This window comes from Colwellia polaris (assembly GCF_002104515.1).
Classification (GTDB): domain Bacteria; phylum Pseudomonadota; class Gammaproteobacteria; order Enterobacterales; family Alteromonadaceae; genus Cognaticolwellia; species Cognaticolwellia polaris.
This window is the reverse complement of the sequence record NZ_NBOE01000016.1, coordinates 1-57,671: the sequence shown is the minus strand read 5'-3', so window position 1 is coordinate 57,671 and position 57,671 is coordinate 1. Positions and strand designations below refer to the sequence as shown.

Here is a 57,671-nt window from a genome sequence, read left to right as displayed (position 1 = left end):
CAATAACATCTGGCATTTTATCTTGGCTTGGATCACCTTTATCTGACTCAGGGTTTTCTATTGCAACTTGAAAGTTTCCATGAGTATAACGAACTTGGCCTTGTCGAATAAACGCCGCAGCATTTAGTGGGCCGGCAAAATCAGCCGCTTCAGCTAAAGCACTGGTATTAACAAACGTTGACCAAGTTTGTCCCACTAATATGTTTTTATATTTAATAAATGCATGACGTAATCTTGGGCTTGCTGAATTCGATACAATTTCGTTACCGCCACCACCATGAAAATCAAGTTCAATAAAGCCCGTTATATCACCATGAACATATTTAGTGTTAAAGCGAGACTCGGTTGCACGAAAGCTAGTGCGAGAAATATCGCCTACTGTACCCGCGCCAACCCAATAGTCATTAGTAATACTGTTAATATCACCGTCAACATAACGTGCATCTAATTTGATATAGCCACCAAAGGTAACAGTGTCGTTATCAGATAATTTAATTTCATAACCAGCGCTTGCGCTGCCAGCCATAGCCAATAAACCTGTTGCTAATAAAAGCTTTTTCTTATTTAACATTTTTACTTTCCCCGTGTGTTATTAACCATAGAGCAACAACAGATAAGCTCTGGCAGTGTTTTTATTAATTAAGTTTTAATAACGTATTAATTATGTGAATATTTAACAAATCGTTATCTTATTTTTATATTTTTTATGCTGCACACTTTAAATTAATAGTTTGTAATTTAAGTTCTTTTCTGAGATTTTTTTTGTTTTTATCAAGAGGAAGTGCTTCAACAAAATTGATAGCATCAACATAGGCAAACTCACCTATACCGCCCGCAAGTTTGGCATTGATAGCATTTGATAACGTAGCTTTTTCAATGTTTAAATGGCTTAATTCAATAAAAACATGAAGCGCATTACCTTTAGTTTCATGAGGAACGCCAATTACAACGGCTTGTTCAACCCCAGCTAACTGCTCAATAAAATTTTCCATCGTCTGGTTAGCAATTCGATAGCCACATACTTTATGACTAACCGTATTTTGAGAAACTATCCAAATATAATCTGGTTCACTAACCGATACGGTGCTTGCTTTTAATAAACTTTCATCAACAAAATACTGCCATTCACCATTATTAGATTGTAGCCACGACAATGGCGTTGATTCGGCATGTAGTTCTTGCTTGTTAAGCATATGACTCTCTAATTAATCTCTTCGATAAAATTTAATCGAAGCTATATATGGTGTTATTAACACTAGAGAATCAGCGATGACTTATAAATTAGACCTAAGTCTAAAATGGGTGAAAAATACGGTAGACTTTAGTCTAAAGCGAATGAAATATAACAATTGATAACGGCTTGATGGCTAATTATCGTAAAGATTATTCTGTTGAACGATTATTTACAAAGCAAATATATTAGAAGTGATAGAATATAAAAAAATCCTATTTTATAGCTATTAAATAAAAGGTTATTCATGGTTTCAAAAATAAAAACGATAAATGCAGCAGCTGCTATAGCGTGCTTAGGTTTTAATGTTAACGCCGAAGTTCTCGACATAGAAAAATATCAACAAGCAGAACGCCAATTAGCTCAACATACTGAAGCATTAGTTTACGGCACAGTTGAAAAACCCAATTGGACTAAAGACGATAAACTTGTTTATCAAAGCCATACCAAAAATGGCAAACAATTCTTTATTGTTGATACTAAAACAAAAGCCAAGAAATTAGCTTTTAATCATCAAAAGCTTGCCAAAGCATTAGCAAGAGTTACCGAACAAGAAGTTAGCCAAACAGACTTACCTTTCAGTCGAATCGATTTTATATCTGATGGGCTTATTTCGTTAAAAGTAGATAGCAACTTTTACCAATGTAATATTCAGAACTATACCTGCCAAGTAAATGAAAGTGCCTTTAAAAGTAACGAACTCGTTGCACCTAATGGTGAACAAGCGGTGTTTATTCGTGAACATAATTTGTGGCTTAGAAACCTTAACGATAATAGCGAAAAGCAATTAACCACAGACGGTATAGAAAACTTTGCTTATGCAACTAATAATGCGGGTTGGATTCGCGGTAAAAAACCGGTAGTAAAATGGTCCCCTGATTCAAAAAAACTCACTACCTTTAAACATGATGGCCGCAATGTTGGTGAAATGGGTATAGTGTCTACTGCGGTAGGGCACCCTAAAATTGATGTTTGGAAGTACCCATTACCTGGTGATGAAAACATTTTTAAAATCCACCGTGTAGTGATTGATATCGAGAAAGCAAGTGTTGTTGTTCTCGACATGCCTGCAGACGACCATAGGTCAACCATAACGGATCATGTTGCTGGTAGCGATGGTAGTTTGTTAGATATTGATTGGTCGAGCGATAGCCGTCATTTTGCCTTTGTTTCATCATCTCGTGATCACAAAAAAGCAACACTAAAAATAGCCGATGCCACCTCAGGTAAAGTTCGAACCGTTTTCACTGAAACAGCTGAGAGCTTTTTCGAATCGGGTGTGAGTGATATTAGCTGGAAATATCTTGATAAAAGCCATGAGTTTATTTGGTTTTCGCAACGTTCAAACTGGGGACATTTATATTTAGTTGATGCTAAAACAGGCAAGATTAAAAATCAAATAACTAAAGGCGACTGGACCGTTTTAGCTTTACTGAATGTTAATCAAGAAACGGGGAAATTAATTTTTACTGGAGCAGGTAAAGAGGGTGGAGATCCTTATTTTCATTATCTTTACAGTATCAATAAAGATGGTTCAGATTTAACCTTACTAACGCCTGAGAAAAAGCATCACCGCATTACGTTAAGTAAAAGTGCAGATTACTTTTTAGATCGTGTATCTACGCCAACCCAACCAGAAATCAGTTTTATTCGCAGTACTATTAATAAGTCAGGTTTTATTGTTGAGCAAATGAATATTGATGATCTAACCGCTACAGGTTGGGAGGCTCCAAGTCCATTTATAGTAAAAGATCGCAATAACGAACATAACATTTACGGTTTAATGTATAAGCCTAGTGATTTTGACGCCAATAAGTCATACCCCGTGGTAAATTATTTATATCCTGGCCCTCAAGTAGGCAGTATTCGTGGTCGCCACTTCAGATCAGCCAGAGGCGATAATCAAGCCATCGCTGAACTTGGTTTTATCGTTATAGAAATTGACGCTTTAGGTACGCCGGGTCGTTCAAAAAACTTTCATGAATTTTACTATGAAAATATGGGTGACAGTGGGATTCCAGATCAAGTTGCCGCGATTAAACAACTAGCAGCAAAAAATAGCTGGATTGATATTAATCGTGTAGGAATATGGGGGCATTCAGGTGGTGGTTTTGCTTCGACTCGCGCTTTATTAACTTACCCTGATTTTTATTCTGTTGCTGTTTCTCAAGCGGGAAATCATGACAATAGAAACTATGCCGATGAATGGGGCGAAAAATATCATGGTTTATTAGTTAAAAATGAAGATGATACAACTAACTATGACAGCCAAGCTAACCAATTGATCGTAGAAAACCTAAAAGGTAAGTTACTGCTAGCGCATGGCACAACAGACACAAATGTACCACCATATAACACTTTAGTGGTCGCAGAAGCGTTAATAGCAGCAAATAAAGACTTTGATATGCTTATGCTACCTAATCGCGGCCATGGCTTTGCTAGAGAGCATTACATGATGCGAAAACGTTGGGACTATTTTGTACAACACTTAATGGCTTTAACACCACCAAAAGAGTTTACTTTTAGTAAGTAACTAGCGTGTTATAAGTCTATTTTACAAAAAACCGATATCTTATTGATATCGGCTTTTTTATTGTTTTAATAATATATTTAATAGCTATATTTACCAATAATAGCCAAGGCTCAACACAGTTTCGTCGTTACTTAATATCAGCCTAAAATCTATATATTCATGGTTAAAGTTAACTCTATAACGCGTTTCAGCTTTAACCTTGTATTTAGTTACTTGTTCGTTTTCTAAATACTTTCTTGCTTCAAGATCTACCAAAAAATTCCAATCGTTATTAATTGATTGGTTTAGCGTTAAATTACTAGATATATACACTCGACCTCTATCTAAATAATTTTCGACAAAAGCACCGCCTATATAACCACCGACTGTGGTATTTTCAAGAATAGGGATGGATAAGCCTTTGTTAGCTTTGAAAGTAAAATCGGCACAGTTTGTACACTTGTTGTCTTGTTTTTGAAGACCTAAATACAGCCTCCAAGCGTCGTAACCATCATGAGGTAAACCTGTTGCTTGATTTGATACACTAATAACTTCAAATATAGATAAACCTCTAATGGCAAGTTTATTATTTATATATTCAAGATCTAACTCACCCATTTTAAGAGCACCATTTCTAATATGACCACTTTCAGCATCTAACTGATCATAATATGCAGGTCTAAATTTTATAGCGACACCATTACCTAGCTTTTCATTATGCATAAACCCTAACTGTAAGTAACTTGATGGCCTTGCTAAATGGGGTGATATCGCTAGTTTATCCTTAAACTTCACCTTTCCTGGTGCTAGGTTATATCTATAAGTTAACACCCGCGTATACGATTGCTTATTCAGCTTTACATTGTCTTTATCTACAGAAATTAAATATTGATAATAATCTAGCAAAGTACTCAAAATTTTAAGCTTTGCTTGAAATACTATTGCTTCTGCGTTTAGTAAATTTATTTGCTCAGGGTTCTCAACTATTTTGGCAATTAATAATTTTTCATTGGTATTTAATTGCCAATATTTATTATAAAAACTCGATTGCCTTGATGGAATATATTTAACTTTAGAAACTAACGGCACACCTTTGTATGTTGCTGAGTTAATAGCGCTAACAACTTCTTGTGGAATCACCCATGGTGCTTTGATTGGTGGCAAATCTATATCGTCAAATAAACTAAATAGTTCATACATTCTGTAGACACAGTTTTCATCAAAAAAGTAATATATATAATCTTGTTCTATCAACTCCCATATATGAGCAACTAGAAAGTAATAATCATCTTGAGATAAGTTTAATTGATACTCCCAAAGATCACGTAATTCATTTTCAAGATAGTTTTGCGTGTGATAATAGTAACTTGAATGCGAAAAGCTTCCATCGTATCCACCAACAACGCCTTTAAGCATATAGCTTATCGGATCTTCATTTTTAGGAACTTTAGCGCCAAAATTTACACTTGTTTCTAATAAGTTAAGTTTTTTATTCTGGTCGCTGTTTAGCTTTAATAATGTATGACCATAGTATGAAGCTGGGTTTCCTAAGTAACCTGTCGCGAAAATTAAACTTAATGACTGTGTTGACGATAATTTTGACCATGCCAAAAAGTCATGGCATTCAACCTCTTTTACATTAGATAGATCGAATTGCTTTTTTAGCCAATAATACCTAGCAGGGAATCTACATTGCGGGTTTTCTTCAGTAGTATTTTGATGATCGGTGTTTTGAAATGCGTATAAGGTTTTAATTAGCTCCTTTTTCGCTGTTAGCTCTGACATTTCACTAAAATAAAAGCGCTGTGAATGTATATTAATATTACTATTTTCACTATCGAAATTTGGTGAAAGCTTAATCAGCTTTTGCCATTTTTCTGAAGCTGATATTGAGTCAATTAATTCAGTTGGATAAGATAAAACTCTAATTTTTTGAGCAGAAACTTCGAAAGTACAGCAGTAGATAATTAGGCAGAGCAGAATAGTTTTTAATTGCATAAGAAAGGTTTAGCTATAAATAAAAATAGCTGCTTTTTAAGCAGCTATTTATTAAAACAAAAATTACATTAAATTACTGCACAATTTCCAACAACAGTAGAGTTGTTAACTATGTTATAAAGATCTGATGATTTTTGTACCAAGTTTTTATCTTGATAATCAGCTTGGTTAATTGTTTGTACCATATCAGTACGGATACTTGCAGTAACTTCAGTTTGTACGCTGTTGTCACAACCTAGAACGCCATACATAGATGCTAAGTGATCGCCTGAACCTTCGGCAATTTCTTCTACAATATTATCATAATTATCAATAATGAATTTTGCCGCGATAATATTTGCACCACTACATGTTTCTGGGCTTGCTGTAGCAGAAGTAACAGCTGTAGTACCTATATCCCAAATTACATTTGATGTAACAGCTGCCCATTTTGTATCTTTAAATAAAGCAGCGCCGATACCACAATCTGAAAATGGGTTAGGGCCCGAACCAGGTGTTTTATCAAAGGCAAATGAATTTACAGAAGATGCACAAAAAGCTATAGCTATAGAACTGATTAATATTTTAGTTTTATTCACAATATATCCCTATTTTATTTTTATTAAGTTTTATTAAAAGCTGTTTAAATTAAACCTTTAGATAATATAAATAAAGACCATATAAATCAACATATTAATATTAACTGTTCTATTAGCTAGATAAATTTTTTTTTATTCAATTAACATAGGCTGTTAAATATCTATAACTCATTGTTAACCCGATATTAATTATTTACTAACGTTTATCTACAATATGCAATTTATAAGCAATAAAAAAGCGACTGTTTACCGAAGTAAAAGTCGCTTTATTGATCACTAAAACTTAGTGTTAGCTATTTTTGCTGGTAGCTTGTATTACACGTAATTGTGCAACAGCACGAGCTAATTCAGAAGCAGCTTCTGCATAATCAACGTCATCGCCGTGATCATTCATATGCTTTTCAGCTCGTTCTTTAGCTTCTAATGCTTGTTGCTCATCTAAGTCTGCAACACGTATAGCAACATCAGCTAAAACAGTTACACTATTAGGTTGAACTTCAAGCATACCGCCAGAAAGATAGATAACTTCTTCGTCACCGCCTTTCTTAACGATTCTAGCCATACCTGGTTTTAGTGAGGTCAGCAAAGGTGCGTGACCAGGCATAATGCCTAATTCACCTTCGCTACCTGTGATCTGTAATGATTCAATGCTACCAGAAAATAACTCTTCTTCAGCACTTACTACATTAAGATTTACAGAAAGTATTGCCATGTGACCTCCTAATCGGTGATTAACTTATGTTAATCACCAGCCTTCATTACATGTTTTTAGCTTTTTCAGCTGCTTCTTCAATAGAACCAACCATGTAGAAAGCTTGCTCAGGTAAATCATCAAACTCACCTGCAAGTAAGCCTTTAAAACCACTAATAGTGTCTTTAAGAGATACGTACTTACCAGGAGAACCTGTGAATACTTCAGCAACGAAGAACGGTTGAGATAAGAAACGTTGAATCTTACGTGCGCGATTCACTGCTAATTTATCTTCTTCAGATAACTCATCCATACCTAAGATGGCGATGATATCTTTTAGTTCTTTGTAACGTTGTAATGTTGATTGAACACCACGGGCAGTTTCATAATGCTCAGTACCAACTACTAATGGATCTAGTTGACGAGATGTAGAATCTAGTGGGTCAATAGCAGGGTAAATACCTTGCGATGCAATATCACGACTCAATACAACTGTTGCATCTAAGTGAGCAAAGGTTGTAGCTGGAGATGGATCGGTCAAATCATCTGCTGGTACGTATACCGCTTGGATTGAAGTGATTGAACCTTTCTTCGTAGAGGTAATACGCTCTTGAAGAACACCCATTTCTTCAGCAAGTGTTGGTTGGTAACCAACAGCTGATGGCATACGACCTAACAATGCAGATACTTCAGTACCAGCAAGTGTGTAACGGTAGATGTTATCTACGAAAAATAATACGTCACGACCTTCGTCACGGAATTTTTCAGCCATAGTCAAACCAGTGAACGCTACGCGTAAACGGTTTCCTGGAGGCTCGTTCATTTGGCCGTAAACTAACGATACTTTATCAAGTACGTTAGAGTCGTTCATTTCATGGTAGAAATCGTTACCTTCACGAGTACGCTCACCTACACCAGCAAATACTGAGTAGCCGCTATGCTCGATCGCGATGTTACGAATAAGTTCCATCATGTTAACGGTTTTACCAACACCAGCACCACCGAATAAACCAACTTTACCACCCTTAGCGAATGGACATACTAAATCGATTACTTTGATACCAGTTTCAAGTAGCTCATTAGACATCGCTTGGTCAGCATAAGCTGGCGCTGCGCGGTGAATTGACCACTTTTCTTCTTCGCCGATTGGGCCAGCTTCATCGATAGGCTCACCCAATACGTTCATGATGCGACCCAATGTACATGTACCTACTGGTACTTGGATGTTATCACCTGTGTTTACTACTGTCAGACCACGACGCAAACCGTCTGATGAACCCATAGCGATAGCACGAACTACACCACCACCTAATTGCTGTTGTACTTCTAGTACTAAGCCTGAAAGGTCACCTTCAGTTATGTTTAACGCGTCATATACCTGAGGTACAGCATCTTGTGGGAATTCTACATCCACAACTGCGCCAATGATTTGGACGACTTTACCTGTACTCATGTTTAATCCTCTAATCTTGTGCTCTTATTTACTAAAAAATAAACAAAGAACCTTTGCTTATACCGCTGCTGCACCTGCACAAATTTCACCCAACTCTTGAGTAATACTTGCTTGACGAGCTTTGTTGTATACCAATTGTAAATCATCAATTAAGTCACCCGCGTTATCAGTTGCAGATTTCATCGCAACCATACGAGCGGCTTGTTCACATGCGAGGTTTTCAACCACACCTTGATATACTTGAGATTCTGTATAACGAACTAATAAATGTTCAAGTATTGCTTGAGCATCAGGTTCGTATATGTAATCCCAGCGATGCTTAATAGCGTCATCATCTGACTTAGGCAAAGGTAAAAGTTGATCGATTGTTGGTTTTTGCGTCATTGTGTTAACAAATTTGTTATACACAATGAACAATCTATCGATCTCACCATTGTCATAGGCATTTAACATCACCTTAACACTACCAACTAAGTCAGTCAGTGAAGGGTTGTCACCTAAACCCGAAATTTGTGATACTACTTTAGCGCCCATATTGTTGAAAAATGAAGTAGCTTTAGAACCCACTACAGCAAATTCAACTTCAGCGCCTGCTGATTGCTGTTTACCAGCATCAGCAAGTACTTGTTTAAACAAGTTAATGTTTAAACCACCACACAAACCACGGTCTGTTGAGACTACGATATAACCTACACGCTTAGCTTCACGTTCAACCATATATGGATGACGATATTCTAGATTACCAAGCGCGATGTGACCGATCACATTTCGCATATTTTCAGCGTATGGACGTGATGAAGCCATGCTATCTTGCGCTTTACGCATTTTGCTAGCTGCAACCATTTCCATCGCGCTGGTGATCTTCTGTGTATTTTTAACACTTCCGATCTTCGATTTTATCTCTTTACCACCGGCCATGACTATTCTCCGAAAAGGTTAACTAAATTACCAAGTTTGAGTAGCTTTGAAAGCTTCAATCGCTTTCGCTAAACCAGACTCGATATCTTTGTTATAGTCGCCTTTTTCATTGATTGTAGCCATCAACTCAGCGTGCTCATTGTTTACGTATGAACGTAATGCTTCTTCAAAATCAACAACTTTATTGATTTCGATATCATTTAAAAAGCCTTTTTCTGCGGCAAATAATGATACGGCTGTTTCTGCAATTGACAATGGGCTGTATTGCTTTTGCTTCATTAATTCAGTAACACGTTGACCATGCTCTAATTGAGCACGAGTAGCGTCATCTAAATCTGATGCAAACTGAGCAAATGCGGCTAATTCAGCATATTGTGCTAAAGCTAAACGTATACCACCACCTAATTTCTTGATGATTTTCGTTTGAGCAGCACCACCAACACGTGATACAGAAATACCAGCGTTAACAGCAGGACGAATACCTGAGTTAAATAGGTTAGATTCTAAGAAAATCTGACCATCGGTAATTGAGATTACGTTAGTTGGTACGAATGCAGATACATCACCCGCTTGCGTTTCAATGATAGGTAAGGCAGTTAATGAACCTGTTTTACCTTTTACTTCACCGTTAGTAAAACGTTCAACGTATGCTTCGTTTACACGAGCAGCACGTTCAAGTAAACGACTGTGAAGATAGAAAACGTCACCTGGGTATGCTTCACGGCCTGGCGGACGACGTAAAAGTAATGAGATTTGACGGTAAGCAACTGCTTGCTTAGACAAATCATCATATACGATTAGTGCATCTTCACCGCGGTCACGGAAGTATTCGCCCATAGTACAGCCAGAATATGCTGACAAGTACTGTAGTGCAGCAGCTTCAGCAGCACCAGCAACAACAACGATAGTATTATCTAACGCGCCGTGCTCTTCTAGTGAGCGAACTAAGTTAGCAACAGTAGAGGCTTTTTGGCCAATAGCTACGTATACACACTTAATACCGGTATTTTTCTGATTGATGATTGCATCTAATGCGATAGCAGATTTACCAATTTGACGGTCACCGATGATAAGTTCACGTTGACCACGACCAATTGGAATCATTGCATCGATTGATTTAATACCTGTTTGAACAGGCTCATCAACAGATTTACGATCGATTACGCCTGGTGCCATCATTTCAACTGGAGCAAAACCATCGTTATCGATAGGTCCTTTACCGTCAATTGGCTCACCAAGAGTGTTTACAACACGGCCTAATAGACCACGTCCTACTGGTACTTCTAAAATACGACCAGTACATTTTACTTTAACGCCTTCAGCTAGATCCGCGTAAGGACCCATAACTACCGCACCGACCGAATCACGGTCAAGGTTTAACGCGATAGCAAAGCGATTGCCAGGAAGTTCAATCATCTCACCTTGCATTACATCTGCAAGGCCGTGAATACGAATGATACCGTCAGTTACAGAAACGATAGTACCTTCATTACGAGCTTCACTAACTACGTCAAACTGTTCAATACGACTTTTGATCAGTTCAGCGATTTCAGTGGAATTCAGTTGCATACTCTGTTCCCCGTTAGGATTGCATTGTTGTTGCTAAGCGGTTCAATTTACCTCGTACTGAACCATCTATTACCATATCACCAGCTTTTATTACTAAGCCAGAGACTACGTTTGCATCAATATTACAATTAAGTTTTACTTTTCGAGCCAAACGCTTTTCAAGCGCAGCGCATAATGTAGTTTCTTGTTCAGCTGTTAATTTAACAGCTGAAGTTACATACACAGACAATGTTTTCTCATGTTCAGCTTTTAATTCGCGAAACTGAGTAACAACCTGTGGTAGCACCAATAAACGTTGATTTTCAGCCATCACTTTAATTAAGTTTTGGCCATTGCTATCAAGTTGAACATCACAGACTTTTAAAAATATGTCTTGTGCTTGTTCTACTGACGCGCCACCAGAAAGGTATTCATTAATGGTGGCATCGCTAGCAACTTCTGCAGCAAAAACTAGCATTTCTAACCAGTTTTCAATTGCATTTGCTTCTAGAGCAAAATCAAACGCCGCTTTAGCGTAGGGACGAGCGATGGTTGTCAATTCAGACATAAGCTCATTTCCCTCTAAAGTTCAGCTACAAGTTTATCTAAAATGTCGCTATGTGCAGCGGCATCAATTGAACGCTCAAGAATTTTCTCGGCACCAGCAACAGAAAGAACAGCTACTTGTTGACGTAGTTCTTCTCTAGCTTGGTTACGTTCTGTATCAATTTCTGCATGACCTGACGCTAAGATTTTTTCTTTCTCAGCTTGTGCCTTAACTGCAGCTTCTTCAATTATTTGAGCTTCACGCTTTTTAGCAGCTTCAACAATACCAGCTGCTTGCGCTTTAGCGTCTTTTAATTGTGCTGTAGCTTTTTCTTGAGCAAGCTCAAGATCTTTAGCGGCACGGTCAGAAGCAGCAAGTCCATCAGCAATAACTGCTTGACGTGCTTCGATGGCACCAATAATTGGTGGCCATACGTACTTCATACAAAAAATTACGAATACGATAAATGCGATTAATTCACCAATTAAGGTCATATTAAGATTCATTTATGTATCTCCTATTTAAATTCGCGGTTAAAAAACAACTTAAAAAATTAAGCACCAACTGCGAATAATAGGTATAAGCCGATAGCAACACCGATCATCGCGATAGCATCGATAAGACCCGCTACGATGAACATTTTAACTTGAAGTTGAGGTGCCAATTCAGGTTGACGTGCAGCAGACTCTAGGAATTTGCCACCAAGTAAACCAAAACCAATCGCAGTACCAAGAGCACCTAGACCGATTAATAAAGCAACAGCGATATATAACATATTTATCTCCGATTATTTAAAGTTATAAAGTTAAAAAACTAAGGTTAAAAAAAAACTATTTTGGGCATCCTGCCCTTAACTCCTAAGAGCTAAAAAAATTAATGATCTTCGTGCGCTAAACTCAAATATAGAATTGTTAGCATCATGAAGATAAACGCTTGTAATGGGATAACCAACAAGTGGAAAGCAGCCCATAAAAAGTGTACTGGCAATTGGAATAAACCAATTGTCGCAATTAATAAGAAAATTAATTCACCTGCATACAAGTTACCAAACAGACGTAGTGCTAATGATAACGGACGAGCAAGTAAAGTAACCATCTCTAAAATAAAGTTAACCGGATAAAGTGACCAGTGGCCAAATGGTTGCGTTGTTAATTCTTTAATGAACCCTCCAACACCCTTTACTTTAATTGAATAGTAAATAATTAGCACAAATACACCTAATGCTAATGCAAAGGTCATATTAGGATCGGTAGTTGGTACGGCTTTCATATAGTGCACACCAAACAACTCAAAAATACGTGGTATTAAATCAACCGGTACCCAATCCATCGCGTTCATTAACAATACCCATACAAAAATGGTTAATGCCAAAGGTGCGATTACAGGGTTTTTACCATGAAACGTACTTTTAACGCTATCGTCAACAAATTCAACAATCATTTCAACAGCACATTGCCACTTACCAGGAACACCTGTAGTTGCTTTTTTTGCTACTGCACGAAATGATAAAATGAAAACCAAGCCCAAAAATATTGACCAACCTAAAGTATCTATATGAAGGGCCCAAAAGCCTTCTCCAACAGTTAGATTCTGAAGGTGATGTTTAATATATTCTTGGCTAGTAATTTCAGCACCTGAAGCCATATTAATTATCCCAATGATTAAAGTTTAAAGTATAAATTCTGGTTGCCGCTAAGGTTTAATAACAAATGGTGTTATCAAAGGTAAAGCCACAACTAAACAAAAACTACTGAAAAAAGCTATTGGCTCTATCGCTAAAAATCTGAAGGCTAGCGCAAATAAAACGGCCGTTAATACAATTTTCAATTTTTCGCCACTATAAAAGGAATCGAGTACCTTTTCTGACGATCTTGCTCCAGCATATTTAAATGCTTTATAAGCAAAGACAAAATTAGGGATTATACTTATAGCGCCACCGGCTAATACCGATATTGCGTAAGATAATCCCCAAATAAAATATGTTGCTATACTGCAAGCTAAAACGACGAGCACGGATATCAAAATTTGCGTAAAAGCAAATATTCTGCCTGGCTTAGCTAACGTATTGTTAATATATAAACTCACCAGTAGCTCCGTACGAATAATTTCGTATTACTTACAGTTTTTTAAAGAAAAATAATCCTCTTCAAAAAGCCGACGCAAGTATACTGAATTACAGACTGAATGCAACATAATAGGGCAAGCATTGCTGACATATTCTGCTATTTAGCTACACTAGATGAATAAACTACTACTTAGGTATTATACATTATTGAAACTTTGATTTTGTACCGTTAGGTTGATAAAAAACTCTAACCATAATCCGTTTTAACTTATCAATATTATTTTACTGCAATAATGTATTTAAATTTGTTAACGGTTATCTTCAAAAGGAGTTAAATCGGGAAACAATCCCATCAAGTTCAGATAAATCACTATATGAAATAACCAACTTACCTTTGCCTTTTTTATTGTGACTTATTACTACAGCTGAACCTAATTTTTCAGATAAGTTCTGCTCTAACGCTTTCGTGTTAGGATCTTCAGGCTTTTCTACTATTTCTTTTGGCGGTTGTTGTACTTTCTTAATTAAAGCTTCAGTTTCACGAACGTTCAATTCTTTAGCAACAACAATACGTGCTGTATTAGTTTGAATATCATTATCTAATGCTAATAAAGCTCGTGCGTGTCCCATTTCAATATCGCCATGTTCAAGTAACGTTTTAACTTCACTATTTAGGTTATTCAAACGTAATAAGTTAGTTACGGCCGTTCTTGACTTTCCAACAGCCTCTGCCACTTCTTGGTGCGTTAGTTCAAATTCAATTAACAACCGTTCTAAAGCAATAGCTTCTTCCATTGCGTTTAAATCTTCACGTTGAATATTCTCAATCAACGCTATAGCCACTGCCGCCTCATCAGGAACGTGTTTAATTAAACAAGGAACAGCATCTAATTCTGCCAATTGTGCCGCTCGCCAACGTCGTTCACCGGCAATAATTTCATAACTATGTTCGCTTACAGGGCGTACAACTATCGGTTGAATAATACCTTGAGATTTTATTGAATTAGCCAAATCGTCTAATGCCTCTGCAGACATATCCTTTCTTGGCTGGTATTTACCTGGATGAAGTTGTTCTATAGGTAAATTTTGTAATTCTGCATTTTTATTTGTTGGTTCATTATTTTCACTGGCATTCACAGGTGAGCTTTCAGATGGCTTTGTTAGCAATGCATCAAGACCGCGTCCTAGACCTCTACGTTTTGTTTGACTCATGATATTCCTTATTACTCAGTAGTTTCTTGCGGTGTAGGTTGCTTCTTTTGTTCTGCGCGTCTTAAAATTTCACCAGCTAAAGCCAAATATGCTTTTGCACCCGTTGATGACTTGTCGTAATACATTACTGGCGCACCAAAACTTGGCGCTTCGGCTAAACGCACATTACGAGGTATTACGGTGCGATATAGTTTATCGCCAAAATGACGCTTTAATTGTTCAGAAACATCATTGGCTAATCGGTTACGTGGATCGTACATGGTACGTAAAATACCTTCAATATGTAGCTTGCCATTAACAACGGTTGTTAGTTGTGAAATAGTATCCATTAAGGCCGTAAGACCTTCCAAGGCATAGTATTCACATTGCATTGGAACAAGCACTGAGTCAGCGGCGGTCATTGCATTTACTGTCAACATATTTAAAGAAGGGGGACAATCAATAATAATATAATCGTAATCTTTTTTTACTTTTGACAAAGCGTTCTTTAAGCGGTGCTCTCTAGAATAAACTTCCATTAACTTAATTTCAGCAGCCGTTACATCACTATTAGCAGCAATAAGATCATAAACCCCTGCAGTATTTCTACAAACAACTTCATCAAATGGTCGCTCTTCAATAAGCAGTTCATAACAAGTTGCTGGCACTTCGTATTTATCAATACCACTGCCCATGGTAGCGTTACCTTGTGGATCAAGATCGATCAGTAAAACTTTCCTTTTAGTTGCCGCTAAAGATGCAGCAAGATTGACCGAGGTTGTCGTTTTACCGACACCACCTTTTTGATTTGCAACCGCGATTATTTTTCCCACAGGAACCTCAATTACTCTCTGATCAAAAGCTTATTATTATTTATGATTTCACTAATTCAATCAAATGGCGTTCGCCTTCTAATTGAGGCACAACAATAGTATAACTATTTTCAACGGTTATATTATTAGGTAATACCGATATTTCTTCAGTCGGATAGATACCTTTTAATGCTAAGAACCTGCCTTGATCTTTACTCACCAGGTGTTCACACCAAGTTACCATATCGATTAATGAAGAAAATGCTCTACTTAATACACCATCAAAAGGTTGTTCAGGATGATATTCTTCAACTCTAGACTTAACCGGTGTTACATTTTCAAGTTTCAACTGAAATACAACTTGTCGTAAAAAAGTTACTCTTTTGCCTAAACTATCTAATAATACGAATTTTCGCTCTGGATACAAGATAGCCAATGGAATACCTGGTAATCCTGGCCCGGTGCCAACATCGATAAATGATTGACCTTTCAGTAAAGGACCGACCATTAAACTATCCATAATATGTTTTATGATCATATCTTTTGGATCGCGAACTGATGTTAAGTTGTATGCCTTATTCCATTTATTTAATAATTCAACATATTGGATAAGTAAAGAAACTTGTTCATTAGAAACCTCAAGTGAGGTTTCTTTAATCAAGGAAATGAGTTGTTCAGACAATGTCATAAGGCGAAAACTTTTAAATATGCTGACTATTTACGCACTTTTGCGTAATAAGCCATGTTTTTTAAGATATACCAATAATAACGAAATTGCTGCTGGAGTAATACCAGAAATACGCGATGCTTTACCGATAGTTTCAGGACGAGTATCTGTAAGCTTTGCAACAACCTCATTTGACAAGCCAGAGATTTGCGAAAAATCAAAGTCAAAAGGAATTAATGTATTCTCATGACGTTTCTTTTTTTCTATTTCATCAAGCTGACGATCAATATAACCAGCATATTTTATTTGTATCTCAATTTGTTCTGCTGCTTGCTTATCAGCCAACACAGGTCCTAAACCTTCAATAGAAACGATATCTTCATATCTAACCTCTGGACGTCGAACGAGATCTTCTAAGCTATTTTCACGACTTAAAGGCGTTTTCAACAATTCATTTACTTGTGCAATAGCGGGGTGATCCTTTTGTATCCAACTAGATCGTAAACGTTGACGTTCTAATTCAACATTTTCCATTTTTTCATTAAAACGCTGCCAGCGTTTTTCGTCAACTAAACCAAGATCACGACCTTTTTCTGTTAAACGAATATCGGCATTGTCTTCACGCAACAATAAACGATATTCAGCGCGAGAAGTAAACATACGGTAAGGTTCTTTAGTGCCTAATGTCGCTAGGTCATCAATAAGAACGCCCATGTAAGCTTGATCTCGAGTAAGTATTAATTCTTCTTTTCCTTGTACTCTTGCCGCAGCATTAGTTGCAGCTACAAGACCTTGAGCCCCCGCTTCTTCATAGCCGGTTGTGCCATTAATCTGGCCTGCAAAATACAAGTTTTCAACAAACTTGCTTTCTAGTGTTTGTTTTAAATCACGTGGATCAAAAAAGTCATATTCAATTGCATAACCTGGTCGAGTTATATGAGCATTCTCAAAACCTTTTATTGATCTAACAAGATCCATTTGCACATCGAATGGTAAGCTAGTTGAAATACCATTTGGGTAAATTTCATGGGTATTTAACCCTTCTGGCTCTACAAATATTTGATGGCTATCTTTTTCAGCAAAGCGATGTATTTTATCTTCGATTGAAGGGCAGTAGCGTGGACCAACACCTTCAATTACACCTGTGTACATAGGCGATCTATCTAAACCAGATTGAATAATTTCATGAGTTTTAGCATTGGTGTGTGTTATAAAACATGAAACTTGTTCTGGGTGATCTTCTGTAGATCCCATGTAAGAAAATACCGGACGTGGATCATCACCAGCTTGTTCTGTCATCACTGAAAAATCAAGCGTTCGTGCATCTAATCGTGGTGGTGTTCCTGTTTTTAAACGATCTATCCTAAATGGCATATCTCGTAGGCGTGATGCAAGATTTACACTGGCAGGATCACCGGCTCTACCACCTTGGTAATTGTTTAGCCCTATGTGTATTTGGCCAGCAAGGAAAGTACCTACCGTTAGTACTACGCTCTTAGCTTTAAATTTCAATCCCATTTGGGTTGATACACCAACGATCTTATTATTCTCTAAAATTAGATCATCACAAGGTTGTTGGAATATTGTTAAATTTTCCTGATTTTCTAAATAGTTACGAACAAAGTTTCGATACAAATTACGATCCGCTTGTATTCGAGTTGCACGAACCGCAGGGCCCTTACTCGCATTTAAAGTTCTAAATTGGATCGCGGCATGGTCTGCAGCAGTCGCCATTAAGCCACCTAAGGCGTCAATTTCTTTAACTAAATGACCTTTACCAATACCGCCAATAGCTGGATTGCAAGACATTTGGCCTAGCGTATCAATGTTATGCGTTAACAATAAAGTTTTACATCCCATGCGCGCAGCTGCAAGTGACGCTTCGGTTCCAGCATGACCACCACCAACTACAATTACGTCATAAGACTCTTGATACCACATAAATTAATGACCTTTGATTATTTCTATTTAAAAATTAAGAGCGATATTTTAACGCTTTTTTTAGCTGAGGGGAATGATCTAATTTAGGAAAAGATCTAAGTTTGATCCTTAAATAATATATAAAGATCTATTTAAAGATCTTATTGTTATTACTTATTAAGATCCTTATTTTCTGTTGATAAGTACTTTTAATATAATAAAAACAATACTTTGGTTAACTATTATTACTGTGATCAAACCTTGATCAACTCAGTTATAAGCTATGATCAAAAGGGCTACTTATCCACAAGGATATTTATTTATTTTTATACTCACTGAATAATAATAGAAAATTAATAGCTTTTACCCAGACTTATTCACAATTGGTGTTTATGTAGCTTAATATTGTTAATAAGTTATGCGTAAGTTGCTTATAAATGATCTTGGTTTTGTGATAACCAAGCTTGAGCAAGTTCTTCTGGATCTATATCTTGGCTCATATCCAAGGTGAGTAATGGTGATAGCTCAACGCAACCTTTTGATAATAAAAGTTTATTTATATTTATTCCTGCGTAGCAAAAGGTATCATAGTTTGAATCACCAATAGCGATCGTTAAAAGTTTCACTGAGGATAGATCTTGATCCGTATTTTTAAGATCTGAAACAAATTCTTGGATATTGTCAGGGTAGTCACCAGCGCCATGAGTAGAGGTGCAAATTAACCATGTTTGATTTTCGTTTGGTATTTGAGCGAAATCAGGCTGGAAATGTAGTTCAACGTGATGGCCAAGGCTCGTTAATGTTTCTTCACAGGCTTCTGCAACATATTCAGAACCACCTAACATACTACCAATAATTATTTGAAATGAGCTCATTTATTATCTCTTTTTGTTATATAACTAAGTTTATTGATGAGGTTTATTTAAACCATTAATCTTTCTTTAAAGTGCAAAATTCACACATTTTTACAATTTGAAAAACACAGAAACATCAAGTTAGCTATTATATATCTAATAGTTAATTTAATGTTGAATACTCTATGAATACAATAATTTTAAAATTAATCATGGCGATACTGGTTTTGTCGTCAATAGTTATTAGTAATGTTACCTATGCCAGTAATTCACTTGAGATAGTTGCTTATAATAAAGCCCTCAAAAAGGCTATTAGATTGTATAAAAACAATGAATTTGAGCAAGCACTACCTCAGCTTGAGTTGTTTGCTAGAAGAGGCGATAAAATGTCTCAATATATTGTTGGAACTATGTACCTCAATGCACAAGGTACTGAACAAGACTTACTGAAAAGTTACGCTTGGCTTAGTGTTGCAAATGAGCAAAAAAGTGAAGTGTGGGAAAAACCATTAATAATGTTACAAGAAAAACTACCGAAAGATTATTTGGTTAATTTAATATCCGAAGGTGATAAGTATTTAGAACTCTATGGTGCTAAAAGTCAGCGTTTAAAATGTAAAAATGTTAGAGAACTAGGCTCTAAAAAACCAACTTATCGTTGTAAAAAAATGGAAGTAAAGAATGGTCATTATTATGTTGATGATGAACAAAGTTTAGCACTAATTGATTGATTATTATGTTATAACATGCAACTCAAGCACAGTGAGTTGCATGTTATTTGTAGGCTATTTATTGAATTCTGTTAACTCTAATTCTTCGTTTGGTGCCTACTTTTTTGAGTTGAAAGCTATTCATTATTCCTCTTACAATAATAATTGAGTCGCCTTCAGAGAATTTTGCTCTTTTATCACCACCTTTTTGTAGCCAAATTTGGCCATTTTCTAATTCTATTTTCCATTCTTTACGCAAAGTTTTACTGACTGTTTTAATGGTTGCTGTAAGTTCGTCAAATTCACGTTCTTTTTCTGAATATCTATGTGCTTGGCCAAAAGATGAAACTAATTCACTTTCTGTTTGGGTGTCTGCAACAGGAGTTTTAATTGGGTTTGAGTGCTTAGTATTATTCTGCTCTTTAGCTGTTAAACTTTTAGCAACGTAATTATCAAAACATTGTAGTCTTTTTTTATTATCTTTAATTTCAGCACATTGAATTATCTCAATGTTTACATTATTTGCTTTTGTTATATTGCTAACAAAAACAACAGATGACGCTAAAAGTAATAAGGTTAATTTTTTCATCTTCTTCCTAATTTTAAACTATTTAAATACTGTTAACTTAAATATGAAATTTATTTAAGTATGATAATTAATTTTCTATGAATTTAGCACATTATTATTTTTATTACTTACCAATACAAAACGATGAAAAAATTTGGCTTAATAAATCATCATTAGTAAATTCACCGGTAATTTTGTTTAGTTCTTCTTGGCAAAAACGTAGCTCCTCAGCCAGAATTTCACCTGCAACATATGATTCAAGCTGTTCTAAACCTATTTCTAAATGCTGATGTGCTTGTTCAAGTGCTACTAAATGGCGTCTTCTTGCCATAAAACCGCCTTCGGTACTACCTTGGTATCCCATGATATGTTTAAGGTGCTCAGTTAACGCTGTAACCCCTTCACCTGTTTTTGCTGACAAAGTAATAGTAGGTGTAGAGTTTACCTCGCTGAAACCTGTTTTTACTTGGCTTATATCGGCTTTATTTCTAATAATAGTTAAACCGATATTATCAGGTAGTTTTTCAAAAAACTCTGGCCATACTGCTTTAGGATCTTGTTTTTCATCTTGTGCTGAATCTATCATTAGCAACACGCGGTCAGCTTGTTTTATTTCTTGCCATGCTCGTTCAATACCAATTTGCTCTACTTTATCTGCACTTTCTCTAAGTCCAGCAGTATCAATAATATGTAATGGCATACCATCAATGTGAATTTGTTCCGTTAGTACATCGCGAGTGGTGCCTTCGATATCGGTCACAATTGCACTTTCTTTACCGCTAAGCGCATTAAGTAAACTTGATTTTCCAGCATTAGGGCGTCCGGCAATTACTACTCGCATACCTTCACGTATAATACTGCCTTGTTGTGCTTTATTTTTCACATCAGCAACTTGCGCAATAATTGCTTTTAAATCGTTAACAACTTTTTCATCGACAAGAAAATCAATTTCTTCTTCGGGGAAATCAATAGCGGCTTCAACATACATGCGTAAATGTATCGTGTCGTTAACCATTTGATTCACTAATTTTGAAAAGTCACCTTGCAGTGAATGTAATGCACAACGCGCTGCTTGCTCAGAGCTAGAATTGATTAAATCAGCTATCGCTTCAGCTTGGGTTAAATCAAGTTTGTCATTAAGAAACGCTTGTTCACTAAACTCACCAGGATCTGCCATTCTTATTTTTGGTAATGCTAAAATTTCCTTTAACAGCATATCTAGAATAACGGGTCCGCCATGGCCTTGTAGTTCTAAAATATCTTCGCCGGTAAAAGAATTTGGGCCTTTAAAATAAATAGCAATGCCTTGATCTAGTGCCTGGCCTTTTTGATCTTTAAAGGTGAGGTATTCCGCTTTTCTTAGCTCTGGTACTTTACCTAAAATAGCGACTGCTACATTCTTAACTTCTGGGCCTGAAACTCTGATGATACCAACACCGCCTCTGCCCGGAGCTGTTGCTTGAGCCGCTATTGTTTCTTTTTGGCTTGATGAAAAAGCTAGGTCTGACATGGGTATTTTCTCTGTTATCTATAAATATTCTTAATTGGCGATATTATAAACTGTTAATAACGCGCTTGAAATGCATGTCGTAGTTTTGTTTGTATTTTCGAATTTAAATCTATCGATTCGATTATGTAGGAGGCTAATTTTTAAGTGATGTTATCGCCATTTTTTAGACATAAAAAAAGGTAGCTTAAGCTACCTTTAATTAAATAATACGCTTTTTACTTCGCTTTGGCTTTTTCGATGCCCGAGAATATTATTTTCATTTGAACAATTGAAATAATATTACTGACTAACCAGTAAAGTACTAGTCCTGAAGGGAACCAGAAAAAGAATACAGTAAACATTACAGGCATATACTGCATTATTTTTTGTTGCATTGGATCTTGCACAGTCATTGGCTGCATTTTTTGCATAATGAACATACTTACGCCCATTAACACCGGTAAAATGTAGAATGGGTCTTGTGCTGATAGATCCTGTATCCACAACATAAATGGTGCATGACGTAACTCAACACTTTCCAAAAATACCCAGTAAAGCGCTAAGAATATTGGCATTTGAATAATTAGAGGTAAGCAACCACCAGCAGGGTTTACTTTCTCTTTACGGTATAGCTCCATCATAGCCTGTGACATTTTTTGCTTATCATCACCAAAACGCTCTTTCAGTTGCGTCATTTTAGGCTGTAAAGCACGCATTTTAGCCATTGAGGTGTATTGCGCTTTCGTTAATGGGTACATAGCACCTTTAACGATTAGGGTAATAATAATAATTGCTACACCCCAGTTTGTCACAATAGATTGTATTTTAATTAGCAACCAAAATAATGGTTGGCTGATCATAAATAAGAAACCGTAATCGATAGTTAAATCTAAGTTTTCTTCAATACTTTCTAATACATCTTGATCCTTCGGACCGACATAAAAAGTAGCTGATGTTGTTGCTGTAGAGTTTGGCTCAATAGTAATTGCTGGAGCTTTAAAACCAATTACAGCATCTCTGTTACTTGAATAACGTGAATATAACTGATTATCTGCAGTTTTTTCAGGTACCCAAGAAGAAACAAAATAGTGTTGTAGCATAGCAACCCAGCCACCTCGAGTTGATACATTTAAATCTGCTTCTTCAATATCTGAAAAGTCATATTTTTCGTATACATCTTCAGTAGTTGAGTATGCAGTACCTTTATAAGTAGGTATTAAGCCACTACCAGTATCAATTAATGTCGTTTGTTTTAGTTGAGCATACATTTGCACACTTGCAGCATTTGCAGTGTTATTTGCAATAATGTATTCAACATTAATAGCGTAGCTATCATAGTTAAGTGTAAAACGCTTAGTTACAGACAGACCTGTGTTATCAACATAGTTTAAATCAATAACTAGTGGTTCGTTAGCATTCGCCTGATATGTAGTTGCAGACGTTTGATAAATAGGTCGTCCAGGAATAACACGATCTAAACCTTGAGCACCGGTTAAGCCACTTTGTGCAACATAACGATCTTTGTCATTGCGCAAAATTGTAAAAGGTATGCCATTACCTTGTTCGGTGTCGAACTTAAGTAATTTAGCTTCTACAATGTCACCACCATTGGTATCAATTTTAAGTGCTAAAACATCATTGCTTACAGAAATTACTGTTGCGTTAACAACTTTAGTTTCGTTGCTAATTGACGTTACTGCTGCTGATGACTCAGGAACAAAATCGCCATTAGAATTATTTGGCGTTGTTTGTTGAGATACTGCTGGTTGCTCAATAATTGGAGCATTGTCTGTTTGCCATTGGCTAAATAGCAAATAGGTAACAACCATAAGCGCAATAAAAAGAAAACTGCGTTGGGATTCCATAATGTCTTATTTCTCTTTTTTTGATAGTGGCACGGGATCATGTCCTCCCGCATTAAGTGGGTGGCATTTTAGTATACGTTTGCCTGCTAACCAACAACCTTTTATCACACCATGGTGATTTATCGCTTCAATGGCATAAAAAGAGCATGTTGGATTGAATCTACAATTAGATCCAAGCAATGGGCTAAGCCAGCGCTGGTAAGCTTTTACTATAGTAATAGCTATTTTTTGTGGCGTTGAATTACTTTGCGCCATATTTTTTCCAATTGCTGATTAATTTCTTTGTTTTCAAGCTTGTCAGTGCCTGATTTCACCATAACGACTATATCAATATGGGGGAGGTTATGTTGATTTAAACGGAAGCTTTCACGAATTTGTCGCTTAATACGATTTCGTTGTACAGCTAATTTAACTCGTTTTTTAGCAATAGCTAAACCGAGACGATTATTATTATCAGGATTTGGAGTAACAAGAATTGTAATATGGCTAGAGCCAAAACGAAGAGGTTTTGAAAAAACAGATTGAAATTGACCGGGAGTCAACAAACGTGACTCCCGATTAAATTCATAAGTAACCATAGCGGCTACTATTCCTTTAACTTAAGTTGCAAGTTAAAAGATTAAGCACTTAAGCTTGCACGGCCTTTAGCACGACGACGTGAAATTACTGCACGTCCGTTTTTTGTTGCCATACGAGCACGGAAGCCATGGTTACGCTTACGCTTTAATACACTAGGTTGAAATGTTCTTTTCATTACGCTAATCCGTCTGTTGTTGTTGCCCTGGCAAAACAGCCTTCATGAGCACACTGGGTCTAAAAATGAGGCGAAATTCTATATAGAGAACGACTCTTTGTCAATGGTTATTATTTAGCTTTTTTCAAAAGATCTTATCTTGATCGTCTTGATCAAAAAATATATCCACAGTTTTATAACAATCATGTTTTTTTTAAACTAAATAATGCATTTTATTGAGTAATAATCAAATAGTATATTGAAACTTTTTTAGCATTAATTTAGTCTTAAAAATTAGCAAGAAGCCTAATTTTATTGAGATTAATAAAAAAAAATCAAAATAAAAGCGATTAATTGATTTGTCAATATTGATGTTGTGGATAACTATAGTGATAATAGCCTAATTATAAAATTTAATTTTTACTGTTCTGTTTTTTACCGTTCCTGAAATAAACGTTATTAAACGCACGAATCGTTATATTTATCAGGAGTCGGTTGTTGGATCATACACTTTGGCAAAAATGTTTGTCTGTTCTTCAAGAAGAATTACCCGCACAACAATTTAGCATGTGGATTCGTCCGCTTCAGTGCGTAGTCACAGACAATATTATGACCTTATATGCGCCAAATAGGTTTGTTCTTGATTGGGTAAGAGATAAGTACGTTAATCGCATTAATGAACTTGTGAGCATGCAAGACAGTGCTAATCCTCCTTTACTTCGTTTCGATGTCGGTAGTATTCCTACACAAACAACAAGCATTCAAAGTAGCATTAGCCAAATTCAACCTAATGTTCAACCAGCAAATAAAGATACTGCCGTTCCTGAAAGTAACTTACCTAAAACGACTAACGTGAGAGTTAAGTATACGTTTGACAACTTCGTAGAAGGTAAATCTAACCAATTAGCACGTGCAGCTGCTTCACAAGTTGCAGATAACCCTGGCGCAGCATATAACCCATTATTTATTTATGGTGGAACAGGTTTAGGTAAAACTCATTTATTACATGCTGTTGGCAATGGTATTTTATTAAATAAACCGAATGCTAAAATTGCTTACATGCATTCTGAGCGGTTTGTTCAAGACATGGTTCGGGCATTACAAAATAATGCCATGGAAAAATTCAAACAATATTACCGCTCTGTTGATGCATTATTAATAGATGATATACAATTTTTTGCTGGTAAAGATCGTACGCAAGAAGAATTCTTTCATACTTTCAATGCCTTACTTGAAGGTAACCAACAAATAATCTTAACCAGTGATCGTTATCCAAAAGAAGTCGACGTTGAAGATCGTTTAAAATCTCGTTTTGGTTGGGGCTTAACTATAGCCATAGAACCGCCTGAATTAGAAACTCGCGTTGCCATTTTAAAGCGTAAAGCACAAGAAAGTCATATTAATTTGGCCGATGAAGTTGCTTTTTTCATTGCTAAACGTTTACGCTCAAATGTTCGCGAATTAGAGGGTGCCTTGAATAGGGTAATTGCAAATGCTAACTTTACAGGCAGAGCAATTACTATTGATTTTGTTAGAGAAGCATTGCGAGATTTGCTGGCCTTACAAGATAAATTAGTCACGATAGATAATATTCAGCGTACTGTTGCAGAATATTATAAAATTAAAGTTGCCGATTTGCTGTCAAAACGCAGAAATCGCTCAGTTGCTAGACCTCGTCAAATTGCCATGGCATTATCTAAAGAGCTAACTAACCATAGTTTACCTGAAATAGGTGATGCATTTGGTGGGCGTGATCATACGACTGTTCTACATGCCTGTCGTAAGGTAAAATCTTTACGTGAAGAATCTCACGATATAAAAGAAGATTATTCAAATTTAACAAGAACATTGTCATCATAATAATAAGTAAGTTAAAAGCGAGTCAGAAATGAAATTTTCATTGAATAGAGAATTACTCTTGAAGCCACTACTATTGGTTTCAGGTGCTGTAGAACGAAAAAGTACCTTACCCATTTTAAGTAATATACTTTTCGATGTAAGTGGGCAATCACTTACGTTAACAGCTACTGATTTAGAGTTAGAGATGGTGGCTTATGCGACTGTAGATAATCAATCAGACAACGGACAAGTTACAATACCAGCACGTAAGTTGCTTGATATATGTAAAAGTTTACCTGATGATTCTATGCTGACTTTTGAAACTGAAAATGACGTTATAAAAATCAGCACGGGCCGAAGTAAATATTCTTTATCGACTTTACCTGCAAGCGACTTTCCAAATATAGAACAATGGAAAGGTGATGTAGAGTTCAAATTAATGAAGTCTGAATTACTTCGATTAATCGAAAGTACTCATTTTTCAATGGCAAATCAAGATGTTCGTTATTACCTTAATGGTATGTCGATTGAGACAGAAGGTCATGAAATTCGCTCTGTTGCAACTGACGGCCATCGATTAGCTATTTGTAAAATTGCTAATCCAGAACTTGAACTGCCTGCACGACAAGTTATTGTTCCTCGTAAAGGTATTTTAGAAATTATTCGATTACTCGATCCTGTAGATGAAGATATTCAAGTATTTTTAGGTTCTAATCACATCAGAATAATCGACGCTGAGTTCTCTTTTACCAGTAAACTTGTTGATGGTCGTTTCCCTGATTATAGACGTGTGTTACCACGTAATGGTGACAAAATTCTTAACGCTAATAAAGATGTATTAAGACAAGTATTGTCGCGTGCCTCTATCTTATCAAATGAAAAGTTTAAGGGTGTTCGTTTAAATTTTGGTAGTACAGAATTAAAAATAACCGCTAACAACCCAGAGCAAGAACAAGCTGAAGAAGTCATTGAAATCGATTTCCCATACGAAGAAGTTGAAATTGGTTTTAACGTTAGTTACGTATTAGACGTGCTAAATGCGATTAAAGAAACTGATGTTAAATTTACTTTAGCTGACGCTAACAGTAGTGTGGTTATTGAAGGTGGTGAATCTGGAGAAGCCTTGTACGTTGTTATGCCTATGCGTTTGTAAGAATGAGTATAGGTAAGTTAATTGTTCAAGACTTAAGAAATATTGAAAATATATCGATTGAGTTACATCCAGATTTAAACTTTATAATAGGCGACAACGGTAGTGGTAAAAGCAGCTTTTTAGAAGCGATATTTTATTTAGGGCACGGTAAATCTTTTCGTAGTTCTAATGTTAGTAATTTACTACAACACAGCAAGAACAGTTTTATTGTTAGTGCAAAAACTAATAAAGATTGCCAAATGGGCGTTAGAAAAATATTTAACGGCACTAGTGCAGCAAATACTGAAATTAGAATTAATGGCGAAAAGCAGCATAAATTTTCAGTGCTTGCAAAAAATATTGCTGTACAAGTTATAACACCAGAAAGCTTTATTATATTTTTTGGTGGACCAAAGCAAAGAAGAAGGTTTATTGATTTAGGATTGTTTCACGTGAAACATTCGTTTTCAGATCATTGGAAAGAGTTTTCACGAATTTTGAAACAACGTAATGCTTGTTTAAGAAGTAAAACAACAGGTTCTACATTAGATTACTGGACAGAAGTCTTTGCTGAAAGCGCACAAGTAATTGCAGACCTTAGATCTGAATACGTGCAGGAGTTGACTAAAGAGTTAAGTTTTTGGCTCAAAATAATGTTACCTTCAGTATCTGAAGAAATTGTTATTCAATATTTACAAGGTTGGAATAGTAAAAAAAACTTGTTAGATGTTTTACAACAATATCGCGAAAAAGAATTAGCTCACGGCTATAGCTTATTTGGCGCACAAAAATTTGATGTTCGTTTTTTATTAAACGGAGCCTCGATAGATAACCAGCTATCAAGAGGGCAACAAAAGTTGTTTTTACTAGCGTTAACTTTTGCACAAGCAAAGTTAATAGAAAGAGTTAACTTAGTAAAACCAATTTTATTAATTGATGACGTAGGTGCAGAACTCGATATTCACTCTAGAGCATTATTAAACAATGCAATAGCAGCAATAGACTGTCAGGTAATCGTTACCGCAATTGATAAAGCAGCGGTGGAACAACTTGTTCCACAAGAAGAAAACTACAAAATGTTTCACGTGAAACATGGCAAACTATCAGTAATGAGTGAGTAGGCTACAAGCTATGACAATAGAAAATGAATATGACTCGGCAAGTATTAAAGTACTTAAAGGCTTAGATGCAGTTCGCAAAAGACCAGGGATGTATATAGGTGATACCGATGACGGCACAGGTCTTCATCATATGGTATTTGAGGTGTTGGATAACTCAATTGATGAAGCACTAGCAGGTCACTGTAGTGATATTATTGTTAAAATTCACTTAGACGGTTCAGTGTCTGTTCGAGATGACGGACGTGGCATTCCAACAGAAATTCACCCAGAAGAAGGGATTTCAGCAGCCGAAGTTATCATGACAGTATTGCATGCTGGTGGTAAGTTTGGTGGTGAAGACTCAGGCTATAAAGTTTCTGGTGGTCTTCATGGAGTTGGTATCTCTGTAGTTAATGCATTGAGCCATAAACTAAAACTGAATATTCGCCGAGAAGGTAAGTTATATGAGCAACTTTATCACCACGGTGTTCCTGATGAACCACTAAAAGTTGTTGGCGAAAGTGATAAAACAGGAACAGAAGTACGCTTCTGGCCAAGTGAAGACACATTTAGCGATGTTTTATTTCACTATGATATGCTGGTAAAAAGAATTCGAGAATTATCATTTTTGAATTCAGGTATCTCAATAAAGCTTATCGATGAACGTGAAGAAGGTAAGCAAGATCATTTCTATTTTGAAGGTGGTATACAAGCTTTTGTAGATTATTTAAATACCAACAAAACACCTGTAAACGAAGAGATATTCTATTTTGACTTAGAACGTGAAGACGGCATTATTGTTGAAGTTGCTATGCAATGGAATGATGGCTTCCAAGAAAGCATACATTGTTTTACTAATAACATTCCACAGCGCGATGGTGGTACTCACTTAAGTGGTTTTAGAACAGCATTAACACGTACCTTAAATAGTTACATGGTTAAAGAAGGTTTAAATAAAACTAAAAAAGGTGGTAACACTGAAACTAGTGCATCAGGCGATGACGCGCGTGAAGGTTTAACTGCAGTAATTTCTGTTAAAGTTCCAGACCCTAAGTTCTCTTCTCAAACTAAAGATAAGCTAGTTTCTTCTGAAGTTAAAACCGCAGTAGAACAAGCTATGGGTGAGAAACTTGGTGAATATCTATTAGAAAAACCAGCAGTAGCTCGTACTATTATTATGAAAATAGTTGATGCAGCTCGTGCACGTGAAGCGGCTCGAAAAGCACGCGAAATGACACGTCGTAAAGGTGTATTAGATATTGCAGGTTTACCCGGTAAGTTAGCTGATTGTCAGGAAAAAGATCCTGCGCTATCTGAACTATATATAGTGGAAGGGGACTCTGCTGGCGGATCAGCCAAGCAGGGAAGAAACCGTAAAAACCAAGCTATATTGCCATTAAAAGGTAAAATACTTAACGTTGAAAAAGCACGTTTTGACAAAATGATATCGTCACAAGAAGTAGGTACATTAATTACCGCACTTGGTTGTGGTATTGGACGTGACGAATATAATCCTGATAAATTGCGTTATCACAGCATTATTATCATGACAGATGCCGATGTCGATGGTTCTCATATCCGTACATTACTACTAACATTTTTCTATCGTCAAATGCCTGAAATAATGGAACGTGGATATATTTATATTGCACAACCACCACTTTATAAAGTGAAAAAAGGTAAGCAAGAGCGTTATATTAAAGATGATGAAGGGTTAACTGAGTACCTTACGACATTAGCATTAGAAAATGCAGAAATACATGTAAATGAATCTGCACCAGCATTATCAGGTCTATCTCTAGAAAATTTAGTGAAACAGTTCCGTAAAACACACGAAACAATTAAGCGTGTATCACGTTTAATACCAGCTGATATATTAGAGAAAATGATCTATGGTGACGTTATTGCTATAGAAGATTTTAAAGTAAAAGACAAAGTAGAATCTTGGACAGCAAACCTTTTAAAGCAGCTTTCTGATCAAGACGGTAACGGCTCTATATATACTGTAGAAGTTAAACACGACCAAGAGCGAAATGTGTATTACCCAAGCTTCAATGTACGTAAGCATGGTATAGATACAGTGTACGATTGTGATTATGAATTTATTGACTCAAAAGAGTTTTTATCAATTCAAAACCTAAATAAAGCTGTAAATGGTTTAATGGAAGAAGGTGCTTACGTTAAACGTGGCGAAAAAATTAAACCAATAACGGAATTTGAAGAAGCGTTAAACTGGCTAATGGCTGAGTCAAAACGTGGTCAATACATTCAACGTTATAAAGGTCTAGGTGAAATGAACCCAAATCAATTATGGGAAACAACCATGGATCCAGAGTCACGTAGAATGCTGCAAGTAACTATTGAAGATGCGATAGCAGCTGATCAATTGTTCACTACTTTAATGGGTGACCATGTTGAACCGCGTAGAAACTTCATTGAAGATAACGCACTTAAAGTCGCTAACTTAGATGTTTAGTATTTAAAGCTTTAAGATAAAAATGCCCGATCATCAAATCGGGCATTTTTTGTTTCTAACCTTGCATAATATTTAATAAATTATGAAACATCTAGGCAAGGACACTAGGCTAATAAAGCGACAAACGTTATAATTAGCCTTATTTAATACAATATAACCATAGATTCGGAATGTTATGAGTACCTTTAATATAAAGACCTTTCAAGGACTAATACTGCAGTTGCAAGATTATTGGTCACGCCAAGGCTGTGTAATCGTTCAGCCATTAGATTTAGAAGTAGGGGCAGGCACATTTCACCCGATGACATTTTTACGTTCAATTGGTCCTGAGCCAATGAGTAGTGCTTATGTACAACCATGTCGTCGACCTACCGATGGGCGCTACGGTGAAAACCCAAACAGATTACAGCACTACTACCAGTTTCAAGTTATGTTAAAGCCTTCACCAGATAATATACAGGAGCTTTACCTTAACTCATTAAAAGAAATGGGTATTGACCCACTTGTACATGACATACGTTTTGTAGAAGATAACTGGGAATCACCTACATTAGGTGCCTGGGGATTAGGCTGGGAAATTTGGTTAAACGGCATGGAAGTAACACAGTTTACCTATTTCCAACAAGTAGGTGGTATTGAATGTGCTCCAGTTACTGGTGAAATAACTTACGGCTTAGAACGCTTAGCTATGTACATACAAAACGTCGATAGTATTTATGACCTAGTTTGGACCGATGGTCCAATGGGCAAAGTATTATATGGTGATGTTTTCCATCAAAACGAAGTTGAGCAATCAACCTATAACTTTGAACATGCTGACGTAGACGCACTATTCAAAACATTTGATCAATGTGAAAAAGATAGCCAAAAATTGATAGAAGCTGGCTTAGCATTACCTGCATATGAACAAGTGATGAAAGCTTCGCATGCTTTTAACTTACTTGATGCACGCCATGCAATATCAGTAACAGAACGTCAACGATACATATTACGAGTTAGAACATTATCAAAAGCTTGTGCACAAGCTTACTATGATAAACGAGAAGAACTTGGCTTTCCGCTATGTAAAAACAATTCAGCAAATGGTAACACGACTAAGGAACAATCATAATGACTACTGAAACACTACTGATTGAACTAGGCACTGAAGAGTTACCACCAAAATCACTAAGAACATTAGCAACTACATTTTTTGAACATATAAAGTTGCAATTAGACGATGCCAATTTAACGTATTCAGCTATCAACTGGTATGCAACTCCGCGTCGTTTAGCGGTAAAGGTTGAAGACCTAATAGCAAATCAAGCAGACAAAGCGATAGAAAAACGTGGTCCTGCAGTTAACGTAGCATTTGACGCCGAAGGTAACGCAAGCAAAGCCGCAGAAGGTTGGGCACGCTCTAATGGTATTACTGTTGCAGAAGCAGAGCGATTAGTTACTGATAAAGGTGAATGGTTACTTTATAAAACTGTTGAGCAAGGTAAGCACGTTGAACAATTAATTCCAGCTATGGTAAATAACGCTATTGCGAAACTACCTGTACCTAAACCTATGCGTTGGGGTTCAGGCAGAACACAATTTATTCGACCAGTGCACACCCTTACACTTATGTATGGTTCAAGTATTCTGGCGGGTGAGTCTTTAAACATTAGCTCTAACAATTTAGTAACGGGTCATCGTTTTCATCATCATGGCTTAGTAGCACTTTCTCATGCCGACGATTATGAAAGTGCACTAAAAGCAGCGCATGTGGTGGTTGACTATCAAGCTCGTAAAGATGCTATTCAGCAGCAAATTAATATTGCTGCAAAAGAATTAGGTGGTACCGTTGTACATGACGATGATTTGCTTGAAGAAGTAACCTCATTAGTTGAATGGCCTGTCGTATTAACAGGAAGCTTTGATGAAGAGTTTTTGAATGTACCACCAGAACCGCTAATTTATTCGATGAAAGACCACCAGAAGTACTTTCCAGTTACCGATGGTAAAGGTAACTTGTTGAATAAATTCATATTTGTATCAAATATTGAAAGTAAAGATCCAAACCAAGTTATTAAAGGAAATGAAAAGGTTATTCGTCCACGTTTAGCTGATGCAGAGTTTTTCTTTAAAACTGATAAAAAACAATCACTTGAATCTAGATTAGAAAGCTTAGAGTCTGTATTGTTTCAAAAACAATTGGGTACAGTAAAAGCTAAGTCAGCACGCATTGCTAGCTTAAGTGAATTTGTCGCTAATGTAATTGGCGATGATGCAGCTATGGCACATCGTGCCGGTTTATTGAGTAAAACTGATTTAATGTCAGACATGGTACTTGAGTTTCCACAAGTGCAAGGCACCATGGGTAAATACTACGCTCAGCATGATGGTGAGCCAGAAGCTGTTGCTCAAGCACTTGAAGATCAATATCGTCCACGTTTCGCTGGTGATGCATTACCAGAGCAAACAATTGGTTGTGCAGTCGCTATTGCCGATAAAGTGGATACCTTAGTGGGTATTTTTGGTATTAACCAAGCCCCTAAGGGTGATAAAGACCCGTTTGCTTTACGCCGTGCTGCTATTGGTTTAATACGTATTATTATCGAAAAAGATCTAAATTTAGATATTGCAGATTTAATCGCTAAAAGTGTTGAGCTTTACCAAGACAAACTTACCAATCTAGATGTAAGCAAACAAGTACTTGATTTTGTATTTGGTCGTTACCGTGCTTATTATCAAGATCAAAATATTAGTGTTGATGTTATACAAGCCGTATTAGCAAATGCACCATCAGCGCCATTAGATTTTAATAAGCGTATTCACGCAGTAACACATTTTAAAACGTTATCTGAAGCAGCAACATTGGCTGCCGCAAATAAACGTGTCGGTAATATTTTAGTTAAATTTAAAGGCGAGTTGTTTAACGCATTCGACCTAGAATTAGCTAGCGAAGCTGCTGAAACAGAATTGGCAACAGCCTTTTCAACTGTGAAAGCTAAAATAGCACCGTTAATGACAGCAAAAGATTATCAAGGTGCGTTAACTGAGCTATCGGCTTTGAAACAACCTATTGATAACTTCTTCGATAACGTAATGGTAATGGCTGATGACGAAAAAGTTAAAACCAACCGTTTAACGTTACTGAACGAGATTCGTAATAGCTTTTTTGCTATCGCCGATATTTCATTATTGCAGTAAAAATTAAGTAAGCAAAAACTACAAAGGGAATGCTAAGGCATTCCCTTTTTTATGTTTGAGTATAAGTTAAATATTAGAAGTTTAGGATAATTTTGAGGTTGTAGCTTGCATTGTGAGCGCATTATCCAGTTATTAATTAAGTTGAATAACGGAGTATTTGAATGCACTAATTTTGCTTATTTATTCCATGATCCTATTGTCTTTCAACCATGGATAGTAATACCTGAAAATATTTGCTATTAATGTGTAAATAATTAAATTGGAAACCTTTTCTGCAAAAGGGAAGTTACCTCCTATAAATAATATAAGAAGTTATGGACCCATTACAAAGACTTGCTGAAAATAACCTTAAAGGTTTGAATGTAAAGAAGACAGAAGGTAACTTTCGATATTTTTTGCTTTCTGCTATTTTTCTTCTTTTGTATGCAGGCGCGAGCTATTTATATTTCACTTATGAAGAGTCTATTTTGGGTTTCGAATTTTGGGGTCCATCTAAACAGGTTTGGTTGATTGTTGTGTTGCTAACAGGTGGAATTGGATCATTATTTTTTAGTGGTGGGTTAGCTATTGTAATTTGGGCTGATTTATTTGCTAAGGAGCTTGGTACTAAAGTTAAAAATGGTTATACATTCATTTTTGCAGCTTTATCAATTGGTGTTAGTCTTTCATTTATTTTTCTTTCAATAACACTAAGTATTTTTGTTATAGACAATAATCAAAATATTTTTCATTTTTTAAGTTTCGGTTATAGGGAGCCACCTTATTTTATTGAGATGATTCTTAATTATCTGCTAGTTATTATTGTCTCCATAACTGTTGGTTTATTTTACTCTATTTTTACTTTACCATTTAAGGCAAGTCGCCACGCAAAAGAGTTCGCATCAACAACACGTACTAAGGCTGGCTAGAAGGAAACTTAGTGTGCAGATATGAAAAACCCTTGTTCGTTATAATTTTTCAAAAAACCATGAAATATTTAATAATTTCTAGTTAAGGATACTCTTGATATGTTTGTGAGCTTATAAAACTTATAGCCTGCTTTTTAAGGTAAGAAGGGTCAAAGCTTTATAAACATAGTAATGGGCTATTTAAAAGATAGCTATTAAGGATGATTTTCCTATATATCCTTTAATATTAACAGGTTAAGCTAAACCTTTCTTAATAACATACTGATAGGGCATTTCTTTAACTTGCTGTGCAATTAATTGATGCTCCATAAAACGACAAAAACTCGGAATATCTCGGGCAGTAGAAGGGTCGTCAGCACTAACCAATAAAGTCTCACCATCTGCCATTTTACGAATCTTCAGACGTAGCATCATTACGGGTTCAGGGCAGCGAAGTCCAATCGCATCTAAGTGCTGGTCGGTATTCGAAAAAGGACTATCGGTCATACTTTGCAAAGCCTAGTGAAGGAAAATAATTTGGTGGCAATTTTAAAGCCTATTTAAATTCACGCAACTATAAAATTATTTAGAATCTTAAATTATTAAGCCACATTTAGTCTTGGCCTAATAATATCAAGTACAAATATTGATAAATAAGCCAATAATTGTGCTGAATAGACTTGCTTTGTTAAGTTAGGAGTGAATAATTGATCTACCGTTATTTTTCAAAGGTCATAAAATGCCGTTAGGTCGTTTCCGATTCATTAAAACCATTATATTAAGTAGTCTATTAGCCTGCACCTCTGCATTTGCTAGTGATGACAATCAGCAACGTAAAACTTTTTTTGAAGCTGAAAATCAAGTTTGGAACGCTAGCTCTGCGACCTATCAAAATTTATATCAACAATTACATTATTACCCATTACAACCGTACTTAGATCAGAAAAGGTTAATGACTAAAATGAACTTGTCGTCAGCGACTGAGATCAGTAAGTTCTTAACAAAATATGAAGGTACGCCACTTGATTGGCCGTTACGAAAAAAATGGTTAGCATATTTAGCTAAACGGAAGGAAGCGGTACTTTTTCAAACCTTTTTTAAGCCAACAAGTAATGTAGAACTAACGTGTCAGCATTATAGATTTGAATTAGAAACTGGTGTTACGCCAACAAGGGTTTTGCCTAAAGTGAGTGCGCTATGGTTGGTGGGTAAGTCACAACCCAAAGTGTGTGACCCATTATTTAAAAAATGGCAACAAGCAGGCTACCGTACTGATGATCTTATCTGGCAACGAATAGTGTTAGCTGCCGACGGCGGAAAGCATAGTTTGATCCCTTATTTGACTAAACTATTACCTGAGCAAGAACAAAACTTAGCAAAAATTTGGCATAAAGTACGCCGTGATCCAGCATATATTAGCAAATTGTCTCGTTTCAGTAATAAAACTGAGCGTGAGGCAGAAATAGTGGCTTATGGTTTGAAGCGCTTAATATGGCGAGCACCTGAAAAAGCTTTAGATACTTATGCTTTAGCCAAAACATTACTGCCTTTTACTGAAGAGCAGCAGCAACAAATTACCTTAAAATTTGCACTATCTTTAGCAAGTAAAAACCATGCACAAGCGGCTAATTGGTTAGCGCAAGTTGATGAAAAGTTATTTAGTAGTAACCTAACACAGTGGTATATAACCGACGCATTGCGTGATCAAAATTGGCAGCACATAAAAGACAAGCTTTTAACATTGCCACTAACAGCACAACAGAGTTTACAGTGGCGATATTGGTATGGCAGAAGCTTGTTAGCCACAGATGACTTAGTACAAGGAACTAAACTATTAAATGAATTGGCTCAAAGTCGTCATTATTATGGTTTTCTAGCGGCTAGCTACTTAAATAAACCTGTTAACTTTCAAAATATACCGCTAGTAATAACTACCGAAGAAAAAGCCTTAGTAACTCAAAGTCCTGAAGCTAAAAGGGCGTTAGAGTTGTTTGCTATCGGGCGATATCATCATGCTCGATTAGAATGGAATTATTGGCTGTCTAAGTTAAATAAACGCGATAAGTTAGTTGCTTCGAAAGTTGCGACTGAAATGCAATGGTATGATCGCGCCATATTTACTTTGGCGAAAGTGGGCTATTTAAATGATGTTAATTTACGTTTTCCATTGGGCTTTGAAACTGAAATTAAACACTATGCAGGCAATCAAAAAATTAACCCTGCATGGGCGTTTGCAATTACCAGACGTGAGAGTTCGTTTATGTCTGATGCTAATTCTCCTGCTGGCGCTAAAGGTTTAATGCAAATAATGCCGGCAACAGCCAAGCAACTTGCTCGTAAAAAGGTTTCAAACCAGTACTTATTCAAAGCGAAGAATAATATAAAATTAGGCACGAAATATTTACGGAATTTACTCGACCGACATCATGGCAATCAGGTGCTTGCCACAGCCGCATATAATGCTGGACCGCATAGGGTAAAAAGTTGGTTAAAAGATGCCAAACCTTTACCTGCAGACGTTTGGATAGAAACAATCCCTTTTAAAGAGACCCGAGAATACGTTAAAAGTGTTTTAGCTTATCAGCAAATTTATCAGGATAAAGTAGGGCAGAAAGGGTCCTTGTTTGACCAAATTATCGCCATGAACATTAACGAGTAGCAATTGTGCTAAGCATTATAATATAGCGCTAAACACGTTATAATTAATATCAAAGCAATTTAGAGAGTTACCAGATGAATAAACTAGCAAACCAATACCCAGCACACGTTGCTGAGTTACAAAAACGTACTAAAGCCGTATTAACAAGAGAAAACCTTGAAGGCTTAGTTATTCATTCTGGCCAAGAAATTAAAGCCTTCTTAGACGATAACAGTTACCCATTTCGTGTTAACCCACACTTTAAAGCTTGGTTACCTTTGGTTGATGTTGCTAATTGTTGGTTAGTGGTAAATGGCAACGATAAACCGACCCTGATATATTATCAACCAGTTGATTTTTGGCATAAAGTTATTGGTTTAGCAGATAATTATTGGAATGAATTTTTTGATATTAAAATTTTAGCTAAAGCCAGTGAAGTTGATAAATTACTGCCATACGATAAAAAATCTTTCGCCTATATTGGCGCGCATATTGAAGTAGCTAAAGCGTTAGGGTTTGAGCATATTAACCCTGAACCATTAATTAATTACTTACACTTTCATCGTGCATACAAAACCTCATATGAGCAAGAATGCATGCGCCGCTCAAGTGCTATTGCAGTAAAAGGGCATAAAGCAGCAAAAGCGGCCTTTTTTGATGGTGCCTCAGAGTACGATATTCAGCACGCTTACTTAAAAGCTACTCAACATGTAGAAAGCGAAACACCTTATGGCAATATTGTAGCGTTAAATGAAAATACCTCAATCTTGCATTACACCGCTTTAGATCGCGGTGTACCTCAAGCACATCGTTCATTTTTATTAGATGCTGGCGCTAATTTTCATGGTTATGCTTCTGACATTACCCGTACATATTCATTTAAACGCGATCGCTTTGCTGAGCTAATTGCTCGCATGGATACTTTAATGTTAAATGCTGTTGATGCTTTAAAGCCAGGATTGAGCTATGTTGATTTGCATATTGCTACCTATCGTGAAATTGGTAAGGTTTTAAAAGAGTTTAACTATATTAATGTTGATGCGGATACCGCGGTTGAAACTGGTATTATATCGACTTTTTTCCCGCATGGTTTAGGACATCATTTAGGTTTACAAGTACACGATGTAGGTGGGTTTATGGCAGATGAGCGCGGTACACATGTTAATGCCCCAGACCCTCACGGCTTTTTACGTACCTCGCGTGTAATAGAAAGTAACCAAGTATTTACCGTAGAACCAGGGCTATATTTTATTGACTCACTGCTCGGCGACTTAAAAGACTCGGTGCACGGTAAAATGGTGAACTGGCAAGAGGTTGATGCAATGAGGCCTTATGGCGGTATCAGAATAGAAGACAATATAATTGTGCATCAATCGCATAATGAAAATATGACCCGAGATCTTGACTTAAATTAAGCGAATATTTGGGTGTCTAAACCATACACAATAGCGGCTGAAGAAATTATTGATGAAACAATAGTCACGCGCAGTCGCTTTATTTGCTACCTTCAGCCATGCACAAGTAGTGCACAAGCAAAGGCTTTTATTAAAAGCTTACAAGCTCTGCACCCGCAAGCAAATCATCATTGCTATGCCTTTATTGCTGGTCGGCCAAACGATAGCCAACTATACGGCTTTTCAGATGACGGAGAGCCTTCTGGTACCGCAGGTAAACCCATGCTTACCATGTTAATGGGAAGTAATGTAGGTGAGGTTTGCGCTGTTGTTGTGCGCTATTTTGGTGGTACAAAACTCGGACCTGGCGGTCTTCAGCGTGCTTATGGCGGAAGTGTTAAGCAAGCTTTAGCGCTTTTACCGACAAAATTGAAAATTCCTATGGTACGTAAAACACTAGCGTGTCAATATACCCAAGTGAATGATGTACTGTATTTTATTGAGCAAATTGGTGGTGAAATAATCCAGCAAGACTACAATGAAAATATCGTTCTTACGCTTGCAATACCAGAACAAAAAATTGAGCTATTTCAGCAGCAATTGCAAACCCTGTCTGCTGGGCAGCTACTACTGAAATCCATAACCAAAAAGCAATAATAAAATACTGTGCAATTTAAAAATATCATCCGTATATTAGGATTACTAGTCGCTTTATTGAGCGTAACTATGCTGCCGCCCGCTTTTATTTCTCTGGTGTATCGAGACGGTGGTGGTGTTTCATTTTTAATGTCTTTTGTTTTTTGTTTAGTTGCAGGATTACTTTCATGGTATCCGTATCGTGCTGAAAAAAGTGACTTAAGAGCACGAGAAGGCTTTTTAATTGTTGTGCTCTTTTGGACTGTATTAGCAAGCTTTTCAGCCGTACCATTAATGTTATTAGATGAACCCAACCTGTCGGTTGCCGACGCATTTTTTGAGTCTTTTTCTGGATTAACCACCACAGGTGCAACCATTTTAACGCAAATTGATGGTTTGCCACATGCCGTGCTTTGGTATCGTCAACAATTGCAGTGGTTAGGCGGTATGGGGATTATCGTATTAGCGGTCGCTATTTTACCTATGTTAGGTATTGGTGGTATGCAGCTATATCGTGCTGAGACGCCGGGCCCGGTAAAAGATTCCAAAATGACCCCGCGTATTGCCGACACAGCAAAGCATTTATGGCTTATTTATGTGTCGTTAACAACGGCATGTGCATTAAGTTATTGGGCTGCGGGGATGAGTTTTTTTGATGCTATTTGTCACTCGTTTTCAACGATTGCCATAGGTGGATTTTCTACCCATGATTTAAGTATTGGCTATTATAACAGCCCATTAATTAACTTTATTTGTGTGTTTTTCTTGTTAGTTGCTGGGGTTAATTTTGCATTACATTTTGCAGTAGTTAATAGTCGCTCGCTACGCAGTTACTTCTACGACTCCGAATTTAAAGCCTTTTTGAGTATTCAACTCGTGTTGGTTCTTATCTGTTTTTTGGTGCTAGCAAGTTTTAATATTTACCAGTCAGGTTTCGAAAACTTTGAGCAAGCACTTTTTCATGCAGTATCAATTAGTACCACCGCTGGATTTTCAGGTACTTCTGCGGGTGAAGCAACATTTTCCAACTGGCCAACATTACTACCGATTTTATTAATATTTTCGAGCTTTATTGGTGGTTGTGCTGGTAGTACCGGTGGCGGAATGAAAGTTATTCGAGTGGTACTGCTTTATTTACAAGGTGTTCGAGAGTTAAATAAGTTAGTGCACCCTAAGGCTGTTTTTACTATCAAACTGGGTAAAAAGGCTTTACCTAATCGAGTAGTTGAAGCTATTTGGGGCTTCTTTTCGGCATATGCCGCTGTGTTTGTAATTTGTATGTTATTACTTTTAGCCGCAGGTATGGATGAATATTCAGCGTTTACTGCAGTGGCAGCATGCTTAAATAACTTAGGCCCAGGTTTGGGACAGGTTGCGGCTAATTTTGCTGAGATCACGGACTTTAGTAAATGGGTATTGATTGTTGCTATGTTGTTCGGACGCTTAGAGATATTTACCTTGCTGGTATTATTCACACCAGCATTTTGGCGAACTTAATTTAGCCTTTATGATGTTAGACCTTTTAGCCTATGAGGTGTAATTAGAAAAAAGTTATAGCATCAAGTTGGAATAAAGCTTCTACATCACTGATATAACGTTTATTCACTAAGAATAACACCACATGATCTTCAGCTTGAATCTTAGTGTCAGAATGAGCAATTAGCACTTCTTCATCGCGTACAATTGCGCCTATGGTTGTTCCTGGTGGTAATTTTATTTGTTGAATAGTTTTACCGATAACCTTAGAGGAGTTTTCGTCACCTTTAGCGACTATTTCAATCGCTTCAGCCGCACCGCCACGTAAACTATAAACATTATCAATGTTACCACGACGTACATGAGTCAATAATGCTGAAATGGTAGCATGTTGAGGAGAAACAGCGATATCAATATTGCTACCGTGTACCAAGTCGATATAAGCACTTCGTTGAATTAGTACCATGGCTTTACGTACACCTAAACGTTTAGCTAATAACGAAGACATGATATTAGCCTCGTCATCGTTTGTTACGGCAATAAATACGTCAAATTGATCAATATGTTCTTCCATTAGCAGTTCTTGATCAGACGAATCACCAGTAAAAACCAGTGTGTCGTTTAATTCAGATGCTAAATAAGCGGCACGTTTAGCGGAATGCTCAATTAATTTTACTTGATGATTTTTTTCTAATAAGCGGGCTAAACCTGAACCTATATTACCACCGCCGGCGATCATAATTTTTTTATACGGTGCTTCTAATTTTTGCAGTTCGTTCATCACCGCACGAATATGTATTGAGGCGGCAATAAAAAATACTTCATCGTCGGCTTCAATAACCGTAGTGCCTAATGGGCGGATAGGTTTACCATTTCGATAGATCGCGGCAACCCGGGTATCAATATTGGGAATATGCTCACGTAACGTTGAAAGGGCATGCCCTACCAGTAAACCACCATAATAAGCCTTCACAGCAACTAAACTTACTTTGCCATTAGCAAACTCTAATACTTGTAATGCGCCAGGGTAATCTATTAAGCGAGCAATATCGCGGGTAACTAGCTGCTCTGGTGCTATAACATGGTCAACAGGAATGTTTTTATTTTGAAAAAGCTCTTCTTGGTACTTAAGTATTTTACTTGATCGAATACGCGCTATTTTATTGGCGGTATTAAAAAGGGAATAACAAATCTGACAAGCAATCATATTAATTGCATCGTCATTGGTTACGGCAACAACTAATTCAGCATCTTCTGCGCCAGCTTGTTTTAATATATCAGGATGAGAACCATGACCAACAACAACGCGTAAATCCATTTTGTCTTGTAACTCACGCAAGGTTTCGCTGTTGGTATCGATAAGCGTAATATCGTTTTTTTCACCAACAAGGTTTTCTGCTAATGTTCCACCAACTTGTCCAGCACCAATAATTATAATTTTCATTTAAGATTGCTTTTATGGTTGTTTTTTAACTAATTTAGCGTAATAGAAACCGTCCATCGCATTATTATTGGTCAAAATTTGCCAACCTATATCGTTCGCGTTGTCGGTAATTGCAATATGTTCTGCATCAGGATTTAAATCAATAAAACGCTGAACTTGCTGACTATTTTCTTCAGGCAATATACTACATGTTGCATATAGCAAAGTACCACCGGGTTTTAGTAAAGACCATATGTTTTTTAATATATCTTGCTGTAAGTCAGTTAACACGGTTATATCTTGGCTTTTGCGTAACCATTTAATATCAGGGTGGCGACGAATTACACCAGTGGCAGAACAAGGTGCATCTAGCAATATTCGGTCAAACAGTTGCCCATCCCACCATTTTTCAGGAGAAGCAGCATCACCTGCAATAACATCAGCCTGTAAGTTTAAGCGTTGAAGATTTTCATGCACGCGCAGTAACCGAGTAGCTTCAATATCCAATGCTGTCATGGCTTTAATTTTTGGACTGTATTCTAGAATATGACAAGTTTTTCCACCAGGAGCCGCGCAGCAATCTAAAACGTTATCGTTAGGCTGACAGTCAAGTAAGTGAGCTGCTTGTTGAGCTGCGCCATCTTGAATTGATACCCAACCTAGTTGAAACCCAGGGAGTTTGTTTACGTCTACAGCTTCTACTAATCGAATAGCTGATGATTTTTCATCAATATAGGCATGTTTAATATCGGTGTCAGCTAATAACAGCAAGTACTGCTCAAGACTATGATGTAAGGTATTTACCCGCAACCACATAGGTGGTCTTTCCATATTGGCGTTAAGAATATCTTGCCAACTCTCAGGGTAGCTCAGTTGTAACTTTTTTATAAACCAAGACGGATGGTTAAATGCAACGGCCGCAGGTAGTTTACTAGTATCGGGTTGAATGTTTTGCTCGAGTAGCTGTTTTTGCTGGCGTTGAAAATTTCTTAATATACCGTTGATAACCCCTTTTAAGTGCTCACACTTTAAAGGCTTACAGGCTGAAACTGTTTCGTTAAAAGCAGCGTGATCAGGTATGCGGGTATATTTTATTTGGTAAATGCCGACCAATAATAAAAAGTGTCCAACCCGTTGTTTGCCCGTGAGTGGTTTTTTAATAAAGTCACGAACGTCATGTTCAAGTTCTGGTAAATGCCTTAATACGCCATAACAAAGCTCTTGCAATAGGCCTTTGTCTTTAATATCTATTTTTGCAATTTGTTGAGGTAGCTCGTCAGATAAACTTCTTCCTTTATCAACAACAGCAAAGGTACAACGTGCAGCGAGGGCTCTCAGATTAGCGGCCATAATTAAGTTAGCTCTTGTTGAGGGGGAGTTGGGCCATTGATTGATTGGCCTTTAGTAAACCACTCAGCTTTGCCATTGAGTATATCGGCTACGGCTAAGGCTTTTTTACCTGGTAATTGCAAAGTTTCAAGCCTAAGGGCACTGTTATGGGTTGCAACCACAATACCTTGCTTATCCACGCTAATAATAGTGCCAGGGGCTTGCTTATGTTCAAGCGCTACAACACTTGCTTGCAATACCCTAATACGGTGTTCGGTGCCGTTTTCATTAAAAGTAAACTGTGCAACAGGCCACGGAATGTAAGCTCTTATTTTGCGATCAAGTACAAGTGCAGGTTGCTGCCAATTTAACTCAGCATCTGCTTTATCGAGTTTAGCTGCATGTGTAGCCAATGTATTGTCTTGAGGTTCGCGCTTATATTCACCTGAAGCCATTAATGTTAGCGTTTCTAATAACGCTGTTGGACCAAGAGCTGCTAATTTAGTGTATAAACTGGCACTAGTATCATTTGAAGTAATGTCACAAGTAGCGGTTAATATCATATCACCAGTATCTAGGCCTTTATCCATTTGCATTATGGTAACACCTGTTATGGCGTCGCCAGCTTCTAATGCGCGCTGAATAGGCGCTGCACCGCGCCACTTTGGTAGAATAGAACCATGAACATTAATACAACCTAACCTTGGGGTTTCTAAAATTACTGTTGGCAGAAGTAAACCATAAGCAACCACAACCATTACATCAGCTTGATAAGCCGTTACGTTTAATTGTGACTCTAAAGATTTAAAGTTTTCAGGCTGCTGAACAGGAATATCATTTTCTAACGCTAATAACTTGGTAGCACAAGCAGTGAGCTTTTTACCCCGCCCAGCAGGTTTATCTGGTGGACAATAAACCGCAACGACATTATGTTGCGATTGAATAAGTGCTGCGAGGTGCTGCGCAGCAAAATCGGGTGTGCCAGCAAAAATAATATTTAATGGTTGTGTTAAGTCGTTGGACAAAGGTGTTTCCAAAATGCAATTGAGTAAAATTGTTGTACGTTTGAAAAAGCTTAAGCGTTTGCTTTATCTAAGCGTGCTTCTTTTTCTAGCTTTTTCTTGATACGTTGGCGTTTTAGTGGTGATAAATAATCAACAAATAAAATACCATCTAAATGATCTAGCTCATGCTGAATGCATATCGCTAAAAGTTCTTCTCCATCTAAAGAAAACTCTTTACCATTTTCATCAAGGGCGGTCACGGTAACGTCAACACTGCGGTCAACTTTTGCATAGCAGCCCGGTACCGATAAACAACCTTCTTCATTAATAAGTGTGTTTTCACTTTTACGCGTGATGACAGGGTTTATTAACACATAAGGGTGCTCTTTGTTTTCAGAAACATCGATAACGACAATTCTTTGGTGAATATCAACTTGAGTTGCTGCTAAACCTACACCATTCTCATCATACATGGTTTCAAACATGTTACTGATAATAGTGCGAATTTCATCATTAACTTCAGTTACGGGTTGTGCTTTGGTTCTTAATCTCTCATCAGGAAATCGTAATACAGGTAAAATAGCCATAATTTATCAAAAGAGTTCGCGAAATTTCGCATAGAGTGTTATGTTTCAATTTTAGCCATTAATTATAATTAATCATAGTGGTTTAGGATAAAACCTAGAATAATAGGCAGATTAACATGCTAATAAGAATATTTTCGTTGATACTTGGTTTAACTTTGTCAGTTTCTATACTGGCTGATGAGCTAACCATTAAGTCAGATGCTCCTAAATCTTATATTGTTAAGAAAGGAGATACTCTTTGGGATATATCAGGTGTATTTCTCAAACAACCGTGGTTGTGGCCTAAATTATGGCGGCTGAACCCAGAAATAAATAACCCACACTTAATTTATCCTGGTGATGAATTACGACTCGTTTTTGACGAAAATGGCCAACCTATGTTGGTTAAAGGTAAGCCTGAACTTAAATGGTCGCCTAAAATTCGTAAACAGTTAAAAGATCAAAATCCAGTGAGTACTTTGCCATTGCATGCCATTGCACCGTACATTCGCTACGATAGTGTAAAAAGTTTAGCTGAATTAGAAGCGCTACCTTACATTATTGGTAGTGACGAAGGCTACAAGTCGAGCATTGACGGTTTTAAAGTTTATATTAATAGTGATCTAACCATTGGTCAAAGCTATGGTATTTATAATAAAGGTGATGCCATTGTTGACCCTGAAACTAATGAAAACCTTGGTTATAACATCCAACTCGTTGGTACAGGTAAAGCAACACAAACAGGAGATATGAGCAAAAAGCAACCTAGCACCATTTATATTGATGGCGCAACGCGTGAAATTCGCTCTGGTGCTTTTGTTATTCCGGTAAATAAAGATCAGCAGTTTCCTTCTATTTTTACCATGCGTGCAGCGCCTGAAGAGTTAAGCGGGTTGATTGTTAGTTCATTAGCTAAATTGCGTGAATTTGCAAAGTTTGATGTGGTAATGATTAATAAAGGTCAAAGCCAAAATTTACAAGTTGGTGATGTACTTACAGTTAAACGAAAAAGTCCTGCGGTAGTCGAAACAGACAATGGTCCACAATATACTAAAGATACTTCACGCTGGAATAAGTTATCTAGCAATAATCTTTCAGATTACGATATGCCGGCGGAAGCAATAGGGCAGGTAATGGTATTTAGAGTTTACGATAAGGTCAGTATGGCATTAATACTTAATTCTGAAACGCCTCTTCGTGTGCTTGATGGAGTTACCGCGCCGTAACCTATAAGTTGGCCCCTCTTAAGGAGAAGAAGGTGGCAAGTAACAATAACAACAATGAAACATTGGCGTTAACAACAGCACATTACTGGTTAGCGGTGAAAGCAATTCCACGGCTAGCCAGTCATAAAAAAATTGCTTTAGTTGAAAAATATGGTTTAACGGCTTTATTTTCATCATCAGTCGATTTAACCCTTTCTGGTTTAACTAGCCGCCAACAACTTGCCGTGTCATCACCTGACTGGCAAGCGTTCTCAAAAATAATTACTGACACTGAGCTATGTCAAAGTCAAATATTGACCTTTGACTCACCAGCATACCCGAAATTGTTAAAAGAAATTTATGATCCCCCTGTAGTACTGTTCATTCGAGGGAATGCCGACTTATTGTTATTACCTAAAATGGCTATTGTTGGTAGCCGCAATGCTACCGCTTCAGGACGTGAAATAGCCAACAAATTAGCAAACGAACTAACTGCCCAGTTTGTGGTTACTAGTGGTATGGCATTAGGTATTGACGCACAAGCCCATTTAGGTGCTATGCAAAATCAAGGTTTTACGATTGCCGTAGTTGCAACCGGTTTAGACTTAATCTATCCGGCTCGACATAAAGCATTACAAAAAAATATTCTTGAAAATAAAGGCTTAATTATTAGTGAGTTTGCTCCCGGCGTTGCACCTAAAGCGGGGCACTTTCCTAAAAGAAATCGCTTAATTAGCGGATTAAGTTTAGGGGTTATTGTGGTTGAAGCTTCAATGAAGAGCGGTTCTTTGATCTCAGCACGTTGTGCGTTAGAACAAGGACGAGAGGTATTTGCTGTGCCAAGCTCGATTTATAACTTGCAGGCTAAAGGTTGTCATTGGTTAATTAAACAAGGCGCTAAACTTGTTGAAGGTATTGCCGATATAGTAGAAGAGTTTGAAGATATAGTAGAAGAGTTTGAAGATATTGCGTCAAACGGTCTAAACTTAAGTAGAAACAAAGAGAAAGATACTTCGATAGAAAAAAGTAAAGAACAAGACTTGTGTAACGATTCAATGTTAGCTAGTGTGGGATATGAAATTACACCGGTAGATGTAGTAGTTTCACGCAGTAAACTACCTATAGATGTAGTGCTAACTCGTTTAACAGTACTTGAACTTAGGGGGCTGGTATCTGCTGTACCAGGAGGTTACCTTAAATTAAATAGGGGCTAGTTATGTTTGATATCTTGATGTATCTTTTTGAAAATTATATTCATAGTGAAGCTGATGTCATGGTAGACCATGAATTACTGACTGATGAATTAACACGTGCTGGTTTTCACCAAGATGAAATTTATAAAGCACTTGCTTGGCTAGAAAAATTGGCTGCCTTGCAAGACACTGAGGCTTATCCTTATTTAACACGAGTGGGAAATAAATCAATTAGGATTTATACCTCACAAGAAAACCAAGTTTTAGATGTAGAGTGTCGCGGCTTCTTAATGTTTTTAGAGCAGGTAAATTTATTAGATTTTACCACGCGCGAAATGGTGATTGATCGTGTAATGGAGTTAGATACTCAGTTCTTTAGTATTGATGATTTAAAGTGGGTAGTGTTGATGGTGCTATTTAATGTGCCGGGAAAAGAAAACGCCTACTCTCAAATGGAAGACCTTATTTTTGATGAACAAGAAGGTCCATTGCATTAAGTGATTTTTTGCTGGCGCTATTTGTTGGAAAATTACGCTACAGTTAACACCTTAATATATGACATAATAGTCTTCTAATTTTTTAGGTGTCTATTATGTCTAATCCCGAAAAACCATTATTTTCACGTCATGAACATGCCTTAGAAAAAGCCCATGAAACTTGTCCTGACTGCGGCGCTAAACTGGTTATAAAACACAGTAAATCAGGTTCGTTTTTTGGCTGTGTTACTTACCCTGTTTGTCAGCATACACGTGCGGTTGTCGAACATGAGCGAGTAGAAGATAAAGTATTAGTTGGTAGCGAATGCCCGGAATGCGGCAGTGAACTTGCGGTTAAGCAAGGGCGATACGGTATGTTTATTGGCTGTACAAATTACCCTGATTGCCATCATATTGTTGCGCAAGATAACAATGAACTTGAACAACAAAATGTTACCTGCCCACAATGTAAAAAAGGTAATTTACAATCAAAAGTCAGTCGCTTTGGTAAAACATTCTATTCATGTGATCATTATCCAAAATGTAAATATGTGGTTAATCATGAACCCGTTGTTGGTGAATGTGAAAAGTGTGGCTTTGGTTTGTTATTGAAGAGGCAAATGTCAGCAGGAGAAAAACTACAATGTGCGTCTAAACCTTGTAGTCATTTTCAGAAAAACGTAATCGTTTGATAATAAAAAACCAGCAATTTGCTGGTTTTTTATTATGTGACTTTATAGCGCTTTAATTTACTTTATTTTGATAAGCCGCAACATAAGGTTTCAGCTCATCAAATGCGGCTTCAGGCAAAATATCGGCTAATGACATTAATCGTGCTGCTAACTGTTGCTCAGAGTTACCTGAAACATTAATATGGCCCATTTTTCTGCCAACACGCTTACTTTTGCCATACCAATGTAAAGTAGTACTCGCAATATTTAATATAGCATTAGGTACTTCATCTTCACCGAGTATGTTGATCATTGCCGAGGGGCGAACTAGCTCAGTACTACCAAGTGGTAAGTCACAAACCGCGCGTAAATGGTTTTCAAACTGGCACGTATCAGCGCCTTGTTGAGTCCAATGTCCTGAATTATGTACTCTAGGTGCAATTTCATTTACTAGTAATTGCTCGCCTATTTGAAAAAACTCTATTGCAAGCACACCGATATAATCTAACTCATTGGCGATACTATCAAAAACCTTCTTAGCTTGTGCTTGCAAGGTTTCATCAATTTGAGTAGCAATTGACACACTTAAAACACCTTGAGTGTGATGGTTTTCAGTTAACGGATAAACAAGGGTGTTCCCTTGGCTATCACGAGCACCAACCAAAGAAACTTCACGATCAAAAGGCACCATTTGTTCAGCCACTACCGCGTGTTTAACGCCTTGCTCTGCACCATCAAAAAAAGCTTTAATATCGAGCCAAATACTGTCTGCATTCGACTTGTCTTTTAAGCGCCATTGGCCTTTACCGTCATAACCTGCCAAAGCACTTTTTAAAATTAACGGAAAAGATAAATTATCTAACGCTTGGTCAAAGTCTGCTTTGGTTTCGATAATTTGATGTTTAGCATTGGCAACATTACATTTTATCAGTAAGTTTTTTTCTAAACGTCTATCGCCACCCACTTTAATTGCTTGGCTTGAAGGACGTAATTTTCCAGACGCTTGACAGATAGCCAAAGTTTGGTGATCAATATGTTCAAATTCAGCGGTTATAAAGTCTGCGAACTCAATACCTTGTGCTAAATCACCAAAAATTATGTTGGTTGAAAGCGGATCAACAACATTACCTGAACCCACATCAAAAGCACGTATATTGATATTTAAAGGCTTTACAGCTAAGGCCATCATACGTGCGAGTTGTCCGGCACCTAATACTAAAACATTCATTGAACTGGCCTTATTCAGCAGGGTTTGGGTTATCAAGAATTGTTTGTGTTTGCTCAGTTCTAAATTTTTCAACTGCTGCTTGTACTGTTGAGTCAAAGGTTCCAATAATTTGAGCAGCTAATAAACCAGCGTTAGCGGCACCCGCAGTACCAATAGCTAATGTTCCAACGGCAATACCTTTAGGCATTTGTACAATTGAAAGTAATGAGTCTTGGCCACTTAATGCTTTCGATTGAACAGGCACACCTAATACTGGCAAGCTAGTATAAGCTGCTGTCATACCTGGTAAATGTGCAGCGCCACCAGCGCCACCTATAATCACGGTAATGCCTCTATCTCTAGCGCTTTCAGCGTATTCCGCTAATAAATGTGGTGTTCTGTGTGCTGAAACAACTTTTGTTTCGTAAGGAACATTAAATAAATCTAACATTTGCGCAGCATGCTGCATGGTTGGCCAGTCTGATTTTGAACCCATAATAATTCCAACTTTCATGTGCGATATGCCTTTTGATTATGTAATTAGAGGCCTAACGTTATAACGAGCAAATTGGCGTTAACATTAGGTGAAATTTCAGCGCAGATTATACCGTGTTTATAAATTTTCTGAAACGAGAAATCGATTCTGAATATACTATAAAACTCTTCATGCTAAATAAATTAAAATTACTTCCCTTGTTCTAGGCATTTACTGCACTGTTGATCTTAACTGACTACATGCATCTGAAAAGAGTTAGATATAGACCAAAGGATAATTCATTATTTTAATTTTCAGCGTATGATAATTTTATTTAGCAGCCCTAAGTATAACTAAATGGAGTCAAGCAAAGCTGTATTCCACGCTTTGAAAAATAATGATTATCTGTCTCCGCCATAAGTAAAGAGGAAAGTCATGAGTAATATTTACAACCAAGGTTTAGATAAAGTCGCAGCAAACAGTCAGCCATTAACACCAATTAATTTTTTAAATAGAACAGCTGATGTTTATCCGGACAAAGTAGCGATTATTCATGGGAAGAAAAAATTTACTTATCAACAGTATCGTAAAAATGTTCGTAGATTAGCATCAAGCTTAATTAAAATGGGTGTTAAGCCGGGGCAAACTGTGAGCATTTTGGCGGCAAATATACCTGAGTTTCTTGATGCCCATTTTGCGGTACCGCAAATAGGCGCGGTACTGAATGCTATCAACATTCGTTTAGATGCAAAAAATATTGCTTTTATTTTAGATCATGGTGAATGTGATGTGCTGTTAACAGATACCGCTTTTTCGTGTGTAGTTAAAGAAGCATTAGCACTTTCAACACGCAGTCCACTCGTTATAGATATTGATGATCTAGAAGGGCCTAGCGGTGAAAGACTGGGAGCTATGGACTATCAAGAACTACTAGCACAAGGCGATGAAAACTTTTCACAATCTTTTGTGCATGATGAGTGGCAAGCATTAGCATTAAATTATACTTCTGGCACTACAGGTAATCCTAAAGGCGTGGTTTATTCGCATCGTGGCGCTTATCTTAATGCCGTAGGCCATAACTTTATTTGGCCAACCAATAACAAAACAAACTATCTTTGGACCTTGCCAATGTTTCACTGTAATGGCTGGTGTTTTCCGTGGACGATAGTGGCTGTTGGCGGCACGCAAATTTGCCTAAGACAAGTGGAAGTAGGTGCGATAGTCAACGCGATGATCGATCATAATGTTAGTCACTTTTGTGGCGCACCGATTGTACTCAATATGATTTTAAATGCTGACAAAAGCCTGCTAGAAAAATTACCCAAAAATATTAAAGCGATGACGGCTGGCGCACCACCACCTGCAGCGGTAATTAAAGGTATTGAGAGTCTTGGAATTGAAATCACCCAAAGTTATGGTTTAACAGAAGTTTATGGTCCATGCGTGGTTAGCGAATGGAAAGACGAATGGAACGACAAAAGTGATGATGAACGAGCAGCATTAAAAGCGCGTCAAGGTGTACGTTATCCCACACAAGAAGATGTCGACGTACTCGATCCAAACACCATGAAGCCCGTACCTGCTGATGGGGAAACCATGGGTGAAATTATGTTTCGTGGTAATACCACCATGAAAGGCTATTTAAAAAATTCAACGACAACGGAAGAAGCATTTGCCCAAGGTTGGTTTCATTCCGGTGATTTAGCGGTTAAGCATTCTGATGGTTATATTGAAATTCGTGATCGCTCTAAAGATATTATTATCTCAGGCGGTGAAAATATTTCATCGGTCGAAATAGAAGGCGTACTCTATATGCACCCAGCTATTTTAGAAGCCGCTGTAGTCGCGAAAAAAGATGAGAAGTGGGGCGAAACTCCTTGTGCTTTTGTCGGCTTAAAACCAGGTAAAACATTATCAGAGGAGGAGGTTATACAGCATTGTCGTAACCATATGGCAAGTTTTAAAGTACCCAAAACTATCGTTTTTAGTGACTTACCCAAAACATCGACAGGTAAAGTGCAAAAGTTTGTTTTACGTCAGAAAGTAAAAGCTTTATCTGAGGCTTAAGCTAACAACAAACTGACAATTGAGCTGCATAACGGTAAACGTTTTATTAGCGTATACCGTTTTTTTATTTCTAAGCATGTAGTTTATGTCTAAAGAACGTATAATCCTCGTTAATTAATTTTTACTTTATTTACAGAATAAAACCAATGGCTACAGCATTAGAAACATTTCAACAGGGTGGGGTTTTAGCTTATCCAACCGAGTCTGTATTTGGATTAGGTTGTGATCCGGATAATAGCGAAGCAATTGATAAACTATTGTCGCTTAAATCACGCTCAGCAGATAAAGGCTTGATTCTGCTTGCTGGTAACTATTCACAGCTTTTACCTTATATTGACGATGACCAAATACCACAAGATAAACGTTTTGCTGTGCTGTCTCGTTGGCCTGACGGTATTACGCAGTTAGTGGCTAAAAATATCAATACCTCTGCTTTATTAACTGGTGGCTTTGATAAGATTGCAGTGCGTGTAACTAGCCAACCAGACGTTGTAGCGCTTTGTTTAGCTACGAACAAACCTATTGTTTCAACCAGTGCTAACTTAAGCGGACAATCTCCTGCTAAAACCTGGCAAGAGATCCCTCATGATCTTGCTGTTAAAATTGATTTTATTATTAAAGGTAAAACCTTAGGCTATGAAAAGCCTTCTACTATTATAGATGCATTATCTGGAGAAGTTATTCGCTCATGAGCATTATAAATATTAATGTTGTAATTGAATTTTTAAAATCCTTGCAAGACCAAATATGTGCTTCTTTAGAAGCAGCTGATGGTAGCGGTAAGTTTGTTGAAGATAACTGGGTACGTGAAGAAGGCGGCGGTGGTAGAACGCGTGTGCTAACCAATGGTTCGGTAATTGAGCAAGGTGGCGTAAATTTTTCTGTGGTTTCTGGAGATAAACTACCACCATCTGCAACCGCACATCGCCCAGAGTTAGCCGGTCGAAAATGGCAAGCTTGTGGTGTTTCATTAGTTATTCATCCCAAAAATCCTTTTATTCCAACATCACACGCAAATGTAAGGTTTTTTATTGCTGAAAAAGAAGGCGAAGCGCCCGTTTGGTGGTTTGGTGGCGGTTTTGATCTCACGCCCTTTTATCCATTTAAAGAAGATGTGGTGCATTGGCATCAAACGGCAAAAAACATCTGTGACCCCTTTGGTGATGATGTTTACCCTAAATATAAAAAATGGTGCGATGAATACTTCTACTTAAAACATCGCAATGAAACCCGTGGTGTAGGTGGGTTATTTTTTGATGACCTGAACAAGTGGGACTTTACTCAATGCTTTGATTTCATGAAGGCCATCGGTGCTGGGTTCATTGATGCTTATGTACCTTTGATCGAAAAACGCAAAGACACACCTTACGATGAAAACAATCGTCAATTTCAGCTTTATCGACGTGGCCGTTATGTTGAATTTAATTTAGTTTTCGATCGCGGAACACTATTTGGATTACAATCAGGTGGCAGAACCGAATCAATTTTAATGTCAATGCCACCGTTGGCGCGTTGGGAATATAATTTTCAGGCTGATCCCGATAGTCCTGAAGCGGCATTACTACCTTACTTAGTGCCACAAGACTGGCTTAATTAAAGTTAATCATTTTATGTAAAGCCCAAATAGTAAAATTGCTGTTTGGGCTTTAATTTTAGACTATTAAGCTATTGTTCAGTTAAAAAACAATCGCTTTTATAACAGGTTTTCAACAAACCTTGTGCCAGATCAATTTATCAAATATCGTCCCGTCGTAAAATTACCTTATTGAACAAATAGTTTATTTCATATTTACAAAAGGTAATGCTTTCATGAAAACTTCAATTATTAAGGGATTAATTTTCTCTGCTATAACGCTTTCTCCCCTCGCCCTAGCAAACCAAGCTGGTGACATCATAATTCGTGGTGGTGCAACACTGGTTAACCCAGATAATGGGCAATCAAGTATTATGTTAGGCGGGGCTGATTCAACTATGACCTTAACAAATGGTGACGACACCCAACTTGGTCTTAACTTTGTTTATTTTTTCGATAAAAATTGGGCCGTTGAATTACTAGCGGCAACACCTTTTGAGCATGACATTACCATTCAAGATAAAAACGCAGTGCTTGGCGTTGACGGCGCAAACTTAGGCCAAATAAAGCATTTACCTCCAACATTGAGTGCGCTCTATTATTTTGATACTAACTCAGCGTTTAAACCGTATGCAGGTCTTGGCTTAAATTACACGGTATTCTTTGATGAAGAATTTTCAGCAGGACCTGAGTCACTAGGATTAAGCAACTTAGCGTTGGATGACTCATTTGGTTTATCAGTTCAAATTGGCGCGGATTATCAATTAGATGAAAAGTGGTCATTAAATGCTTCTATTCGCTATATTGATATTAATACTGAGGCAACATTTGATGTCGCTGGCAACAGTATCGGTAAAGCTAATATAGATATTGACCCTATGGTTTACTCGTTAATGTTAGGTTATAAATTCTAAACTAAGCGAAATTGATATAAAAAGCAGTAATAGTGTTACTGCTTTTATGTTTCTATCTTTTCATAACTGCGTTAATCTTAGGTTAAACACTTATGCTATAAAAAAGCTAGAAACCTCATGGATCAATATCGTGTATTTGGCAATCCTATTGCCCAATCTAAATCTCCCTTCATACATCAAAGTTTTGCCGCGCAATCTCAGTGCTTATTAAATTATCAAAGTGAATTAGTCGAATTAGGACAATTTGAAAAAGCGGTAAATAATCTTATTGCGAATAATGGTAAAGGCGCTAATGTAACTGCACCATTCAAAGAGCAAGCATTTGCAATGTGTGATGAACTTAGCGAGAAAGCCAAACTGGCTGGCGCGGTTAATACCTTAATTTTTACCCAAGGGATTATCTATGGAGACACCACCGATGGTATAGGCCTAGTAAGTGATTTGCTCCGACATCAAGTTATCTTGCAAGATAGCCATATTTTATTGTTAGGTGCCGGTGGAGCAGCAAAAGGAGTAGTACAAGCATTATTAGATAAAGCACCAAAATCATTAACAATTGCCAATAGAACCTTAAGCAAAGCCGAGGCAATCGCTGAGCAATACCCAAACAAGCCAATTAAAGCGGTGACGTTTTCTGATACCGAACACTCGCAGTTTGATATTATTATCAATGCGACTTCTGCCGGTTTATCTGGCGATAGCCTACCCATATCAAATAATACCATTGAAAACGCCAATACATGTTACGACATGGTATACGGTAAAAAGCCGACCGCATTTCTGCAACAAGCCCGTTTACTTGGTGTTGAACATGTTATCGATGGATTAGGCATGTTAGTAGGGCAGGCGGCAGCAAGTTTTCAATTATGGACCGATATTAACCCTGAAGTAGAACCTATACTTAAATCATTAAGAGAACAATTAGTGTAACGCTAAAGAAAGAGAAGTAATCACATGAACCAAGCTATTATATTTAATGATGACTTACAGTTTAACAAAGCGCATGACGCTTGGTCTTTTACTGGGCAATTGTCAGGACAAAGAATCACGATATATTTTCATTCAATGCAGCTAAAGCAGTTAACCGAGATAAATAACTGTACTAAATATGATTTAGAAGAACTTACCGAACTCTGGCTCGAGGAGAATGAGCCAGAAGATGATGAAATTCATATTGAAATGAAATAACTATAATGGCTAACTAAGCACCTGCTAGATACTCAGCCTTTAATTCAACATAATTAATGGCAGACTGTTTCAAAAAGTTAGCTTCACTTATTTTTAGTTCTTTTACCTGTTTAACTGGGTTACCTACATATAAGTATCCACTCTTTAAAGTTTTGTTTGGTGGTACTAAGCTGCCAGCGCCGATAAAAACATCACTCTCAACAATTGCACCGTCCATAATAATAGCGCCCATGCCAACAAGAATACGATCACCTAAAGTGCAACCATGTAACATACATTTATGGCCTACAGTAACATCATCACCTATAACTAAGGGATTACCTGTAGGATTTCCTTCACTTTTGCGAGTGACATGCAAAACTGTACCATCTTGAATGTTAGTTCTAACACCAATAGTTATTTTATTAACATCACCTCTCGCTGCAACCAAAGGCCAAACACTCGTATCTGAACCTAAAGTAATGTCTCCAACAAGAACAGCAGACTGATCTACGTAAACAGCTTTACCTAATGAAGGCGAAATACCACGATAGCTTCGAAAATTATTATTCATATATAAAAGACTTTCTTATGACTGATTAAGATATATTAGCAAAACAAGTCACGAAATAGCGATATTCATCTAAATAGTTTTATTCGTGTAAATATAAATAACAACAATGCCTATGTAATAACGGTTAAAGTCGTGTAATTAATCAACGTATTGCGCGTTAAAAACTCAACTGCAGTAAGGCTTGTACAAATAAAAAGCAAACAAACATCTTTTTGCAATTTAATTGCATTTAACTGTTGACGTGGGGCGAGAAACCTCTAAAATGCGCTCCACTTCTTCGGGACAAGTCGAAGAGGTTGTTTTAATGAGTTATCTAGCGCGGTTTAGGCTAAATTAGTTAACTTAACGTTTTAAAGGTTCGTTTTGAAAGTTTTAAAAACTTTTAAAATAAATTCAAATAAAACGTTGACATTGAAACAGAGTTGCGTAGAATGCGCATCTCGCTTCAGGCAAGGCCTGCAGCAGCAAGTTAAACACGAATGAGATGTTTAATTGTTAACTCTTAGAGTTAACGTTCTTTAACAATTAGTTATCATGCAATTTGTGTGGACACTCACATTAACGTTGATTTTACATAGTTACCTTCGGGTAACAAAAAACAGCTTAATATGATGTCACACAAAATAAGTATCATTTAGGTCTTCGGATTTAAATAATACGTTTTATGTAGTTACTTAGTTCCTAGTCGGGATTAAGTAACACGACAGAATTCATTGAGCAGA

The 57,671-nt window shown here is 37.1% G+C and carries 55 protein-coding genes (1 of these 55 running past the window's edge); 23 read left to right on the top strand and 32 right to left on the bottom strand.

Features of this window, described 5'->3' with window-relative positions; all coding sequences use genetic code 11:
* Both B6A32_RS18130 and B6A32_RS18125 read right to left on the bottom strand, forming a co-directional pair.
* Positions 1 to 571 carry the 5' portion of a DcaP family trimeric outer membrane transporter gene (locus B6A32_RS18130; RefSeq protein ID WP_085306331.1) on the bottom strand. It extends 464 nt beyond the left edge of the window, so the window shows 571 of its 1,035 coding nt (coding positions 1-571); the start codon lies at positions 569 to 571; its stop codon lies off the left edge, out of view.
* A 133-nt stretch (positions 572 to 704) separates the two neighbouring features.
* A complete protein-coding gene (locus B6A32_RS18125; RefSeq protein WP_085306330.1) occupies positions 705 to 1,193 on the bottom strand; it encodes an AMP-binding enzyme in 489 nt (162 codons plus the stop codon).
* A 285-nt stretch (positions 1,194 to 1,478) separates the two neighbouring features.
* On the opposite strand from B6A32_RS18125, the gene B6A32_RS18120 reads away from it, so the two are divergent.
* Complete coding sequence (locus B6A32_RS18120) at positions 1,479 to 3,764, top strand: S9 family peptidase (protein WP_085306329.1); 2,286 nt, start codon at positions 1,479 to 1,481, stop codon at positions 3,762 to 3,764.
* 90 nt (positions 3,765 to 3,854) lie between these two features.
* On the opposite strand, the gene B6A32_RS18115 is transcribed toward B6A32_RS18120, so the two are convergent.
* From B6A32_RS18115 to B6A32_RS18040, 16 genes are all read right to left on the bottom strand, one after another.
* Positions 3,855 to 5,741 carry an Lnb N-terminal periplasmic domain-containing protein gene (locus B6A32_RS18115; RefSeq protein ID WP_085306328.1) on the bottom strand — a complete coding sequence of 629 codons (1,887 nt, stop codon included), beginning with the start codon at positions 5,739 to 5,741 and terminating at the stop codon, positions 3,855 to 3,857.
* A gap of 68 nt (positions 5,742 to 5,809) precedes the next feature.
* Positions 5,810 to 6,319, bottom strand: coding sequence for a DUF3015 family protein (locus B6A32_RS18110; protein ID WP_085306327.1), 510 nt, complete (start codon positions 6,317 to 6,319; stop codon positions 5,810 to 5,812).
* Positions 6,320 to 6,608: 289 nt separating this feature from the next.
* The gene (locus B6A32_RS18105) at positions 6,609 to 7,031 is read right to left on the bottom strand and encodes a F0F1 ATP synthase subunit epsilon (RefSeq protein ID WP_085306326.1); all 423 of its coding nucleotides are present in this window, start codon (positions 7,029 to 7,031) and stop codon (positions 6,609 to 6,611) included.
* 46 nt (positions 7,032 to 7,077) lie between these two features.
* Positions 7,078 to 8,463, bottom strand: a complete 1,386-nt coding sequence (gene atpD / locus B6A32_RS18100; protein WP_085306325.1) for a F0F1 ATP synthase subunit beta — start codon at positions 8,461 to 8,463, stop codon at positions 7,078 to 7,080.
* 57 nt (positions 8,464 to 8,520) lie between these two features.
* Positions 8,521 to 9,381 (bottom strand): F0F1 ATP synthase subunit gamma, encoded by an 861-nt coding sequence (gene atpG, locus B6A32_RS18095; RefSeq protein ID WP_085306324.1) that lies wholly within the window; start codon positions 9,379 to 9,381, stop codon positions 8,521 to 8,523.
* Between the two features lie 27 nt (positions 9,382 to 9,408).
* On the bottom strand, positions 9,409 to 10,950 hold the full coding sequence (gene atpA / locus B6A32_RS18090; RefSeq protein WP_085306323.1) for a F0F1 ATP synthase subunit alpha: 1,542 nt from the start codon (positions 10,948 to 10,950) through the stop codon (positions 9,409 to 9,411).
* 13 nt (positions 10,951 to 10,963) lie between these two features.
* Positions 10,964 to 11,497, bottom strand: coding sequence for a F0F1 ATP synthase subunit delta (gene atpH, locus B6A32_RS18085; protein WP_085306322.1), 534 nt, complete (start codon positions 11,495 to 11,497; stop codon positions 10,964 to 10,966).
* A 14-nt stretch (positions 11,498 to 11,511) separates the two neighbouring features.
* Positions 11,512 to 11,982, bottom strand: coding sequence for a F0F1 ATP synthase subunit B (atpF, locus tag B6A32_RS18080; RefSeq protein WP_085306321.1), 471 nt, complete (start codon positions 11,980 to 11,982; stop codon positions 11,512 to 11,514).
* A gap of 47 nt (positions 11,983 to 12,029) precedes the next feature.
* Entirely contained in the window at positions 12,030 to 12,251 is a 222-nt protein-coding gene (gene atpE / locus B6A32_RS18075) for a F0F1 ATP synthase subunit C (protein ID WP_076417406.1), read from the bottom strand.
* A 98-nt stretch (positions 12,252 to 12,349) separates the two neighbouring features.
* A complete protein-coding gene (gene atpB / locus B6A32_RS18070) occupies positions 12,350 to 13,120 on the bottom strand; it encodes a F0F1 ATP synthase subunit A (protein ID WP_085306320.1) in 771 nt (256 codons plus the stop codon).
* Positions 13,121 to 13,168: 48 nt separating this feature from the next.
* Positions 13,169 to 13,561 (bottom strand): ATP synthase subunit I, encoded by a 393-nt coding sequence (locus B6A32_RS18065; protein WP_233131469.1) that lies wholly within the window; start codon positions 13,559 to 13,561, stop codon positions 13,169 to 13,171.
* Between the two features lie 301 nt (positions 13,562 to 13,862).
* Positions 13,863 to 14,753 (bottom strand): ParB/RepB/Spo0J family partition protein, encoded by an 891-nt coding sequence (locus B6A32_RS18060; RefSeq protein WP_085306319.1) that lies wholly within the window; start codon positions 14,751 to 14,753, stop codon positions 13,863 to 13,865.
* Between the two features lie 11 nt (positions 14,754 to 14,764).
* Positions 14,765 to 15,565, bottom strand: coding sequence for a ParA family protein (locus B6A32_RS18055; RefSeq protein WP_085306318.1), 801 nt, complete (start codon positions 15,563 to 15,565; stop codon positions 14,765 to 14,767).
* A gap of 40 nt (positions 15,566 to 15,605) precedes the next feature.
* The gene (rsmG, locus tag B6A32_RS18050) at positions 15,606 to 16,232 is read right to left on the bottom strand and encodes a 16S rRNA (guanine(527)-N(7))-methyltransferase RsmG (RefSeq protein ID WP_085306317.1); all 627 of its coding nucleotides are present in this window, start codon (positions 16,230 to 16,232) and stop codon (positions 15,606 to 15,608) included.
* A 30-nt stretch (positions 16,233 to 16,262) separates the two neighbouring features.
* A complete protein-coding gene (gene mnmG, locus B6A32_RS18045; RefSeq protein WP_085306316.1) occupies positions 16,263 to 18,152 on the bottom strand; it encodes a tRNA uridine-5-carboxymethylaminomethyl(34) synthesis enzyme MnmG in 1,890 nt (629 codons plus the stop codon).
* A gap of 410 nt (positions 18,153 to 18,562) precedes the next feature.
* Complete coding sequence (locus B6A32_RS18040) at positions 18,563 to 19,006, bottom strand: flavodoxin domain-containing protein (RefSeq protein ID WP_085306315.1); 444 nt, start codon at positions 19,004 to 19,006, stop codon at positions 18,563 to 18,565.
* Between the two features lie 164 nt (positions 19,007 to 19,170).
* Between B6A32_RS18040 and B6A32_RS18035 the strand changes: the two genes are divergently transcribed.
* A complete protein-coding gene (locus B6A32_RS18035) occupies positions 19,171 to 19,716 on the top strand; it encodes an SEL1-like repeat protein (RefSeq protein WP_085306314.1) in 546 nt (181 codons plus the stop codon).
* A gap of 58 nt (positions 19,717 to 19,774) precedes the next feature.
* Here the strand turns inward: B6A32_RS18035 and B6A32_RS18030 are convergent, their stop codons facing one another.
* The 6 genes from B6A32_RS18030 to rpmH all read right to left on the bottom strand — a co-directional run bounded on the left by B6A32_RS18030 (position 19,775) and on the right by rpmH (position 24,371).
* Positions 19,775 to 20,284: a hypothetical protein gene (locus B6A32_RS18030; RefSeq protein ID WP_085306313.1), complete on the bottom strand. Its 510-nt coding sequence runs from the start codon at positions 20,282 to 20,284 to the stop codon at positions 19,775 to 19,777.
* A gap of 103 nt (positions 20,285 to 20,387) precedes the next feature.
* Entirely contained in the window at positions 20,388 to 21,773 is a 1,386-nt protein-coding gene (mnmE, locus tag B6A32_RS18025; RefSeq protein WP_085306312.1) for a tRNA uridine-5-carboxymethylaminomethyl(34) synthesis GTPase MnmE, read from the bottom strand.
* A 215-nt stretch (positions 21,774 to 21,988) separates the two neighbouring features.
* Positions 21,989 to 23,617: a membrane protein insertase YidC gene (gene yidC / locus B6A32_RS18020; RefSeq protein WP_085306311.1), complete on the bottom strand. Its 1,629-nt coding sequence runs from the start codon at positions 23,615 to 23,617 to the stop codon at positions 21,989 to 21,991.
* Between the two features lie 6 nt (positions 23,618 to 23,623).
* The gene (yidD, locus tag B6A32_RS18015) at positions 23,624 to 23,872 is read right to left on the bottom strand and encodes a membrane protein insertion efficiency factor YidD (protein WP_085306310.1); all 249 of its coding nucleotides are present in this window, start codon (positions 23,870 to 23,872) and stop codon (positions 23,624 to 23,626) included.
* Positions 23,839 to 24,162: a ribonuclease P protein component gene (gene rnpA / locus B6A32_RS18010; protein WP_408607683.1), complete on the bottom strand. Its 324-nt coding sequence runs from the start codon at positions 24,160 to 24,162 to the stop codon at positions 23,839 to 23,841. The genes yidD and rnpA overlap by 34 nt, the downstream gene beginning before the upstream one ends.
* Positions 24,163 to 24,236: 74 nt before the next feature.
* On the bottom strand, positions 24,237 to 24,371 hold the full coding sequence (rpmH, locus tag B6A32_RS18005; RefSeq protein WP_081150635.1) for a 50S ribosomal protein L34: 135 nt from the start codon (positions 24,369 to 24,371) through the stop codon (positions 24,237 to 24,239).
* A gap of 477 nt (positions 24,372 to 24,848) precedes the next feature.
* Between rpmH and dnaA the strand changes: the two genes are divergently transcribed.
* The 7 genes from dnaA (at position 24,849) to B6A32_RS17970 (ending at position 34,982) form a co-directional block, all read left to right on the top strand.
* Positions 24,849 to 26,210, top strand: a complete 1,362-nt coding sequence (gene dnaA, locus B6A32_RS18000; protein ID WP_085306308.1) for a chromosomal replication initiator protein DnaA — start codon at positions 24,849 to 24,851, stop codon at positions 26,208 to 26,210.
* A 28-nt stretch (positions 26,211 to 26,238) separates the two neighbouring features.
* On the top strand, positions 26,239 to 27,342 hold the full coding sequence (gene dnaN, locus B6A32_RS17995) for a DNA polymerase III subunit beta (RefSeq protein ID WP_085306307.1): 1,104 nt from the start codon (positions 26,239 to 26,241) through the stop codon (positions 27,340 to 27,342).
* A 2-nt stretch (positions 27,343 to 27,344) separates the two neighbouring features.
* Positions 27,345 to 28,442: a DNA replication/repair protein RecF gene (gene recF, locus B6A32_RS17990; RefSeq protein ID WP_085306306.1), complete on the top strand. Its 1,098-nt coding sequence runs from the start codon at positions 27,345 to 27,347 to the stop codon at positions 28,440 to 28,442.
* Between the two features lie 10 nt (positions 28,443 to 28,452).
* The gene (gene gyrB, locus B6A32_RS17985) at positions 28,453 to 30,897 is read left to right on the top strand and encodes a DNA topoisomerase (ATP-hydrolyzing) subunit B (RefSeq protein ID WP_085306305.1); all 2,445 of its coding nucleotides are present in this window, start codon (positions 28,453 to 28,455) and stop codon (positions 30,895 to 30,897) included.
* Between the two features lie 175 nt (positions 30,898 to 31,072).
* Entirely contained in the window at positions 31,073 to 32,008 is a 936-nt protein-coding gene (glyQ, locus tag B6A32_RS17980) for a glycine--tRNA ligase subunit alpha (protein ID WP_085306304.1), read from the top strand.
* Positions 32,008 to 34,074 carry a glycine--tRNA ligase subunit beta gene (gene glyS, locus B6A32_RS17975; protein WP_085306303.1) on the top strand — a complete coding sequence of 689 codons (2,067 nt, stop codon included), beginning with the start codon at positions 32,008 to 32,010 and terminating at the stop codon, positions 34,072 to 34,074. The genes glyQ and glyS overlap by 1 nt, the downstream gene beginning before the upstream one ends.
* A 314-nt stretch (positions 34,075 to 34,388) precedes the next feature.
* Positions 34,389 to 34,982, top strand: a complete 594-nt coding sequence (locus B6A32_RS17970) for a hypothetical protein (RefSeq protein ID WP_085306302.1) — start codon at positions 34,389 to 34,391, stop codon at positions 34,980 to 34,982.
* A 234-nt stretch (positions 34,983 to 35,216) separates the two neighbouring features.
* Here B6A32_RS17970 and tusA read toward each other — a convergent pair whose 3' ends face one another.
* A complete protein-coding gene (gene tusA, locus B6A32_RS17965; RefSeq protein ID WP_085306301.1) occupies positions 35,217 to 35,468 on the bottom strand; it encodes a sulfurtransferase TusA in 252 nt (83 codons plus the stop codon).
* Between the two features lie 232 nt (positions 35,469 to 35,700).
* On the opposite strand from tusA, the gene B6A32_RS17960 reads away from it, so the two are divergent.
* The 4 genes from B6A32_RS17960 (at position 35,701) to B6A32_RS17945 (ending at position 41,126) form a co-directional block, all read left to right on the top strand.
* On the top strand, positions 35,701 to 37,620 hold the full coding sequence (locus B6A32_RS17960) for a transglycosylase SLT domain-containing protein (RefSeq protein WP_085306300.1): 1,920 nt from the start codon (positions 35,701 to 35,703) through the stop codon (positions 37,618 to 37,620).
* A 74-nt stretch (positions 37,621 to 37,694) separates the two neighbouring features.
* Positions 37,695 to 39,014, top strand: coding sequence for a Xaa-Pro dipeptidase (pepQ, locus tag B6A32_RS17955; RefSeq protein WP_085306299.1), 1,320 nt, complete (start codon positions 37,695 to 37,697; stop codon positions 39,012 to 39,014).
* Positions 39,015 to 39,026: 12 nt separating this feature from the next.
* Positions 39,027 to 39,650 (top strand): YigZ family protein, encoded by a 624-nt coding sequence (locus tag B6A32_RS17950; protein WP_085306298.1) that lies wholly within the window; start codon positions 39,027 to 39,029, stop codon positions 39,648 to 39,650.
* Positions 39,651 to 39,659: 9 nt separating this feature from the next.
* Entirely contained in the window at positions 39,660 to 41,126 is a 1,467-nt protein-coding gene (locus tag B6A32_RS17945; protein ID WP_085306297.1) for a TrkH family potassium uptake protein, read from the top strand.
* Between the two features lie 43 nt (positions 41,127 to 41,169).
* Here the strand turns inward: B6A32_RS17945 and trkA are convergent, their stop codons facing one another.
* From trkA to def, 4 genes are read right to left on the bottom strand one after another with little or no spacing between them, the layout of a single operon-like run.
* A complete protein-coding gene (gene trkA, locus B6A32_RS17940) occupies positions 41,170 to 42,549 on the bottom strand; it encodes a Trk system potassium transporter TrkA (RefSeq protein ID WP_085306296.1) in 1,380 nt (459 codons plus the stop codon).
* A gap of 12 nt (positions 42,550 to 42,561) precedes the next feature.
* Positions 42,562 to 43,878 carry a 16S rRNA (cytosine(967)-C(5))-methyltransferase RsmB gene (rsmB, locus tag B6A32_RS17935; protein ID WP_085306295.1) on the bottom strand — a complete coding sequence of 439 codons (1,317 nt, stop codon included), beginning with the start codon at positions 43,876 to 43,878 and terminating at the stop codon, positions 42,562 to 42,564.
* 2 nt (positions 43,879 to 43,880) lie between these two features.
* The gene (fmt, locus tag B6A32_RS17930) at positions 43,881 to 44,882 is read right to left on the bottom strand and encodes a methionyl-tRNA formyltransferase (protein WP_085306294.1); all 1,002 of its coding nucleotides are present in this window, start codon (positions 44,880 to 44,882) and stop codon (positions 43,881 to 43,883) included.
* 50 nt (positions 44,883 to 44,932) lie between these two features.
* Positions 44,933 to 45,448, bottom strand: coding sequence for a peptide deformylase (gene def, locus B6A32_RS17925; protein WP_085306293.1), 516 nt, complete (start codon positions 45,446 to 45,448; stop codon positions 44,933 to 44,935).
* Positions 45,449 to 45,564: 116 nt separating this feature from the next.
* On the opposite strand from def, the gene B6A32_RS17920 reads away from it, so the two are divergent.
* The 4 genes from B6A32_RS17920 to B6A32_RS17905 all read left to right on the top strand — a co-directional run bounded on the left by B6A32_RS17920 (position 45,565) and on the right by B6A32_RS17905 (position 48,993).
* Positions 45,565 to 46,653 (top strand): LysM peptidoglycan-binding domain-containing protein, encoded by a 1,089-nt coding sequence (locus B6A32_RS17920; protein ID WP_085306292.1) that lies wholly within the window; start codon positions 45,565 to 45,567, stop codon positions 46,651 to 46,653.
* A 32-nt stretch (positions 46,654 to 46,685) separates the two neighbouring features.
* Entirely contained in the window at positions 46,686 to 47,846 is a 1,161-nt protein-coding gene (dprA, locus tag B6A32_RS17915) for a DNA-processing protein DprA (RefSeq protein ID WP_233131468.1), read from the top strand.
* Between the two features lie 2 nt (positions 47,847 to 47,848).
* Positions 47,849 to 48,322 carry a DUF494 family protein gene (locus tag B6A32_RS17910; RefSeq protein WP_085306291.1) on the top strand — a complete coding sequence of 158 codons (474 nt, stop codon included), beginning with the start codon at positions 47,849 to 47,851 and terminating at the stop codon, positions 48,320 to 48,322.
* A gap of 95 nt (positions 48,323 to 48,417) precedes the next feature.
* Positions 48,418 to 48,993, top strand: a complete 576-nt coding sequence (locus B6A32_RS17905; protein WP_085306290.1) for a DNA topoisomerase family protein — start codon at positions 48,418 to 48,420, stop codon at positions 48,991 to 48,993.
* A 52-nt stretch (positions 48,994 to 49,045) separates the two neighbouring features.
* Here B6A32_RS17905 and B6A32_RS17900 read toward each other — a convergent pair whose 3' ends face one another.
* Both B6A32_RS17900 and purE read right to left on the bottom strand, forming a co-directional pair.
* Positions 49,046 to 50,200: a 5-(carboxyamino)imidazole ribonucleotide synthase gene (locus tag B6A32_RS17900; protein WP_085306289.1), complete on the bottom strand. Its 1,155-nt coding sequence runs from the start codon at positions 50,198 to 50,200 to the stop codon at positions 49,046 to 49,048.
* A gap of 10 nt (positions 50,201 to 50,210) precedes the next feature.
* Complete coding sequence (gene purE / locus B6A32_RS17895; RefSeq protein ID WP_085306288.1) at positions 50,211 to 50,693, bottom strand: 5-(carboxyamino)imidazole ribonucleotide mutase; 483 nt, start codon at positions 50,691 to 50,693, stop codon at positions 50,211 to 50,213.
* A gap of 396 nt (positions 50,694 to 51,089) precedes the next feature.
* Here purE and B6A32_RS17890 point away from each other — a divergent pair, with 396 nt between their 5' ends.
* From B6A32_RS17890 to B6A32_RS17865, 6 genes are all read left to right on the top strand, one after another.
* Positions 51,090 to 52,721 (top strand): acyl-CoA synthetase, encoded by a 1,632-nt coding sequence (locus tag B6A32_RS17890; RefSeq protein WP_085306287.1) that lies wholly within the window; start codon positions 51,090 to 51,092, stop codon positions 52,719 to 52,721.
* A 146-nt stretch (positions 52,722 to 52,867) separates the two neighbouring features.
* Complete coding sequence (locus B6A32_RS17885) at positions 52,868 to 53,413, top strand: Sua5/YciO/YrdC/YwlC family protein (protein ID WP_085306286.1); 546 nt, start codon at positions 52,868 to 52,870, stop codon at positions 53,411 to 53,413.
* The gene (gene hemF, locus B6A32_RS17880) at positions 53,410 to 54,318 is read left to right on the top strand and encodes an oxygen-dependent coproporphyrinogen oxidase (protein ID WP_085306285.1); all 909 of its coding nucleotides are present in this window, start codon (positions 53,410 to 53,412) and stop codon (positions 54,316 to 54,318) included. Before B6A32_RS17885 ends, hemF begins: the two co-directional genes overlap by 4 nt.
* A gap of 212 nt (positions 54,319 to 54,530) precedes the next feature.
* Positions 54,531 to 55,208 carry an OmpW/AlkL family protein gene (locus B6A32_RS17875; protein WP_085306284.1) on the top strand — a complete coding sequence of 226 codons (678 nt, stop codon included), beginning with the start codon at positions 54,531 to 54,533 and terminating at the stop codon, positions 55,206 to 55,208.
* Between the two features lie 117 nt (positions 55,209 to 55,325).
* Entirely contained in the window at positions 55,326 to 56,138 is an 813-nt protein-coding gene (gene aroE, locus B6A32_RS17870; protein ID WP_085306283.1) for a shikimate dehydrogenase, read from the top strand.
* 24 nt (positions 56,139 to 56,162) lie between these two features.
* Positions 56,163 to 56,396, top strand: a complete 234-nt coding sequence (locus tag B6A32_RS17865; protein WP_085306282.1) for a hypothetical protein — start codon at positions 56,163 to 56,165, stop codon at positions 56,394 to 56,396.
* A gap of 13 nt (positions 56,397 to 56,409) precedes the next feature.
* On the opposite strand, the gene B6A32_RS17860 is transcribed toward B6A32_RS17865, so the two are convergent.
* Positions 56,410 to 56,949, bottom strand: a complete 540-nt coding sequence (locus B6A32_RS17860) for a gamma carbonic anhydrase family protein (RefSeq protein WP_085306281.1) — start codon at positions 56,947 to 56,949, stop codon at positions 56,410 to 56,412.
* Positions 56,950 to 57,671 lie beyond the last annotated feature (722 nt).

Coding starts and splice junctions, on each gene's coding strand:
- B6A32_RS18125 (WP_085306330.1), bottom strand. CDS start 1,193: ATGCTTAACAAGCAAGAACTACATGCCGAATCAACGCCATTGTCGTGG.
- B6A32_RS18120 (WP_085306329.1), top strand. CDS start 1,479: ATGGTTTCAAAAATAAAAACGATAAATGCAGCAGCTGCTATAGCGTGC.
- B6A32_RS18115 (WP_085306328.1), bottom strand. CDS start 5,741: ATGCAATTAAAAACTATTCTGCTCTGCCTAATTATCTACTGCTGTACT.
- B6A32_RS18105 (WP_085306326.1), bottom strand. CDS start 7,031: ATGGCAATACTTTCTGTAAATCTTAATGTAGTAAGTGCTGAAGAAGAG.
- atpD (WP_085306325.1), bottom strand. CDS start 8,463: ATGAGTACAGGTAAAGTCGTCCAAATCATTGGCGCAGTTGTGGATGTA.
- atpG (WP_085306324.1), bottom strand. CDS start 9,381: ATGGCCGGTGGTAAAGAGATAAAATCGAAGATCGGAAGTGTTAAAAAT.
- atpA (WP_085306323.1), bottom strand. CDS start 10,950: ATGCAACTGAATTCCACTGAAATCGCTGAACTGATCAAAAGTCGTATT.
- atpH (WP_085306322.1), bottom strand. CDS start 11,497: ATGTCTGAATTGACAACCATCGCTCGTCCCTACGCTAAAGCGGCGTTT.
- atpF (WP_085306321.1), bottom strand. CDS start 11,982: ATGAATCTTAATATGACCTTAATTGGTGAATTAATCGCATTTATCGTA.
- atpE (WP_076417406.1), bottom strand. CDS start 12,251: ATGTTATATATCGCTGTTGCTTTATTAATCGGTCTAGGTGCTCTTGGT.
- atpB (WP_085306320.1), bottom strand. CDS start 13,120: ATGGCTTCAGGTGCTGAAATTACTAGCCAAGAATATATTAAACATCAC.
- B6A32_RS18060 (WP_085306319.1), bottom strand. CDS start 14,753: ATGAGTCAAACAAAACGTAGAGGTCTAGGACGCGGTCTTGATGCATTG.
- rsmG (WP_085306317.1), bottom strand. CDS start 16,232: ATGACATTGTCTGAACAACTCATTTCCTTGATTAAAGAAACCTCACTT.
- mnmG (WP_085306316.1), bottom strand. CDS start 18,152: ATGTGGTATCAAGAGTCTTATGACGTAATTGTAGTTGGTGGTGGTCAT.
- B6A32_RS18040 (WP_085306315.1), bottom strand. CDS start 19,006: ATGAGCTCATTTCAAATAATTATTGGTAGTATGTTAGGTGGTTCTGAA.
- B6A32_RS18035 (WP_085306314.1), top strand. CDS start 19,171: ATGAATACAATAATTTTAAAATTAATCATGGCGATACTGGTTTTGTCG.
- B6A32_RS18030 (WP_085306313.1), bottom strand. CDS start 20,284: ATGAAAAAATTAACCTTATTACTTTTAGCGTCATCTGTTGTTTTTGTT.
- mnmE (WP_085306312.1), bottom strand. CDS start 21,773: ATGTCAGACCTAGCTTTTTCATCAAGCCAAAAAGAAACAATAGCGGCT.
- yidC (WP_085306311.1), bottom strand. CDS start 23,617: ATGGAATCCCAACGCAGTTTTCTTTTTATTGCGCTTATGGTTGTTACC.
- yidD (WP_085306310.1), bottom strand. CDS start 23,872: ATGGCGCAAAGTAATTCAACGCCACAAAAAATAGCTATTACTATAGTA.
- rpmH (WP_081150635.1), bottom strand. CDS start 24,371: ATGAAAAGAACATTTCAACCTAGTGTATTAAAGCGTAAGCGTAACCAT.
- dnaN (WP_085306307.1), top strand. CDS start 26,239: ATGAAATTTTCATTGAATAGAGAATTACTCTTGAAGCCACTACTATTG.
- recF (WP_085306306.1), top strand. CDS start 27,345: ATGAGTATAGGTAAGTTAATTGTTCAAGACTTAAGAAATATTGAAAAT.
- gyrB (WP_085306305.1), top strand. CDS start 28,453: ATGACAATAGAAAATGAATATGACTCGGCAAGTATTAAAGTACTTAAA.
- glyQ (WP_085306304.1), top strand. CDS start 31,073: ATGAGTACCTTTAATATAAAGACCTTTCAAGGACTAATACTGCAGTTG.
- glyS (WP_085306303.1), top strand. CDS start 32,008: ATGACTACTGAAACACTACTGATTGAACTAGGCACTGAAGAGTTACCA.
- B6A32_RS17970 (WP_085306302.1), top strand. CDS start 34,389: ATGGACCCATTACAAAGACTTGCTGAAAATAACCTTAAAGGTTTGAAT.
- tusA (WP_085306301.1), bottom strand. CDS start 35,468: ATGACCGATAGTCCTTTTTCGAATACCGACCAGCACTTAGATGCGATT.
- B6A32_RS17960 (WP_085306300.1), top strand. CDS start 35,701: ATGCCGTTAGGTCGTTTCCGATTCATTAAAACCATTATATTAAGTAGT.
- pepQ (WP_085306299.1), top strand. CDS start 37,695: ATGAATAAACTAGCAAACCAATACCCAGCACACGTTGCTGAGTTACAA.
- trkA (WP_085306296.1), bottom strand. CDS start 42,549: ATGAAAATTATAATTATTGGTGCTGGACAAGTTGGTGGAACATTAGCA.
- rsmB (WP_085306295.1), bottom strand. CDS start 43,878: ATGGCCGCTAATCTGAGAGCCCTCGCTGCACGTTGTACCTTTGCTGTT.
- def (WP_085306293.1), bottom strand. CDS start 45,448: ATGGCTATTTTACCTGTATTACGATTTCCTGATGAGAGATTAAGAACC.
- B6A32_RS17920 (WP_085306292.1), top strand. CDS start 45,565: ATGCTAATAAGAATATTTTCGTTGATACTTGGTTTAACTTTGTCAGTT.
- B6A32_RS17910 (WP_085306291.1), top strand. CDS start 47,849: ATGTTTGATATCTTGATGTATCTTTTTGAAAATTATATTCATAGTGAA.
- B6A32_RS17905 (WP_085306290.1), top strand. CDS start 48,418: ATGTCTAATCCCGAAAAACCATTATTTTCACGTCATGAACATGCCTTA.
- B6A32_RS17900 (WP_085306289.1), bottom strand. CDS start 50,200: ATGAATGTTTTAGTATTAGGTGCCGGACAACTCGCACGTATGATGGCC.
- purE (WP_085306288.1), bottom strand. CDS start 50,693: ATGAAAGTTGGAATTATTATGGGTTCAAAATCAGACTGGCCAACCATG.
- B6A32_RS17890 (WP_085306287.1), top strand. CDS start 51,090: ATGAGTAATATTTACAACCAAGGTTTAGATAAAGTCGCAGCAAACAGT.
- B6A32_RS17885 (WP_085306286.1), top strand. CDS start 52,868: ATGGCTACAGCATTAGAAACATTTCAACAGGGTGGGGTTTTAGCTTAT.
- hemF (WP_085306285.1), top strand. CDS start 53,410: ATGAGCATTATAAATATTAATGTTGTAATTGAATTTTTAAAATCCTTG.
- B6A32_RS17875 (WP_085306284.1), top strand. CDS start 54,531: ATGAAAACTTCAATTATTAAGGGATTAATTTTCTCTGCTATAACGCTT.
- aroE (WP_085306283.1), top strand. CDS start 55,326: ATGGATCAATATCGTGTATTTGGCAATCCTATTGCCCAATCTAAATCT.
- B6A32_RS17865 (WP_085306282.1), top strand. CDS start 56,163: ATGAACCAAGCTATTATATTTAATGATGACTTACAGTTTAACAAAGCG.
- B6A32_RS17860 (WP_085306281.1), bottom strand. CDS start 56,949: ATGAATAATAATTTTCGAAGCTATCGTGGTATTTCGCCTTCATTAGGT.